At 61.6% G+C, this 57,671-nt stretch carries 50 protein-coding genes and 2 pseudogenes (1 of these 52 only partly in view); 29 read left to right on the plus strand and 23 right to left on the minus strand.

All coding sequences use genetic code 11. The features are described 5' to 3' along the window. Window positions 1–271 precede the first annotated feature (271 nt). Together AC5RWT_RS04875 and AC5RWT_RS04880 are read right to left on the minus strand one after the other, a co-directional pair. Window positions 272–547 carry an ATP-binding protein gene (locus AC5RWT_RS04875; protein WP_494079374.1) on the minus strand — a complete coding sequence of 92 codons (276 nt, stop codon included), beginning with the start codon at window positions 545–547 and terminating at the stop codon, window positions 272–274. A 970-nt stretch (window positions 548–1,517) separates the two neighbouring features. Next, window positions 1,518–2,879 carry an MFS transporter gene (locus AC5RWT_RS04880; RefSeq protein ID WP_494079375.1) on the minus strand — a complete coding sequence of 454 codons (1,362 nt, stop codon included), beginning with the start codon at window positions 2,877–2,879 and terminating at the stop codon, window positions 1,518–1,520. A gap of 250 nt (window positions 2,880–3,129) precedes the next feature. On the opposite strand from AC5RWT_RS04880, the gene AC5RWT_RS04885 reads away from it, so the two are divergent. The 5 genes from AC5RWT_RS04885 (at window position 3,130) to AC5RWT_RS04905 (ending at window position 8,380) form a co-directional block, all read left to right on the plus strand. Then, the gene (locus AC5RWT_RS04885; RefSeq protein ID WP_494079376.1) at window positions 3,130–4,329 is read left to right on the plus strand and encodes an acetyl-CoA C-acyltransferase; all 1,200 of its coding nucleotides are present in this window, start codon (window positions 3,130–3,132) and stop codon (window positions 4,327–4,329) included. Between the two features lie 19 nt (window positions 4,330–4,348). After that, the gene (locus AC5RWT_RS04890) at window positions 4,349–5,131 is read left to right on the plus strand and encodes an electron transfer flavoprotein subunit beta/FixA family protein (protein ID WP_494079377.1); all 783 of its coding nucleotides are present in this window, start codon (window positions 4,349–4,351) and stop codon (window positions 5,129–5,131) included. An 83-nt stretch (window positions 5,132–5,214) separates the two neighbouring features. Further along, window positions 5,215–6,201 carry an electron transfer flavoprotein subunit alpha/FixB family protein gene (locus AC5RWT_RS04895; RefSeq protein ID WP_494079378.1) on the plus strand — a complete coding sequence of 329 codons (987 nt, stop codon included), beginning with the start codon at window positions 5,215–5,217 and terminating at the stop codon, window positions 6,199–6,201. Between the two features lie 651 nt (window positions 6,202–6,852). Next, complete coding sequence (locus AC5RWT_RS04900) at window positions 6,853–7,734, plus strand: cytochrome b/b6 domain-containing protein (protein WP_494079379.1); 882 nt, start codon at window positions 6,853–6,855, stop codon at window positions 7,732–7,734. 433 nt (window positions 7,735–8,167) lie between these two features. Next, the gene (locus tag AC5RWT_RS04905) at window positions 8,168–8,380 is read left to right on the plus strand and encodes a hypothetical protein (protein WP_494079380.1); all 213 of its coding nucleotides are present in this window, start codon (window positions 8,168–8,170) and stop codon (window positions 8,378–8,380) included. A gap of 970 nt (window positions 8,381–9,350) precedes the next feature. On the opposite strand, the gene AC5RWT_RS04910 is transcribed toward AC5RWT_RS04905, so the two are convergent. Further along, window positions 9,351–10,115 carry a helix-turn-helix domain-containing protein gene (locus AC5RWT_RS04910; protein ID WP_494079381.1) on the minus strand — a complete coding sequence of 255 codons (765 nt, stop codon included), beginning with the start codon at window positions 10,113–10,115 and terminating at the stop codon, window positions 9,351–9,353. 582 nt (window positions 10,116–10,697) lie between these two features. On the opposite strand from AC5RWT_RS04910, the gene AC5RWT_RS04915 reads away from it, so the two are divergent. The 7 genes from AC5RWT_RS04915 to AC5RWT_RS04945 all read left to right on the plus strand — a co-directional run bounded on the left by AC5RWT_RS04915 (window position 10,698) and on the right by AC5RWT_RS04945 (window position 17,669). Then, complete coding sequence (locus AC5RWT_RS04915; RefSeq protein WP_494079382.1) at window positions 10,698–11,669, plus strand: sugar ABC transporter substrate-binding protein; 972 nt, start codon at window positions 10,698–10,700, stop codon at window positions 11,667–11,669. 77 nt (window positions 11,670–11,746) lie between these two features. Continuing rightward, complete coding sequence (locus tag AC5RWT_RS04920) at window positions 11,747–13,255, plus strand: sugar ABC transporter ATP-binding protein (RefSeq protein ID WP_494079383.1); 1,509 nt, start codon at window positions 11,747–11,749, stop codon at window positions 13,253–13,255. Next, entirely contained in the window at window positions 13,252–14,256 is a 1,005-nt protein-coding gene (locus tag AC5RWT_RS04925) for an ABC transporter permease (protein ID WP_494079384.1), read from the plus strand. The genes AC5RWT_RS04920 and AC5RWT_RS04925 overlap by 4 nt, the downstream gene beginning before the upstream one ends. Beyond that, on the plus strand, window positions 14,253–15,239 hold the full coding sequence (locus tag AC5RWT_RS04930; protein ID WP_494079385.1) for an ABC transporter permease: 987 nt from the start codon (window positions 14,253–14,255) through the stop codon (window positions 15,237–15,239). The genes AC5RWT_RS04925 and AC5RWT_RS04930 overlap by 4 nt, the downstream gene beginning before the upstream one ends. Then, a complete protein-coding gene (locus tag AC5RWT_RS04935) occupies window positions 15,236–16,024 on the plus strand; it encodes an SDR family NAD(P)-dependent oxidoreductase (protein ID WP_494079386.1) in 789 nt (262 codons plus the stop codon). The genes AC5RWT_RS04930 and AC5RWT_RS04935 overlap by 4 nt, the downstream gene beginning before the upstream one ends. A 59-nt stretch (window positions 16,025–16,083) precedes the next feature. Beyond that, on the plus strand, window positions 16,084–16,872 hold the full coding sequence (locus tag AC5RWT_RS04940) for an SDR family NAD(P)-dependent oxidoreductase (protein ID WP_494079387.1): 789 nt from the start codon (window positions 16,084–16,086) through the stop codon (window positions 16,870–16,872). Continuing rightward, window positions 16,869–17,669: an SDR family NAD(P)-dependent oxidoreductase gene (locus AC5RWT_RS04945; RefSeq protein ID WP_494079388.1), complete on the plus strand. Its 801-nt coding sequence runs from the start codon at window positions 16,869–16,871 to the stop codon at window positions 17,667–17,669. The genes AC5RWT_RS04940 and AC5RWT_RS04945 overlap by 4 nt, the downstream gene beginning before the upstream one ends. 492 nt (window positions 17,670–18,161) lie before the next feature. Here the strand turns inward: AC5RWT_RS04945 and AC5RWT_RS04950 are convergent, their stop codons facing one another. From AC5RWT_RS04950 to AC5RWT_RS04965, 4 genes are all read right to left on the minus strand, one after another. Next, window positions 18,162–19,094 (minus strand): intradiol ring-cleavage dioxygenase, encoded by a 933-nt coding sequence (locus AC5RWT_RS04950; protein WP_494079389.1) that lies wholly within the window; start codon window positions 19,092–19,094, stop codon window positions 18,162–18,164. After that, window positions 19,091–20,188: a maleylacetate reductase gene (locus AC5RWT_RS04955; RefSeq protein WP_494079390.1), complete on the minus strand. Its 1,098-nt coding sequence runs from the start codon at window positions 20,186–20,188 to the stop codon at window positions 19,091–19,093. The genes AC5RWT_RS04950 and AC5RWT_RS04955 overlap by 4 nt, the downstream gene beginning before the upstream one ends. Before the next feature lie 39 nt (window positions 20,189–20,227). Further along, window positions 20,228–20,701, minus strand: a complete 474-nt coding sequence (locus AC5RWT_RS04960; RefSeq protein WP_494079391.1) for a nuclear transport factor 2 family protein — start codon at window positions 20,699–20,701, stop codon at window positions 20,228–20,230. A 289-nt stretch (window positions 20,702–20,990) separates the two neighbouring features. After that, on the minus strand, window positions 20,991–21,806 hold the full coding sequence (locus tag AC5RWT_RS04965; protein WP_494079454.1) for a helix-turn-helix domain-containing protein: 816 nt from the start codon (window positions 21,804–21,806) through the stop codon (window positions 20,991–20,993). 94 nt (window positions 21,807–21,900) lie between these two features. Between AC5RWT_RS04965 and AC5RWT_RS04970 the strand changes: the two genes are divergently transcribed. After that, entirely contained in the window at window positions 21,901–22,824 is a 924-nt protein-coding gene (locus AC5RWT_RS04970) for an NAD(P)-dependent oxidoreductase (RefSeq protein WP_494079392.1), read from the plus strand. 223 nt (window positions 22,825–23,047) lie between these two features. Here the strand turns inward: AC5RWT_RS04970 and AC5RWT_RS04975 are convergent, their stop codons facing one another. Next, on the minus strand, window positions 23,048–23,755 hold the full coding sequence (locus AC5RWT_RS04975) for a FadR/GntR family transcriptional regulator (protein ID WP_494079393.1): 708 nt from the start codon (window positions 23,753–23,755) through the stop codon (window positions 23,048–23,050). 114 nt (window positions 23,756–23,869) lie between these two features. On the opposite strand from AC5RWT_RS04975, the gene AC5RWT_RS04980 reads away from it, so the two are divergent. From AC5RWT_RS04980 to AC5RWT_RS05010, 7 genes are all read left to right on the plus strand, one after another. After that, a complete protein-coding gene (locus tag AC5RWT_RS04980; protein WP_494079394.1) occupies window positions 23,870–24,790 on the plus strand; it encodes an ABC transporter substrate-binding protein in 921 nt (306 codons plus the stop codon). 56 nt (window positions 24,791–24,846) lie between these two features. Beyond that, window positions 24,847–25,644, plus strand: a complete 798-nt coding sequence (locus AC5RWT_RS04985; protein ID WP_494079395.1) for an amino acid ABC transporter permease — start codon at window positions 24,847–24,849, stop codon at window positions 25,642–25,644. Next, entirely contained in the window at window positions 25,637–26,431 is a 795-nt protein-coding gene (locus tag AC5RWT_RS04990; RefSeq protein WP_494079396.1) for an amino acid ABC transporter ATP-binding protein, read from the plus strand. The genes AC5RWT_RS04985 and AC5RWT_RS04990 overlap by 8 nt, the downstream gene beginning before the upstream one ends. 34 nt (window positions 26,432–26,465) lie before the next feature. Further along, window positions 26,466–28,049: a gamma-glutamyltransferase family protein gene (locus AC5RWT_RS04995; RefSeq protein WP_494079397.1), complete on the plus strand. Its 1,584-nt coding sequence runs from the start codon at window positions 26,466–26,468 to the stop codon at window positions 28,047–28,049. 101 nt (window positions 28,050–28,150) lie between these two features. Beyond that, window positions 28,151–28,777 (plus strand): YoaK family protein, encoded by a 627-nt coding sequence (locus AC5RWT_RS05000; protein WP_494079398.1) that lies wholly within the window; start codon window positions 28,151–28,153, stop codon window positions 28,775–28,777. A gap of 538 nt (window positions 28,778–29,315) precedes the next feature. After that, window positions 29,316–29,750 (plus strand): acyl-CoA thioesterase, encoded by a 435-nt coding sequence (locus AC5RWT_RS05005; RefSeq protein ID WP_494079399.1) that lies wholly within the window; start codon window positions 29,316–29,318, stop codon window positions 29,748–29,750. 420 nt (window positions 29,751–30,170) lie between these two features. Continuing rightward, window positions 30,171–30,803, plus strand: coding sequence for a TetR/AcrR family transcriptional regulator (locus tag AC5RWT_RS05010; protein WP_494079400.1), 633 nt, complete (start codon window positions 30,171–30,173; stop codon window positions 30,801–30,803). Window positions 30,804–30,914: 111 nt separating this feature from the next. Here the strand turns inward: AC5RWT_RS05010 and AC5RWT_RS05015 are convergent. The 10 genes and pseudogenes from AC5RWT_RS05015 to AC5RWT_RS05060 all read right to left on the minus strand — a co-directional run. Then, window positions 30,915–31,112, minus strand: a pseudogene (locus AC5RWT_RS05015) (IS1634 family transposase); the annotation flags it as partial. A gap of 224 nt (window positions 31,113–31,336) precedes the next feature. Continuing rightward, window positions 31,337–31,459, minus strand: coding sequence for a hypothetical protein (locus tag AC5RWT_RS05020; RefSeq protein ID WP_494079401.1), 123 nt, complete (start codon window positions 31,457–31,459; stop codon window positions 31,337–31,339). A gap of 59 nt (window positions 31,460–31,518) precedes the next feature. Next, the gene (locus tag AC5RWT_RS05025; protein WP_494079402.1) at window positions 31,519–32,466 is read right to left on the minus strand and encodes a hypothetical protein; all 948 of its coding nucleotides are present in this window, start codon (window positions 32,464–32,466) and stop codon (window positions 31,519–31,521) included. Between the two features lie 513 nt (window positions 32,467–32,979). Continuing rightward, on the minus strand, window positions 32,980–34,008 hold the full coding sequence (locus tag AC5RWT_RS05030; RefSeq protein ID WP_494079403.1) for an amidohydrolase family protein: 1,029 nt from the start codon (window positions 34,006–34,008) through the stop codon (window positions 32,980–32,982). Between the two features lie 114 nt (window positions 34,009–34,122). Continuing rightward, on the minus strand, window positions 34,123–35,121 hold the full coding sequence (locus AC5RWT_RS05035) for a PDR/VanB family oxidoreductase (protein WP_494079404.1): 999 nt from the start codon (window positions 35,119–35,121) through the stop codon (window positions 34,123–34,125). A gap of 239 nt (window positions 35,122–35,360) precedes the next feature. Then, entirely contained in the window at window positions 35,361–36,632 is a 1,272-nt protein-coding gene (locus tag AC5RWT_RS05040) for a cytochrome P450 (RefSeq protein ID WP_494079405.1), read from the minus strand. Window positions 36,633–36,838: 206 nt separating this feature from the next. Further along, window positions 36,839–37,744 (minus strand): sugar ABC transporter substrate-binding protein, encoded by a 906-nt coding sequence (locus tag AC5RWT_RS05045; protein WP_494079406.1) that lies wholly within the window; start codon window positions 37,742–37,744, stop codon window positions 36,839–36,841. A gap of 437 nt (window positions 37,745–38,181) precedes the next feature. Further along, window positions 38,182–38,391 (minus strand): hypothetical protein, encoded by a 210-nt coding sequence (locus tag AC5RWT_RS05050; protein ID WP_494079407.1) that lies wholly within the window; start codon window positions 38,389–38,391, stop codon window positions 38,182–38,184. An 813-nt stretch (window positions 38,392–39,204) separates the two neighbouring features. Next, window positions 39,205–40,359 carry a serine hydrolase domain-containing protein gene (locus tag AC5RWT_RS05055; protein ID WP_494079408.1) on the minus strand — a complete coding sequence of 385 codons (1,155 nt, stop codon included), beginning with the start codon at window positions 40,357–40,359 and terminating at the stop codon, window positions 39,205–39,207. Between the two features lie 97 nt (window positions 40,360–40,456). Further along, complete coding sequence (locus AC5RWT_RS05060; RefSeq protein ID WP_494079409.1) at window positions 40,457–41,194, minus strand: SDR family NAD(P)-dependent oxidoreductase; 738 nt, start codon at window positions 41,192–41,194, stop codon at window positions 40,457–40,459. 951 nt (window positions 41,195–42,145) lie between these two features. Between AC5RWT_RS05060 and AC5RWT_RS05065 the strand changes: the two genes are divergently transcribed. Beyond that, on the plus strand, window positions 42,146–42,535 hold the full coding sequence (locus tag AC5RWT_RS05065) for a nuclear transport factor 2 family protein (protein WP_494079410.1): 390 nt from the start codon (window positions 42,146–42,148) through the stop codon (window positions 42,533–42,535). A 1,012-nt stretch (window positions 42,536–43,547) separates the two neighbouring features. Here AC5RWT_RS05065 and AC5RWT_RS05070 read toward each other — a convergent pair. The 5 genes from AC5RWT_RS05070 to AC5RWT_RS05090 all read right to left on the minus strand — a co-directional run bounded on the left by AC5RWT_RS05070 (window position 43,548) and on the right by AC5RWT_RS05090 (window position 50,033). Beyond that, window positions 43,548–44,291 carry an SDR family oxidoreductase gene (locus AC5RWT_RS05070; protein ID WP_494079411.1) on the minus strand — a complete coding sequence of 248 codons (744 nt, stop codon included), beginning with the start codon at window positions 44,289–44,291 and terminating at the stop codon, window positions 43,548–43,550. 342 nt (window positions 44,292–44,633) lie between these two features. Continuing rightward, window positions 44,634–46,061: an aldehyde dehydrogenase family protein gene (locus AC5RWT_RS05075; RefSeq protein ID WP_494079412.1), complete on the minus strand. Its 1,428-nt coding sequence runs from the start codon at window positions 46,059–46,061 to the stop codon at window positions 44,634–44,636. A 55-nt stretch (window positions 46,062–46,116) separates the two neighbouring features. Then, the gene (locus AC5RWT_RS05080; protein ID WP_494079413.1) at window positions 46,117–47,283 is read right to left on the minus strand and encodes a sugar ABC transporter substrate-binding protein; all 1,167 of its coding nucleotides are present in this window, start codon (window positions 47,281–47,283) and stop codon (window positions 46,117–46,119) included. 117 nt (window positions 47,284–47,400) lie between these two features. Continuing rightward, the gene (locus AC5RWT_RS05085) at window positions 47,401–48,402 is read right to left on the minus strand and encodes an ABC transporter permease (RefSeq protein ID WP_494079414.1); all 1,002 of its coding nucleotides are present in this window, start codon (window positions 48,400–48,402) and stop codon (window positions 47,401–47,403) included. A 44-nt stretch (window positions 48,403–48,446) separates the two neighbouring features. Continuing rightward, window positions 48,447–50,033 (minus strand): sugar ABC transporter ATP-binding protein, encoded by a 1,587-nt coding sequence (locus AC5RWT_RS05090; protein ID WP_494079415.1) that lies wholly within the window; start codon window positions 50,031–50,033, stop codon window positions 48,447–48,449. Between the two features lie 618 nt (window positions 50,034–50,651). Here AC5RWT_RS05090 and AC5RWT_RS05095 point away from each other — a divergent pair. From AC5RWT_RS05095 to AC5RWT_RS05130, 8 genes and pseudogenes are all read left to right on the plus strand, one after another. Next, window positions 50,652–50,834 carry a hypothetical protein gene (locus AC5RWT_RS05095; RefSeq protein ID WP_494079416.1) on the plus strand — a complete coding sequence of 61 codons (183 nt, stop codon included), beginning with the start codon at window positions 50,652–50,654 and terminating at the stop codon, window positions 50,832–50,834. Window positions 50,835–50,989: 155 nt separating this feature from the next. Further along, a complete protein-coding gene (locus AC5RWT_RS05100) occupies window positions 50,990–52,702 on the plus strand; it encodes a flavin-containing monooxygenase (protein ID WP_494079417.1) in 1,713 nt (570 codons plus the stop codon). Window positions 52,703–52,755: 53 nt separating this feature from the next. After that, entirely contained in the window at window positions 52,756–53,463 is a 708-nt protein-coding gene (locus AC5RWT_RS05105; protein WP_494079418.1) for an acetoacetate decarboxylase family protein, read from the plus strand. An 89-nt stretch (window positions 53,464–53,552) separates the two neighbouring features. Next, complete coding sequence (locus tag AC5RWT_RS05110) at window positions 53,553–54,473, plus strand: LysR family transcriptional regulator (protein WP_494079419.1); 921 nt, start codon at window positions 53,553–53,555, stop codon at window positions 54,471–54,473. A gap of 65 nt (window positions 54,474–54,538) precedes the next feature. Continuing rightward, window positions 54,539–55,424, plus strand: a pseudogene (locus tag AC5RWT_RS05115) (IS5 family transposase). Between the two features lie 300 nt (window positions 55,425–55,724). Further along, window positions 55,725–56,642 (plus strand): CoA transferase subunit A, encoded by a 918-nt coding sequence (locus AC5RWT_RS05120; protein WP_494079420.1) that lies wholly within the window; start codon window positions 55,725–55,727, stop codon window positions 56,640–56,642. After that, entirely contained in the window at window positions 56,639–57,454 is an 816-nt protein-coding gene (locus tag AC5RWT_RS05125) for a CoA-transferase subunit beta (RefSeq protein ID WP_494079421.1), read from the plus strand. Before AC5RWT_RS05120 ends, AC5RWT_RS05125 begins: the two co-directional genes overlap by 4 nt. After that, on the plus strand, window positions 57,451–57,671 hold the 5' end (the start) of the coding sequence (locus AC5RWT_RS05130) for a CoA transferase (protein ID WP_494079422.1). It continues 1,027 nt past the right edge of the window; 221 of the gene's 1,248 nt are visible here — the first part of the coding sequence; it begins with the start codon at window positions 57,451–57,453; the stop codon falls past the right edge of the window. Before AC5RWT_RS05125 ends, AC5RWT_RS05130 begins: the two co-directional genes overlap by 4 nt.

Below are 57,671 nucleotides of genomic sequence, written 5' to 3' on the forward strand. Positions count from 1 at the left end.
CAACTGAAAATGGGCTACTTGTGCGCTGTTCCATTGTGCCGGAGGTCTGACGCTGGTCGACGGAGGTGACGGTGGCGTCAGCGAAGACTTCGTCCCACCGGCGAAGGCCAGATTGGAGGTCAGGCCAGCGATGCGTATTCGTATATGGGCGAGACGCGTTGGAAGAATAGGTTCGCCGACTCCCGGTCGAACGGAATGTATACGACCGTCGACGATCAGCAGCTCGTAGCGGCCGAGTTCAGCCAGTAGTTTCTGGGGCAGGCGGCCGCGTTCATGGGCCTCGGTCAGGTGGGCGACCCATCCGGGGGCGGTGTCGAACAGGACCCGGAGCCCTGCACGGGCAGCCTTGATCCCGATCCCCACGGTCGAGGTGAGCCTTGCCGGTGCCGATGGGCCCGAACAGCACGACGTTCTTGGCTTCCTCGAGGAAGACCCCGGTGCCTAGGTGAGCCACCAGGTTCCCATCGGCGGCCGATTGGTGGCCGAAGTTGAAATCTTCGATCGTATTGGCTCCCGGGAAGCGGGCGGCCCGGATCCGTAGGGCCACTCTTGGGTGCCTCGCGTTCCGCGGCGACCTCGCGCCTCAGGGCGGGCGCCAGGTATTCCTCGTGGGATCAGGCCGCGTCCCGTGCCCGGTCGCTTAAACATATGAGGTGAGATCCACCGGGTCAGGTATTTTGCCCGGCCGGACATCCAAGATCGCCGGGCGTCCCGCGGCGCCTCAGGTGGCCATCGAGATGCTCACCCGGGCACTGAAAGCCGGGGTCCCGGCCAATGGGTGACCGGGAACGCGGTCTACGGCCAGTACCACCGGCTGCGCCGGACCCGGGAGGAACGCCGAATCCACTATGTCCTGGCGGTCCCCTCCTCCCAGCGGGGCGGTGGTCAAGGACGGTTCGCTCCCGGGCACCGAAAAGTGCGCCGATGCGGCCGTGCAGGGCTCGGCCCCGACCGTGTGGCGACCCGCCCGGCCGGTGACGGGTCAAAGGGAACCCGTGACTATGCGTGGGCCCGGGTGCGGATCAACGGCGCCGAAGACGGGCAGGCCGAGCATTGGCTGCTGGCCCGCCGGTCCCTGGCCAGCCTTCCGAGATCGCCTATTTCCTCTGCCATACGCCCAAACGCACAGCCCTGGCCCGGGTCGCCGGGATCCGCTGGGCCATCGGACCTTCCAGACCGCCAAGGGCCAGGCCAGCCTGGACCACTAACAGGTCCGCCAATACACCGGCTGGTACCGGCACATCACCCTTTCCATGCCCACCCACGCCTTCGTGACCACCGTGAAGCCCAAAAAAGGGGCGCCGGAACCGGGCCGGAAGGCCTCGTAGGCCTCTACCTGCCCGAAATCCGTCACCTGATCACCGCCTCGCCTGGGCCTTCATTCCACACCCCGACCACGTCCCGACGCTCACACTGGCGCCGAAACACCAACAGAATGCCCAAAGACACCACTACAGAAAACGGCAAGCAGAAAATAAACGCGACTGTAGTATTAGCCGCACGGGAATTGCAGCAATTTACTGGGGGAGCGTTGAATGTGCGGTTTCTTTCAAGAAAAGTGCTGTTACGAATCCAACGCTAGCGGCAATTACCAGTAGTAGGGCAGGAACCATATTGCTTCCCGTGGTGGTGGCCAGAAACTCTGCAAAGAAAGGCGTGCTTCCTCCGAAGACAGCGGCTCCGAGGCCGGTAGCGATTGCTGTGCCACGGTATCGAACCGTCGTCGTGAACAGCTCCATCTGCGCCGGTAACAACATGACTGCTCCTAGAGCTGCCGGGAGTACCAAGATCAGCTGACCTAAAACTGCGAAGAGGAATGTCCCTTGAGTGATCAGCAGGAACGCCGGGTAGGCAATAACTCCGAAGCTGATCGTCGACGCCAGGAGTGTCTTCTTCCGGCCTATACGGTCGCATACCCGGCCGGCAATGGGAAGCAGGCAGAACAATACGGTTGCATAGATCCCAGTTGCAATGAGCGCGAGTTCGCGCGGAAGCTCAAGATGACCGGTCAAATAGGTCGGAAGATAGCTGATCAGGACGTAGAACGCAGTGGAATTCATTGCCATCACGCCGATGGCAAGAAGCACTAGACGAACGTACGCAGTGGGAGAGGAATCTGAGCCAGAAGGGGCGCGATCCCTGGAGGCAGAGGATTCGAGAGATTTGCGCTGCTTTTCCTCTTGCGCTGCGATGAACTGCGGAGTCTCAGAAACTCTCGTGCGGATGTAGTAACCGATCAAACCCAACGGTGCCGCGATCAGGAAAGGAATGCGCCAGCCCCAACCTGCCATCGATTCATCGCTCAGTGCCGTGTTCAGGAAGTAGGCCAGGGCCATGCCGGCGACCATAGCTGCTACGGTCCCGCCTTGAATCCAGCTCATGTTGGTAGCGCGCTTCCCGTCCGCCGAGTGCTCGGCGACGAATGCCCCGGCGCCCGCGATCTCTCCGCCTGCGGATAGACCCTGGACAAAGCGCAGGAGCAGCAGGGATATCGGTGCGGCTATTCCGATTGCGGAATAGGTGGGAAGCAGACCGATGGCTACGGTGGCGACCGACATCGTAATCAGAATCCATGCAAGGGTCCGTCGCCGGCCCCATTTGTCCCCGAGCCATCCGCAAATCACACCTCCGATGGGGCGGGCAAAGAAGGCCAGGCCGAAGATGGCGAGGGTCGACAGGAGGCCAACGGTGGGATCATCGGCAGGGAAGAACGTCGAGGCGACAACTGTCGCGAAGAAGCCATACACCGCAAGGTCGAAGTATTCGACGAACGTCCCTATGGAGCCCGCCAGGATCACTCGCTTTAGGCTGCCAGGCCGTTCGTCCTGATTTCGTTCTGTTGAATGAAGTGATGATGCGGATGTTTTTGATGTAGCCATGATCGCCTTTCATGGAACGCGCCATTGCGCCAGTCAAGTTGGAAGGGAATGCCACCTAGAGACCATGTTGATCCGCAGGCCAGGTCTAATGCAGACCGTTGTTCCCTCAGGCAGGGCAGGGACAGTCTCGTCTGCCGCCGCCTCCACTGGATGCTACAGAGCCTCACATCGAAGTGTCAACGGTAGTGTTGATTGAATTTGTATCCTCGGTTACAGTCGGGGTCTAACATCCCTAGTTAGGAAGTAACCCATGATCAGAGAAGCTGTCATCGTCTCCACGGCTAGGACGGCCATCGGGAAGGCCTATCGCGGGGCCCTCAATGACACCACCCCTCAACAACTGGCCGCCCACGCGATCAGCGCAGCGATTGATCGTGCCGGCATCGATGGCGGGGAAGTTGAGGACATCGTGTTGGGTTGCGCTCTGCAGGAAGGCGCCTCCGGCCTCAACATCGCACGGCAGGCGGCCTTGCGCGCCTCTCTGCCCGTCACGGTCCCGGGCATGAGCATCGACCGTCAGTGTGCCTCCGGCCTGATGGCCGTGGCCACTGCCGCCAAGCAAATCATCGCCGACGGGATGACCGTGACCATCGGAGGTGGCGTGGAATCAATTTCTCTGGTCCAGAACGACCATGCCAACCGTTATCGAACTCAAGACCCTTGGCTGGTCGAACACCTGCCCCAGACTTATATGCCGATGCTCGAGACTGCCGAAATTGTCGCGGAGCGCTACGGGATTACGCGAGAGGCCCAGGACGCTTACGCGCTGCAGTCTCAGCAGCGTACCGCCCAGGCCCAGCGGGCTGGCCTCTTCCAAGATGAAATCGCTCCCCTAATCACGACCAAAGTGCTCACTGACAGAACCTCGGGGGAGACCAGTGTCCAAGAGGTACGCCTGGACCAAGACGAGGGCAATAGGCCGCAGACCGACCTGCCCTCCCTGTCGGCCTTGCGCACGATCCTGGCAGATGGCCAGGCAAGTAACCGGGCAACCGTCACGGCCGGTAACGCCTCCCAACTCTCCGATGGCGCCGCGGCGTGTGTGCTGATGGAGAAGACGCACGCTGAACGTCGAGGCCTAGAGATCCTTGGCACCTATCGGGGCATGGCGGTGGCCGGATGCGGTCCGGAAGAGATGGGTATTGGCCCGATATTCGCTGTCCCGAAACTGCTGAAACAGCACGGCCTGTCGATCGAGAACATCGAACTGTGGGAGCTCAACGAGGCCTTCGCCTCCCAGGCCGTCTACTGCCGCGAGTCCTTGGGAATCGATCCCGACCGGTTCAACGTCAATGGCGGAGCCATTTCGATTGGCCATCCTTACGGAATGTCAGGCGCCAGAATGATCGGCCATGCCCTGCTGGAAGGGCGCCGTCGCGGAGCGCGATACGTCGTAGTCACCATGTGCGTCGGAGGCGGCATGGGCGCGGCCGGACTATTCGAACTCTAAGATCCCAGGAGAAAATGTCGTGAAGATTGTTGTTTTGGCCAAGCAGGTTCCGGACACCTGGTCGGACCGCAAGATCGATTTGGGGACCGGTTTGTTGGACCGGGCGGTGTCGGAGCCGGTGCCGGATGAGATCAACGAGCGGGCGCTGGAGAACGCGTTGGCGTATAAGGACCAGAACCTGGACGCCGAGATCGTGGTGGTGACCATGGGTCCGGAGGATGCGACCAAAACGCTGCGCAAGCTGCTGTCGATGGGCGCTGATTCGGCGATGCTGGTCACCGACGAGGCACTGGCTGGCTCCGACATGGTCCAGACCGCGAGGGTGCTGGCCGCCGCGATCGGCAGGATCGGGGCGGTGGACCTGGTGGTGGCCGGCAACGATGCCACGGACGGGCGCGGCGGGATGGTCCCGGCCATGGTCGCCGAACTGCTGGGGTGGCCGGTGCTGCCGGGACTGGACACAGTGGCCATCGCCGCCGGGTCCGTGACCGGTGTCGCCCAGGTGGACGGGGGCACGCTGTCGTTGTCCTCGCGGTTGCCGGCGGTGGTGTCGGTGACGGAGAAGTCCGCCGAGGCCCGGTTCCCGAACTTCAAGGGCATCATGCAGGCCAAGAAGAAGCCGCTCCAGACGTTGTCGCTAGCCGAGCTGGGGATCGCCGCCGGACCGGAGGCGGCGTCCGTGCGCTCGGTGATGGTTTCCGCGATCGCCCGCCCGGCCAAGGAGGCCGGCCCGAAGATCACCGACGACGGCACCGCCGCCGCCCAGCTGGCCGAGTTCCTGGCCGCCAACCGGCTCATCTGACCGGTTTCCCACGGGTCCGCCTGCCACGTGGCGAGGCCCCTGCTGATTTGCCCACGTGCTGAAGACTTGAAGGAAGAGCATCCATGACTGTTGGAAACGTCCTTGTGTTGATCGAGACCACTGGGGCCGGGGACCCGAAGTCCACCGCGGCCTCGCTGCTGGGCGCGGCCGCGGCCCTGGGCACCCCGGTGGCCGTGGCGGTGGCCGCCCCGGGCCGGGGTGAATCTCTGGCGGTCCGGCTCGGGGAGCTGGGCGCGGCCCAGGTGTACCTGACCGAGGCCGAGACCGCCGGCACCGAGCTGGGCAGCGCGCAGGTCGGTGCCCTGGCCGACGCCGTGCAGGCCTATTCGGCGCCCGTGGTGCTGGTGCCGGCGACCAACGACTCGCGGGCGGTGGCCGGGCGCCTGGCGATCGTCGCCGGCGGTTCGGTCGCTGCCGACACGGTCGGGGTGCGCTGGGACGCCGAGGGCCAGGAGGTCATCGTCACACACGCGGTGTTCGGCGGGGACTTCACCACCGAGTCCACCGTGGAGGGCGGGCTGATGATCATCACCGTCCGCCCTGGGTCGATCGAGGCCCGCGCCGAGGCCGTTGCCTCCCCCCAAGTCACCATCGCACCGGTGTCCACCGCCGCCGCCCCAGGCGCGCGGATCGAGGCGGTCACCGACGCGGCGACCGAGACCGGCCGGCCGGCGCTGCGCGGGGCCAAGGCTGTGGTCTCGGGTGGGCGCGGGATGGGCTCGAAGGAGAACTTCGTACTGGTGGAGCACCTGGCCGACGCCCTCGGGGCGGCCGTTGGGGCCTCCCGCGCCGCGGTCGATGCAGGGTACGTTCCGCAGTCCTACCAGGTCGGCCAGACGGGTGTCTCGGTCACCCCGCAGCTGTATGTGGCGCTGGGGATTTCCGGGGCCATCCAGCACCGGGCCGGGATGCAGACCGCCAAGACCATCGTGGCGATCAACAAGGACGAGGATGCCCCGATCTTCGACGTGGCCGACTTCGGCATCGTCGGGGATGTGTTCACCGTCGTCCCCAAACTGATCGACGAGCTCTCTGCCCGCCAGAACTGAGCGACCGACCGGCGTGGGATGCACCGCATCGCCCCCTTGGCCTGACTGGCCGTACTAGAAGTGAAAGGCCACGAGATGAGCAGCGAAAAAAACACTACCGAGAACAGCGCTCCACGCCGTGCCCGCATGGCCAGTTACCGTCCTCAGCTGCAGCAGCAGGCAGGGCTTGGAACCGAAGCAGGTGCTCAGCTCCCCGACTCCGCAGTGCAGGTGGAGGGGGCGCAGGGAACTCGAATCGCCTCGCAGTTCCCGCCGACCAGGACTCGGATAGGCACAGGTGCCCCGACAGCCGAAGCCGGTTCCGCGGCCCCGGCCTCTGGTGCTGCGACGGAGGTTGGCAAGGCTCCGGCCCGTCAGCGGATGGGTGCCCCATCATCCGCCCCTAATCAGACTGGGGCAGAGGAATCCTCGCCTGCCACAGGTCTCCGAACGAGCCAAGGTGCAGGGATCAGAGCGGTCACTGCACCCGCTGATGCGCCTAGGGCAACTCGGATGGCAACACCAATGGCTCCCACCCCGAGCAGTGCTTCGGCGCCGACCGCGATTTCGAGGGCCGCCGCCCCGCCCGCGGTAAAGGCCACGGGAACCGCGAACACACTGGGCACCGGAGATGGCCGAGACGGTGGGGGTCGTCCTGCCTGGGTGCGGCCGGTGGCGACCGTCGCGGGGTTCGTCCTGCTCGCCCTCGTGGTCGTGCTGGCCGCCCGGTGGGCCCGGACCCTGGAACCGGTCCAGCAGTTCATCGCTACCTATGACGGGCACGCCTCCCAGCCCGAGGCCGCCCCGGCGGGGATCCCGGCCTGGCTGGGCTGGCAACACTTCCTGAACATGTTCTTCATTGTGCTGATCATCCGCACCGGCCTGCAGGTCCGGACCGAACGCAAGCCCCCCGGGTACTGGACCGCCAAGAAGGGCTCGTTCTTCTCTCCAAAGGGCAACGTCCCGAAAAAGGTCTCCCTGTCGCAGTGGCTGCACCAAGTGCTGGACGTGCTCTGGGTGGCTAACGGGGTCGCCTTCGTGGTGCTGCTTTTCGCCACTGGGCACTGGATGCGGATCGTGCCCACGGACTGGGACATCGTCCCGAACATGCTCTCCGGCGCGATCCAGTACGCCTCCCTGGACTGGCCCACCGAGGACGGATGGGTGCACTACAACGCACTGCAGGTGGCAGCGTACTTCGCCACTGTGTTCATCGCCGCCCCGCTGGCGGTCTTATCCGGGCTGCGATTCTCCACCTGGTGGCCGGAGAAGGCCGAAAGGCTCAACCGGATCTATCCGGTGGAGTGGGCCAGGGCTGTGCACTTCCCGGTGATGCTCTACTTCGTGGGGTTCACGATCGTGCACGTGTTCCTGGTGTTCTTCACCGGGGCCTTAAGGAACCTGAATCACATGTACACCTCCCGGGACGTCGTGGACTGGTGGGGGCTGGCCGTCTTCCTGCTGTCTCTGGTGGCCATCGCGGGGGCCTGGTTCCTCACCAAACCGCTGTTCACCACCCCCATCGCCGCCCGGATGGGCAAGGTCACCAAATAACCCGGGCCTGGCATTATCTCCGGTTCGCACGTTCCAAACACATCATCGAACTGGACGCCGTCGCAGCAACAAGGCTAGGAACACACGCCCAATGCCGCCCCCAGCGGACCGCCGCGGGAATCATGCCACCGGTTCGGTGGCATGATTCCCGATGGCCTGTGAAAGTGCACGAAGACGGCCTATCAGCCACCACCCGTTCCGGGCGGGGATCCGCGCTGGTGCGCTTGGGACCGGTCAGGCGCTGACCGCGCTGATCCCTGCGGCTCTTGCGTGCGGGGCCGTGGCTCTCGACAACGGTCGCAACGGGCCGCGATCGGGTTGCCAGAGAACCTACGCCAGCCCAGTCTGGGCCCGCTGGGCCGACTGACAGAGCGCCCACGACGCGAGGACACCGGAGGACGTCGAAGCCGCCGACTATGTTGTGAAGGAGCGCATGCACCTGATTGGCAAGGACGGGATCAACGGCCCCACGATCGAGCATCTGCGGGAAGAAACGACAGCGAACTTCAACGGCGCCGGCAGTGAGCACCTCACAGATCAAAGGTTCGTGGAGGCCGCGAAGGAATGGCACGAAGCGAAGCTCCTCGCCGCAGCCGGCTTCACCGGCACCCAGAACCTGCCGCTGCCGTCGCCATGGCAGCAGTAGAGGCTGCGAAGTCCCAGCACACGATTGTTCCCGCCCAACACGTCGGAGAAGGCATCGTCGCGGTCTCTCGCCCAAGAACTGCGCTCTGAACAACGAGCATTGAGACTGCCACACTGCGTTTTTTCTGGCGGCATCGACGACCCTGTAGATGCCTTCAACGGCGTCGGAGGCCACAGCCAGCAGGCCAATGTCATCGATGACGACGAATCGGCGCGCAGAATTCCGGCCATCACCTCGGCGATTTTCCCGTCCCACTTAGTCAAGGTTCGTCGGGCATGCCACCGGTACCTGGTCACTGAGCAACAGCCACCGTTCACCGCGACGACGTCAAAGCCGGTTCTGGTCCGGCAGAGCCCGTCAGCCGGTGTCGGTACTGGCCGGTCGCGCGGCGGACATCGGACGTCGCGGCATGGCCGGTCCGCCCTGCCTCGGCGGCCCCGTCCGCACTCGAAAAGACCGCGGCCCGCCAGCAGCACGGGGCGCGGAGACCGGACCAGTGCTGGGCCGCTAGAACCAGCCAGAGGCCAGAACAACTACGAGGGGGGATACCGATCATGAGTGGATCGGCGTTGACGAGGTAGTGGACGGCAGTCTCAGGCAATCCCCTATGACCGCCTGGCGACTGGCCGAAACCCTTGCCGAATAGCAGGAATCCCTGCCCAGCGCGAGCAGCACGACCCCAAACCGCATACGAAGCGCAGGTGCGCGAAACCGCCCAACACGCCGCTGTGCGCGACGCACTCGCTTCAGTCCACAAGATCCAGTGGTGGGACCATGCTCAGCGGTCCCTGCTCCCAAGTGCGCCAAAATGCCGCAGGAACCTGATGGAACAGGGGACACGTCTATTCGCATCAAATGCAATAATCACTGTTCTACTTGTCATAAGGTAGGTTATCGGCGTAATCCGTTGTGCACCTGCGGGAGGCTCAGCGCGGTTCTTTCGAGCTGAAAAGCCAAATCAAGCGCAGCGCTACCCCAATCCCGCCCCTTGTGCAGATGTCCACGCGGAATAATGATCCGGGGGCAGCGATTCGTCCAGTGTGGACAGCTCTCCCTGAATTTGCGCAGATAGATCGCGCGGGTGAGCGTAACCGTGTCTGCCGACAACAGTCCACAAAGCTACGCAGTCCACGTCATATGGGTTGCTGAGGCGATGCGGAATTGATGACTCGAAATTGAGGCTATCTCCTGCTTCAAGTGCCGCCCGGTCAAAAGCTACCTGCACATCCAATCGCCCAGAAAGAATGTGGATATACTCGCGCCCTGAATGCCTCATCATATCCTCGGGGCCGCATGATTCGCTTCCAGCGGTGTAGGTGACACGCAAGAACTCGACCAAGGGGTCATCCGTGGTCGTCAAACGCTCCCACTTGACCCCGGAGATGTTGATTTGAGGTCTTTCACTAGCCCGCTGCAGCCCCGGCATCTCTCGATGGATCGGTGGCATTTCGACGTCGTGACTCGATCCGATTGCCGCTTCCCCACCGGGTTCGAATTCAGCCCGGATCGCGCTGTTATCCATGAGGGCGTCCAGGGAAAGGTCCAGTTCCGACACGATCGCGTAGAGAGTACCTATGGACGGGGTTGCCCTGCCCAGCTCGACTTGCGAAACGAAACTGGCGGAGACGCCTACCCGCCTGCCGAGCTCACGCAGCGACATTCTCGACCTCTTGCGCGCTTCTCGGATGCGCGCGCCCAAGGCTTCGCTCGATCTAAGTTTTTCGGCAATTGCCATTGGCCGCTTCCTCCGTGTCCCTCAGCAGTTGCCTGTCACCTGTTGGTTGATCAATGTTGACGTCCAGTTTACAGGCGTCGGCTTTCGTTGCTCGATACCGCGCCCCGCGCATTGAGCGTGAGCACTCATTATGCACGAAAGTGTGGTGATTTTCACTGCATGCGTCCGTGTTCTCTGTAAGTGACGAAGCCGTGCGTAGCAGGGTCAGACAGCGGTATTGGCGGGCACGAGAGGCATTCTAGCCTCAGGCCAAGGACCCATTGGAGTCCCTCGGGGAGGTGGCAGGACACATAGTGAACATAAGTGTGCTCCTACTTGACATTGCGTGAACCAAGATGTGATTGTGTTCACTAGCCCAGCACATCTGCGATGCCGCGAACTGGTCCGGCGGAGGGCTCCTAGAGAAACTTTCAGAAGGGATCGACGATGCTTCTTAAGCGTCCGATTGTTGCAGCTGCAGCTGGAGTTGCACTCATGTTTGGAATGTCGGCATGCGGCAGTACAGGTTCCGCTGACAGTGCAGCTGCAGCCGTTGAAGGAACCGGGTCCCTGGACGGAAACGGTAAGTCCCTGGTCGTCTTCATGCCCAGTACCGCGAACTCTTACCTTGGTGCCGGCGCCGATGCGGTTAGAGCGGAGGCGGAGGAACTCAACTACAAGGTCAAGATTGTGGAGAACAATTTCGACCAGAATGAACAAGACCAGCAAGTGCAGCAATGGCTCGCCACCGGCGAAGATGCCGCGGCCATTCTCTACTGGCCTGCCAGCGCCGAGGCTGGAGTAAATTCCAGCAGGCTGCTCTCGGCCAAGGCGCCTGTCATCCAGTTCAACCAATCCGTGCCGGAGGCTGGCAAAGAGTTCGTCGCGGCCTACGCCGGTGTAAGCGACCTCGGGATAGGGACTGCAGCGGGCGAAATGGCGCTGAAGTCCGTCGAAGAGGAGCAGGCCGCGGGAGCCCAGTTTGACGGTCCGGAAGGCAAGCCAAATCTCATCGAAATTTCCTTTCCGACTGGGTACCAGGCCGGAACTGATCGCACATCTTCATTTGCCAATGCCGTAGGCGACACGTTTAACAAACTCGCTTCCGAACCGGCTCCTACCGTCGACGCGCAGGGCGGTTTCGAAGCGGCCAGCCAGATTATCCCTAAATTTAAGAGCAAGGGCATCAACTACATTTATGCTCACTCGAACAACGTAGCCGTCGGGGTTATCAAAGCCCTGGAGCAGAACGGGTTGGCACCTGGCAAAGATGTAATCATCATCGCCGGCGACTACTCGGGCGACAAGAAGCCCCTGCGTGACGGCAAGATCTATTCGGCTGTCGTTCAGTCGCCCGTAATCGAGGGTGAACTGGCGGTTGACACTGCGGCTAAATACCTCGCGGCAGGGACAACTCAGAGCGGGGAGACCACCATCTCCCCGGACGAGGTGAAGCCCGAATTGACTACCGAAGCCCCGTTCGACGCCACGTTCATTCCTAGCCCGCCGATTCTGCCGTCGGACTACGCCAGCTTCAAGATTTGGGGTCTCGGAATCGAGGAATTGGTCTTCTAACCACCCAGAGAAATGGTGGTGGCCGTCAGCTCACGGGGGCCACCGCCGATCACAGCAACATCGAGAAAGTAGAAGCGATGGCCGACAACGTGCCGCTCCGTCTATCCGCCCGCAACATCAGCAAACGTTACGGCGCGGTCCAGGCTCTCGACGGCGTTACTTTTGAACTCCGCCCCGGTGAAGTCATGGCATTGCTGGGTGAAAATGGTGCGGGAAAGAGCACCATTGTCAAGGTGCTGTCCGGGCTTGTTCGCCCCGACACGGGGACCATCGAGATTGACGGGGAGCCGAAGGACATTGCTTCTTCAGCCGCCTCCCAACTGGCAGGGATTTCCGTCGTCCAACAGGAATACAGCACTGTCGGTACCATGAGCGTTGCCGAGAACCTCGTTCTGGGTCAACGCGACGCCCCGGTGTGGTGGAGTCCTAAGCGGCTGCACCGCAACGCGGCGGGTCTGCTTGAACGGGTAGGACTCGGACACATCGACGGCCGGACGCTGGTCGAGGATCTTTCAGTAGCGGAAATGCAGCTCCTGGAGATCGCGAAGGTCTTGGCTCGAGACGCTAAGATCGTCATCTTTGACGAACCCACTGCGGCGCTCTCGGATGCCGAAATTGTGCGGGTGCTAGGCGTGGTCCGCACCCTGGCGGCCGAAGGTCGAAGCATCGTCTACGTGACGCACAGGCTGAACGAGGTTTTCGAGATTGCCGACCGCGTGACCATCTTCCGCAATGGCCAGAGTCATTCGTCTGTCGACGTCGCGGATCTGGATGTGGACAAAGTCATCACAATGATGCTGGGCCGCGAGCTGGGCGACATGTATCCAGAGCGGGGACAGCGTGAAGGCGAAGTCGCCTTACGCCTCGAGCAGCTAACGGTTCCAGGGCTTAAGGCACCCGTCGACCTCGAGGTGCACCGCGGACAAATCCTCGGTCTGACAGGACAGCTCGGATCAGGCGCTTCGGAGCTTGTACAGGCTCTGGCCGGCATCGTTCCGGTCCTAAGCGGCCGGGCCTTGCTTGACGGAGAGCCCATGCAGCTGACCTCGCGTCGAACAGGCATTCTGTCCGGCGTTGCGTACTGTTCCGCAGACCGGAAGAAGAACGGCATATTCGCAGGTGCCTCAATTCAACGAAACCTCTCATCACCTTGGATTGAGCGGGTCTCTTCCCTCGGAGTGGTTTCGGCCGGAGGTGAAAAGGCCCAGGCTGCCCAGATCGCCGGAGAATTCGCAATCGATCGAGCTCGCTTGGGATCGACAGTGGGGACCCTGTCCGGCGGCAACCAGCAAAAGGTTGTGCTAGGGAAATGGCTGGGCATCTCACCCAAGGTACTGCTGGTGGAAGAACCAACGCGTGGGGTGGATGTCGGTGCCCGATCAGAGATCTACCGAAAACTGCGTCAACTTTCCGATGAAGGACTGGTAGTCGTCGTTTCCTCATCCGATACCAACGAGATCTTTGGATTATGCGACGTGATTGGAACCTTCAGCCGTGGTTCCCTTTCGTCCTTCCGCCCCTGCGAGGAGTGGACGGAACAATCGCTGGTCCGTGAAGTCATGCAGAACGAGGAGGTGCCCGCATGACCACCACTACGTCCCGCCCGGAGACAACCCGCGCAGCGGCAGTTCGAGCACAGAGTAATGGCCAGAAGGTGGTCCAGACGGTTTCCCGGTGGGGTCTGCCCTTGCTGCTCTTGGTCCTCGTGGTTTTGGCTACGTTGACGACTCCTTCTTTCTTGACCTTCGACAATGCGCGGGCCATCCTGATCAACTCCGCCATCGTGGGCATTGTTGCGGTGGGCATGACCCCGATCACGCTTTCGGGTAACTTTTTCTCGCTCGGTGCTTCGCAGTCCACCATGCTTGCCGCAATCCTGTTCCTGACGACTGCGGCAGCGGGGTGGCCGCTGCCCCTCGCTCTGCTCGTGTCGGTCGGTACGCTCCTGGTTGTAGGCGTCATTCAGGCGCTCGTAGTGGCGGCGGGCCTCAACCCGGTCATCACCACGCTGGCGGCGGGCTCGATCATTTACGGCATAGTCACATTCCTCACGGGCGGCAGCGTCGTCACTGCAAATAGTGCCGACATCGGCTGGATTGCTACAGGAAGTTTCCTGGGGCTACCGCTGCCCGTCTACGTGTTCTTCATCTTTACTGCGCTGGTCTGGTTCATCGTGGATAGGACCGTTCCGGGACGCAGGATCACACTGGTCGGGTACAACCGCGAATCAGCAAAGATCAGCGGAATTTCGATCCGCTCCACGACGATCTGGGCCTTCGCGATCATGTCGCTCGGCATGGCGGTAGCCGGTGTTCTCTCTGCAGGCCAACTGGGTCAAGTCACTTCGAACGATCTCTCGAACTTGACGATCGACACGGTTGCGGCCGTACTCGTAGGAGGAACCGCAATCCAAGGTGGTGAAGGTTCCCCCATTCGCTCGGCCGTGGGCGCGCTGATCATTGTGGTCCTGGGAAACATCATGCTGCTACACGGGTTCCCCACGGGACTGCGCATACTCGGTGTCGGGCTGCTGGTCGTGATCGTTGTCTCAGCCCTCCACATACTTCGAAAGGCGGCAGCCAAATGAGATCACTCAACCTCATCGGCCGAAATTACGGCCTTCAATTGGGCGTCCTCCTGATCGTCGCAGCAGTCCTGCTCATCATGGTGCCCACATTTTCGGGCTCCGCAGCGGTGTACGCATCCCTTGAGCGTCTCTCGCTGGTCGGCATCGTAGCCGCCGGTCTGGCCGTCACGATGATCTGCGGGGAGTTGGACCTGTCAGTCGGTTCCATGGCCGTTCTGTCAGGTGTCATCGCCATTCAGGTCGGGGATCTGGGACTCCTGCCCAGTATCGTTATCGCGACCATGACAGGGGTTCTACTGGGCCTGCTGCAGGGCTTCCTGATCGCCAAACTCGGCATCAATTCGATGGTTTTCACCGTCGGAACACTGATCCTCTTCAGTGGCGCCGCATGGCTGGTAGCAGGCGGTGGGCCAGTGACGCTAACCAACTTCCGCGCCACCGACCCCCTCCTGCTTCGCTTCGGCATCTTCTCCCCGGCGTCGCTCGTCGCGGTCACCGTAATCGTCGCCATTGGCATTTTCCTCGCGTGGACTCGATGGGGCCGTGAAGTTTACGCAATTGGCGGAGCCCGCAACGAAGCCGCTGCCGCAGGTGTACCGGTCAAACGCGCACTGATGGTGTCCTTCACGCTCTCCGGAGGAACAGCTGCCCTTGCCGGCGCTTTGACCAGCCTGAAGGGGGCCTCGGCAACTCCCGACAGCTTCGGCACCCTGCTGCTTACCGCCGTCGCCGCATGCCTGATCGGCGGAATCAGTTTGTATGGAGGACGGGGCGACATCATCAACATCGTGTTGGGCGTCCTCATCCTCTCCGTTCTCTCAGCCGGGATGGCTGCCAGCGGTGCCCAATCGTTCGTTACAGAACTGCTGACCGGTGTCCTCCTGCTCACCGTAATCACGGTTGACTTCGTTCTGGCCGGGATCAGACGACAACGCAAGTTAGCGGCCACCCGAAACCGAGTAGCTGTGGAGGCTGCCTCATGACTACCGGAAACCTCGACGGACAAGTCGCAGTCGTTACCGGATCTTCTTCCGGCAATGGACGTGCCATCGCACTGCGCCTCGCTCAGGACGGTGCTGACGTCGTCTGTGCTGACCTTCGCCCCGACCCCCATTCGCCCGGCTTTGACGGAGCTCAGTCCACCGAGAGCCTGATAAAGGAACGGGGCGGGAAGGCGCTATTCCACCGCACGGACGTAACTGATAGCGCTTCTGTTATCTCCCTCTACGAGACCGCGCTGCACGAATACGGACGCCTCGATGTCATCGTCGCCAATGCAGGCATATCTCCCCAGCCGCCTGTGCACCTGCCCGAAGAAGACTTCGAGACGTTCCAGCGGGTAACACGGGTAAATCAAGAGGGTGCCTGGTGGACGGCTCGCGAAGGGTCCCGGATTCTGCGTGAACAGGGTGAGGGCGGACGAATTGTGTTCATCTCGTCCATCGCCGGCCTGGTAGGCAGCGATTCCGGAGCGCACTACTGCATGAGCAAGGGCGCAATCAACCAGCTGACCAAGGCCTTGGCATTCCAAATGGCCTCACATCAGATCACGGTAAACGCAGTCGCTCCGGGATTTGTACGTACTTCCATGACCGAGGACTACTTGAGCGATCCAGGGCGCAGGAAAGCAGTCGAGGACTCCCACCCATTGGGCCGCGTGGGTGAGGCATCAGATGTGGCGGGGGCTGTCGCATTTTTCGCAGGTCCCGACGCCAGCTGGATCACCGGGACAATCCTCCCGGTAGACGGCGGCTACACCGCCGTATGATTTTGGGCCGCCGCTCGGCCCGAGAAATGAAAGCAATAAATCAGGAGAGGACAAGAGGGATGACGAAACGGGTTGAAGGTAAAGTTGCCGTCGTGACAGGTTCCGCCAGCGGCATGGGTCTTGGCATTGCCAAGTCCTTGGCTGCTGAAGGCGCCAAGGTTGTTATTGCAGATCTGAATTTGGAGTCGGCTCAGGCCGCTGCCGAGAGCATCCAGGCCGACGGGGGAACTGCCGTCGCCGTTCAGGCTGACGTTGCCAAGCGGGAACAGGTGAGGGCAGCTGTCCTCGCGACCGTTGAGGCCTTTGGACGCATCGACGTTTGGTTCAACAATGCAGGGTTCAATCGCCCCCTGCAGTTTCTGGACATTACTGAGGAAAATTTCCGAAGCATCATGGAAGTCAATGCCTTGGGCACCTTGATCGGAATGCAGGAGGTCGCAAAGCAGTTCATGGCCCAAGGCGGCGGAGGCAAGATCATTAACACGGCTTCGATGGCAGGCCGGCAGGGATTCCCAAGCTTTGCGCCGTACTCGGCTTCGAAGGCGGCAGTGATCTCCCTGACGCAAGCGGCCGCTCGAGGGCTCGCAGAGCATGACATCACTGTCAACGCATTCGCTCCGGGAGTAGTGGACACTCCCCTGTGGGCCAAGCTCGACAGCGACCTTATGGAGATCGGCGACTCAGAGAAACCGGGACAGGCCATGAAAGACTTCTCTGAAGGAATTCTGAAGGGACGCCCGGCTCAGGTCGAAGATATTGTCGGAACAGCGCTCTACTTGGCTTCCAAGGACTCTGACTACCTCACCGGCCAAGTAATCATGATCGACGGTGGAATGGTGTTGGTGTGACCGGGAAGCCAATCAATTCCTCCGTTTCTGTTGCCCTAATCACCGGGGCAGCCGGGGGTATCGGCCGCGCCGCCGCCACCCGTTTCGCTGAAGAAGGGCATGCTCTCGTCCTCTGCGAGATGAATCAGGAATTGGTGGATTCGGCCGCGGCAAGCATCCAGAGCGAGTTCCCGAACACCCCTGTCCTCGCCTTGGTGTGTGACGTCGCATCACCGGATTCCGTCGAAGCTATGCGCGCCGCTGTCGAAACATGGTCCGGTCGGGTCGACGTTCTGGCTTTGATTGCCGGAGTCGTTCAGGATGCCACCCCGGTCACGCAGATGACGATCGACCAGTGGGACGAGGTGCATGGGGCGAATCTCCGCGGTGTATTCCTCTGCACCCGCTCGCTCATCCCTCTTATGCCAGAGCACGCCGGCGCATCCATTGTGACGATAGCGTCCTGGTGGGGCCGCGCCGGACATGCATACTTCTCCGGATACTGCTCTTCGAAGGCTGGAGTCATCAGTCTGACTCAGTGCCTGGCAGCAGAGCTGGCAGAAAAGGGTATAAGGGCAAACGCAGTGGCGCCGGGCAACATCGATACTGGGATGCATCGCAGCGCTCTGCAAGTGGAAGCTGAACAGCGCGGGATCTCGTTCGACGAGATGAAGAACATCGAATGGGCGAAGATCCCGCTCGGTTATGCGGGACCGCCCGCCACCATCGCTGACGCGGTAGCGTTCCTGGCATCGGAACGGGCGTCCTACATCACCGGAGCGACCCTCGACGTCAATGGTGGAGTCATGTTCAACTGACCACCGCGCTGACGCAGACTGCATTAAGTAGAACTCGCGCGACCTATAGGGATCGGCCATGCTGTCCTTGTAGGTCGCGCAGTTCGTCCTCGTCACCGCCGGAAGAGGCCGTCGCAAACACCTCAGGGATAAGCCAGGGCTAAGATTCAACCGCCTCGGGCCCCGCTGCCTGAGTGAACAGCATCTTGTGCAGCAGCAGTCCGCGAAACTTGCCAGAGTACCCGCTCTCCGGCTTCGGCTTACTCCCCTGGCTTGAGCCGAGAACCTTCCTGCGCTAGGTCACAATTGGCCTGCAGGAACAGAAGATCGTGCGCCAAGCAATTGAAAACCGGCGCCGCAACACGTAGTGCACTGCTTCGACAAGTTTCGGCCCAGGCAATGTGCGGATTTGGAAGAAGCGTGGGCTGTAGACGCCAAGCTTAAGAGGAGTCTAATTCAGGGCAAGGGCACCAACAGCGCACCGGCATTCAGCAATACCGGTGCGCTGACCATCTAAACCTCAGCGGGTGCCAAAACGATGTCAAAGCGGACTCGCGCCCAATTACGGCCGCCGAGATTCCGGCCATCCGGCGTGGGCGTTTCGCCCGTCTGTTCGTCGAAGTCCTTGATCAGCGATTCCTTGACACCGAACACGGTGTCGGATTTTAGGAGTTCGTCGCCCCGGACGAAGATGTGCGTTACCAAGGTCCGCAGTCTGGGAGCGGTTACCATAAAGTGCAGGTGACTTGCGCGCATGGGTGAGCGGCCCGTAGCTGCGAGCATCTGTCCCACGGGACCGTCGTGTGGAATGGGGTACGGGGTGGGCGTCAACCCCCAAAAGCTGTACCGTCCGTCCTGATCAGCGAACAGATGGGCGCGTCCGCCGACCCGGCCGTCAGAGTATTGCACGTCATAGAAGCCGTCTTCGTCTGCTTCCCAGACTTCAATACGCGCACCGGGCACCGGTCTCCCCTCGGTATCTCGCACTGTGCCTTCAACCCAGCAGGGTTGGCCGGGGGCGCCGCCCGCGATGTCCCCTCCGATGGGGATCTCCGGGGCGTCGTCAACAAAGAACGGTCCGAACACCGTGGCCTCGGTCGCGTCTTTGTAAGCCACGTTGTTCACGTTGATAGTCTGCATCGATACTCCCAGTACGTCGGAGAGGAGGATGAACTCCTGACGCCTGTCATCCGTGATGTGGCCAACCGCGGTCAGGAACTCGATCGCTTTGTTCCATTCGCCCTCGGTTAGGCGAACATCTCGGACGAATGCATGCAGATGCCGCACCAACGATCGCATCAGCTCCCTAAGCCGGGGATCGGCACAATCCGCAAAGCTTTGCAGTACATTGGCGGTGAGTCGTTCCTCGACAACATGCTGTTGTGTCGAGACCTCGGATCCCGAAGGAGCAAGAGCACCCGTATCGTAGGAGACGTTGTCGCTCATGGACGGACTCCTTCCAGTACCGGAGCAGACAGTGTTCGTGGGTCATCCCCCTTGAGAGCGGCCTGCAGGAGAAGCGTCAGGTTTTCCTGGGTTACCGGACGGGGGTTATTCGTCGGGACTGCGGGCAGCACGACCTCCACGGCTTCCTCGATCCCATCTGCACTGAATCCAAAGTCTGCCAAAGCCTTCGGCGCGTCCAACTTTTGACGCAAAATCTGGAGCCCTTCAAGGGCATCGCCTGTTCCGAAGCCAGCTGCGATACGAGCCGTCGCTTCAGGTGCCTCGGGCGCGTTGAAGGCCAACACATACGGAAGCACTGTCGCGTGGGTTTGAGCGTGAGGGAGGTTGAAAGTACCTCCGAGCACGTGACAGATCTTGTGGTGCAGCCCGGACCCGGCCGAAGCGAAGGCAACGGCAGACAGGTAGGCCCCGTAAAGCGCCTGCTCCCGGCCCTCACGGCCACGCGGATCGGCGACGATGCCGAGCAACCCGGAGTTCAGGGCACGAATGCCTTCAGCTGCTAACGCCTGATTAATGGGATCAGCGCGCGGGCCCCACATCGAGTCCACGCAATGAGCCATACCGTTGAGCCCAGAAGCAACGGACATCTCAACAGGCAGAGACAGGGTGAGCTCTGCGTCATAGATAACCGCAGCCGGCAACACCCTGTCGTCTACACCAGTGGTCTTCCGGGCCGCCTCAGTCAACCCCCAGACATTGGTCGCCTCGGAACCTGCATACGTTGTGGGCACAGCGACGATGGGCAGACCCGAAGTCAGCGCAACCGCCTTGGCCAGGCCTGTCGTAGAACCGCCACCGACCGAAACGATCAGGTCAATTTGGGCGTCCAAAGCCGCGGAACGAGCTTTCTCCGCCTTCTCAACAGGGACGTGCATAACAACGTCGTTGTACTCCAAAGCGATCTGAATGTGAGAAGAGACGCTGCGGGCAATGTCGGCTTCTGCCTCAGCGGCGACAAGCATTACACGCCGGGCTCCCTGACGGTCCACTTCAGCGGCAAGGTTCTCGGCGGCCTTGCCCGTGCCAAAAGCGACGCGCTGGGCAAGGGTCGTGTGGGTGAATTCCAAACTCATTTTTAGCTCCGGAGTGCTAGATGATGTGTACGGTGGGCGCTAGTCTGCAGGGAGGACCGTCGGCTGGTAGGCCAAAAGTTTCCATTCGCCCTCAACCCGCACCCAGACCGCCAGCGAGCTGTTGTCCAGGTGCTTTTCCTTACCGGCTGCGGTGATGTCTGCCCGCATTCTGCCGACGACGGCTGCCGTATCCCCGACGACAATAATTTGCTCTACGGGATGCTCGATCCGGTGGTAAACGTAGTAGCCGGACCGGCACTTTTGCAGGTAGGAGTCGAGGGAATCCCTATCACCATTCGAATGCGTGTAAACAAGATCGGGATGACACAAGGACCGGAAGGTTTCCACATCCTGATTCGTCATGGCCTCGTAGCGCCTCTGTTCCATGTTCTGCAGGTCGGAAACGGCCACAGCAGTTGTTTCAGTAATCAAGGTCTTATCCTTCGGTGTCAACTCTGGCAACGCGGCAGCCGCTACAGATGAGGCGGACGCGGCACCTGCGTAGACCGCCATCGCTTCAAAGTAATCAGTACTGCACAGTCATGTCAACTGTAACTATACAAGCCGGTACTAGCTAGGGATAACTTCCGGCAAGCGTTGGGTGCCTTAAGACAAAGGCTTTGGAGCAGCTAGAAGGACTCGCGAAGGGCTCGAAGCGCCTGGCAGTCCTGCCTTCGACGCTTATCACGGTATGCAGCGTATTCCTTGGCGCGGCCGTTCCCAGTTGTGCAGGCGTCGCCGGGCGCGAGGTCCCCTAGGGCGCCGGCCGAAGCGCTCGGAGGTATAGGGGGCCCTTATTACCTCAGTGTCGCCCGACTACAAACCAGATAGCAATGCATTCCTCAGCGTATGGGTTACTCAAACGGTGTGGAATCGATGAGTCGAAATTGATGCTGTCGCCAGGGGACATCGTCTGCCGGGCAAAGGCCACTTGCACATCTAATCGCCCGGACAGGATATGAAAGTATTCTTTGCCACCGTGATGGGCAAGATTGTCCGGCCGGCATGACTCGCTGCCGCTTCTGTAAGTCACCCGTAGGAACTCAACCTGGGAATCATCGTCCGGCGTAAGCCGTTCCCACCGGACGCCTCCCAAAAAAATCTCAGGACGCTCATTCGCCCGCTGTAGACCCGGCAAATTCCCTACGTCCGGCAGATGTATAACACCATCAGGAGGGACGTTTTCGTCGACCGCTTCCGATGTCGAACTGGTTGCAGTTGCCTCGTCCGAAGCGGCATTAGAGGATCCAGCATCCGATGTCTGCCGGTCTTGCATCAACGAGTCAAGGCTCAGCCCAAGCTCCGAAACGATGCTGTATAAGGTTCCTACGGAAGGAGCAGCAAGGTCCCGTTCCACTTGAGACATAAAGCTCGGGGATACTCCCACCCGACGCGCCATTTCCCGCAGCGACACATTGGCAGCCGTCCTCGCTTCTCGTAGCCGGCCTCCAAGGAGTCGGGCTCCGCCGGCTGTTTCGTTTCGGTTCACGTCACCCACTGTACGTCTCGCTTCGAATAGTTCTCCGTGCCGCCTCGTCTGGTCAACTAGCGTGCTCAGCTGCTTCGCGCCCATGCTGTTTATTATTAGTTGACACAGGGTCGGCCGTTGCACAATCATACTGAACAGCACCACTCATGGTCCGCAATGACCCGCGGTCCACCGCAATCTAGGAGCAGCCAGTGCCACCGATTAGTAGCCCAAATTCGCGGGCATGTCAGCCAGAAGTACGCTATACGACTCAGCAAGCCAAAGGAGCGTTCCTGTGCTAATCGGATTCGCAGGGCTCGGACGAATGGGTCGCCCTATGGCTAGTCACCTCGCACGGGCGGGTCACACGGTACTCGCCTACGATCCTGGGCTAAATCAAACTATCGACGGCCTCACGATCGTGAATTCACCCGACGAACTTACCAAAGCCCCGCTGACCATGAGCATGCTGCCTGATGGAGCGACAACTCGCGAGTTTGTGGTGAATGGGCTAGCCGATGCCCCCAGGACCCATCTTCACGTCGTGATGGGCACGGTTGGGCCGGAACTGGTCCGTGAATTGGCGACTGCCTGTGAATTCGACATCGTCGACGCGCCAGTCTCTGGCAGCGTCTCCATGGCTGAAGCTGCCACGATCTCGTCCATGGTGGGGGGGGCGCTCACGCAGTTTGAGCATATTCGTCCCATTCTCAGCGCAATGAGCGCTGCGCAGTTCCACACGGGTCCCGTCGGTTCAGGCTCAGCCGCCAAGCTCGCGGTCAACGCTGTCCTCACCGGTCTTAGCCAAGCCGTCGCTGAGGGGTTGCTCATCGCCGAAGTAGGCGGACTAAACCCAGAGGTCTTCTACGATGTTCTGGCTAGTAGCGCGGCCGGCGCTCCCTACGTGCAGTACAAGAGGGAAGCATTCCTTTCTCCGGACACGGCCGGTGTAGCCGCTCCTGTTGCCCTGATCCGTAAGGATCTTGGCCTAGCCCTGGATCTTGCGAGTCGGGAGCAACTCACCCTTCCGGCTTCAGAGGCGGCTTACAGAGTTCTCGACGAAGCCATGGAAGCAGGGCTCGGTGGCAAAGACATGGCAGAAGTCCTAGCTGCTCTGCGCCTCATCAACCGCAAGAGAAAAGCGGCCCCTGAGAGCTCCGCGCTATAGCAGGGGTACACGCGGCTTGTCCCACCGTTCCGGACATCTCCCGCCCTTCCTAATCGCTGAAGACTCGAAGTGAGATGCCAGCTTTTACATGACGTGGAGTATCGGCTTGTTGAATAGGGCCTGGTGAGGGGCCTGCACAATTCGCCGATCTGGCCGATCTGCTTGCGGCGTTCGAACCGGGAGACGGAACGGCGCCCGACCTTCGCGGCTTGTTAGCCAGAGCTCAGCGGCGCGTCGCCGGCTCTGCGTTGAAGCGCCTCTGAATCGACCGGATGTGGCGGTCAGCCGCTTCGTATGCGGCGGCGGGATCCCGAGACTCTATGGCCTCAACGATGGCTGCGTGTTCGGCCAACGATGAGCGCTGGCGTGAGGGCGTTAAGTAGCTGTCGCCCCTGCTGACCTCGATGATCTCCGTGATGCGGTCCAGCAGCCGTGGCAACAACGGGTTATGGGTGTAGATGGCAATTCCGCGGTGGAATATCCTATCCAGCTCGGCAAACTGTTTTGGTGTCTGGGCGGCTTTCATCTCATCCAGCAGGTTGCGTAACTGCACCACTTCCAATTTGCTCGCGTTCATAGCGGCTCTTGAAGCTACCGGAGGCTCGATGCAGGCGCGAACGTCCATAACCTGAGCCAGGGAGGCTGACTCCACATCAAGGCCTGAGGCCAAGACGTTAGCCTGCGGAGATCGCTGCGGGTCGATCACGACAGTGCCCGTTCCGGGGCTTCGGTCGATGAGCCCCTTCAGTTCCAGCGATTTCAAGGCATCACGCAAGGACGTTCGTGACACACCAAGCTCGGCAGACAGTTCGCGCTCCGGTGGAAGGCGTGACCCCTCTCCAACTTCCCCGGAGATGATCAGCCTCTCCAAAGTCAGCGCCAAGGAATCCGATCGGCTCAAAGTTGTCGTACGAAGTGATGCCCAGTCCATTGACCCTCCTCTGGTCGGACCAGAATGAAACGGTCCAACGCTTTTCACAGTAACACTGCCGTTTCATTTTCGGCAGGGGTTTGCAACAGCTGAAAGTCCCACTACCATTCCCAAGTGGACCACGTCACATTCGCCTTGGTCCTACCATCGGTTTATCGGACAAGGGAAAACCATATGTCGCGAACGAAGAAGTTCCATTCATTACCCGTGTCGGCGGCGGCGGCGGCAACGGTGCTGCTTGCCGCAGGATGCAGCACACCAACGGCCGTGGGGAACACCGCCGAGGCCCAAGTCTCCCCGCCGGTCGTGCAGGCTGCCGGCACGCTCGCTGTCTGCATGGGTCTCAGTGGAGGCGAGCCGCCATACTACAGCTACGATGCCTCCCAGAAGCCGGTTGGTGTGGAGGTCGAACTCGCAGAAAACATTGGCAAGCAACTGGGGCTGCAGACCAAATTCGTCGATATCAAGTTCGCCTCAATCGTGCCGGCGCTCCAGGCCGGCAAGTGTGACGTCATCATGTCATCGCTCTACATGAAGCCCGAACGCGAAGAAATCGTGGACTTTGTCCCTTACATCATGTCCGGCTCCTCTCTCGCCGTGGCCGCCGGCAACCCCAAGGGAATCACCGGGATGGACGACAGCCTGTGCGGCACCAAGGTGGTCGCTACCATCGGAACCACGGCCGCTCTGCTTGCTCAGGAGCAGCAGTCTGCCTGCGCCGCGGAAGGCAAGCCCGAATTGAAAATCGTGAACAACGACAACACCCCAAGCGCCATGCAGATGATCCTCACCAACCAAGTCGATGCCTACGCAGGCACTTCCACCGCGGTGCTGCACTACCAGAATGAAGCCTCCGCCGACTTTGAGGTCGCAGGGGAACCCTTCGGAACCATCCGGATCGGTGCGGCTGTGAAGAAGGGCAATAAAGAACTCCAAGGGGCCATCGATGGGGCGTTGAACTCTCTCATCTCCGACGGCACTTACGACGAGGTCCTGAAAAAGTTCAAGCAGGAACCCATGTCCATCAAGAATTAGCGGCGTCCCTCCACCGGGACGTGCTTCCTGTCCACATCGACTGAAAGCACACCTTCATGCAATTTGATTGGGAATTCTTCCTTCAAAGCCTCTTCACCCCCAGCCCGGCCTTCCTGGCCGGGCTGGGCCTGACCATCGCCATCTCAGTCGTCGCCATGACTCTCGCCCTTGTCGTCGGAACCGCAATTGCCCTGCTGGGCCGTTCCCGATATGCGCCGCTACGCTGGTTTGCTGCCGGCTATATCTGGATCGTGCGCGGCACCCCACTGCTGGTCCAGCTGATGATCATCTACCTCGGTTTCGCGGCCCTCGGACTGTTCAAGTTTGAGGATGTGAGCCTCATGGGTTTCAATATCCTCGCGGCCGTCCAGGCCGCTGTCCTGGGTCTGGTCATCAACGAAAGCGCCTACGTGTCGGAAATTGTCCGCGCCGGGCTCGCTTCGGTGGACAAGGGCCAGGCGGAGGCCTCAATGGCCCTCGGCATGCGTCCGGGAGCGGCCATGCGCTGGATCATTCTTCCCCAGGCCATGCGCATCATCGTTCCCCCCCTGGGCAACAACTTCAATGGCTTGATGAAGAACACCTCGGTTCTGAGCATAATCGGCGTCAGTGAGATGTTCCTGGTCGCGCAGGCCATCAGCTCTGCCACTTTCAAGACCTTCGAAATCCTGATCGTCGCGGCCATTTATTACCTGCTCCTGACCACGCTCTGGGCCTTCATCCAAGCAGCGATCGAACGCAGGCTAAACAGCCAAATCGGCCAGGGCAACGGGTCTTCAGGCTCGCTGCTGAAGAAGGCCTTGTCACCGAAACCACCGAAGCGACTCGTCCTCGAGGGAGCCGACCATGCCTGACACCTCATCCTCCATCGAAGCACCCGAAGTGCTGGTCAGCGCCAAGGACGTCTGCAGGTCCCTAGGCGGACGCCAGATCCTCACCAATGTCAGCACAGAAGTACGCCGCGGCGAGGTCGTGGTACTCATCGGTCCTTCCGGTGCCGGCAAAACCACCTTTCTGCGCACCATCAACCATCTGGAACGGATTGATTCGGGCGACCTATACGTAAATGGAAACCGGGTTGGCTACAGGAAGCTGGGCAACGGCAAGCTGGTCGAAGATTCCGCGAAGCAGTTGGCCAGACAGCGCGAGGAGATCGGCTTCGTCTTCCAGCACTTCAACCTCTTCCCGCACATGACAGTGCTGGAGAACATCTGGCACGCCCCGGTCCGCGTCCGCAAGATCGACAAGGCCGTGGCAATAGACGACGCACACCGGCTGCTCGCCCGTGTCGGTCTGGCTGACAAGGCCGACAAACGCCCGGCCCAGCTCTCGGGAGGACAGCAGCAGCGCGTCGCCATCGCTCGCGGTCTGGCCATGAAACCGGAGCTGATGCTCTTCGACGAACCCACCAGCGCGCTGGACCCCGAAATGATCGGCGAGGTCCTGGACGTCATGAAGGAACTGGCTTCCGACCACATGACCATGGTAGTGGTCACCCACGAAATGGGGTTCGCCCGCGAGGTCGCCGACCGCATCATCGTCATGGCGGACGGACAGATCATCGAAACCGGGGCACCGGAGCAGATATTCAACGCCCCCCAGAATCCCCGCACCGCCTCCTTCTTGTCGAAGATCCTTTAGTCTTCGCGTCATCCTTGTCGAAAGATCGCACCAGATGAATCGTCACGCTGCCGGAACCGGCGCCATTGCCGCGCCCCACACGCTCGCCACCCTGGCTGGAGAAGAAGCCTTCGCCAACGGGGGAACCGCAATCGATGCGGCACTTGCCGCCGCCACCGTCCTAACCGTTGTTTACCCGCACAACACCGCCGTCGGCGGCGACCTTGTGGCTCTTATCCGCACTCCAGACGGGGCCGTGACGTGCATTAACGCGACCGGGCCGGCCCCCCAAAAGCAGGACCCTGAACGGCTGGTACAGCATTACAAAACCGCCCTCCCGGAACGCGGAGTGGATACCATCACGGTTCCCGGTGCGGTGCGCGGATGGCAGGAAATCCGCAAGTTCGGCGCCCGACTGGATTGGCCAGCACAGTTCTCCGCCTCCATCCGCTACGCGGCCGAAGGCGTCCCGGTGTCCCGGTCCCTGGCTGAGGCCATCATCGAAAATGAGGCCGTACTGTCTAAAGACCAAGGCTCAGCCGCCCTGTTCAAGCCCAACGGTAGGCTCCTGGAGCAGGGCGAGAACCTGCGACAACCACAACTGGCGGCGTCTTTGGAGCAACTCGCCCAGGAAGGACCGGACGCGCTCTACGGAGGCTCCCTCGGGGCCGACCTGGTTGCCGGGCTGCGCCGACTCGGCTGCCCCATCAGCCTGACCGATCTGGTCGAGTACGAAGCCGAAACGACGTCACCGATCACAACGGAATACGCTGGCCACACCGTCTTCACCAGCCCGCCCAACACCCAAGGATTCCTGCTGCTGCGTACCCTGCGCGCCATCGCCGACACAGCCCCGGCCGACGTGGAGCCGGCTACGTTGGCCCGGTTGTTCCTAAACGGGACCCAGAAACGCGAAGCGCTGCTGGCCGACCCCCGGCACTCGGGTCTGAACGTCGAAAACGGCGAATTTGACGAGCTCGTGGAAAGTCTGGGACGACCCCGCGAGGGCTTTCTTGCGGCCGTTGGCTCAGCGTTCGTACCGACCGGCGACACAGTCGGCGTTGCTGCGGCTGACTCCAACGGGTTTGCGGTGTCCATCATCCAAAGCGTGTACCACGGATTCGGGTCTGCGGTGCTGGAACCCTCCACAGGTATTCTCATGCAGAACCGGGGAATGTCATTCTCGCTGGATCGGAACTCTCCAAACTTCGTTCAGCCGGGAAAGCGGCCGGCCCACACCCTCATGCCGGTCCTGGTATGCAAGGACCGGGAAATCCGGTGGGTCAACTCCACCATGGGCGGCCAGGGCCAGCCGCAGATCCACGCCCACCTGCTGCTAAAGCTTCTCCAGGGTTTCAGCCCTCAAGAAGCCGTCTCCGCGCCCCGCTGGATCCTTGGCGCAGTAAGCGGTACAGATACCCCGGATACAATCTACGTTGAAGAAGACGTTGCCTCCGTCGTCAAGAATGCGTTGGCCGCTGATGCCTTCCCCCTTCGGGAAGTTCCGCCTCGGACGGACTGGATCGGTCACGCGAACGTCGTGTCGCAGAGCGAGGAGGGGGCTTTTGAAACCGGAAGCGATCCCCGGGCAGACGGCGTTGGGTCGGTTGTAGCTCTTGGCAAACGAGGCACCAGATGAGTGCTGGCGGCGCGCTGACCGAACAGACCGGGGCGATCAAATCACGGCGGGGCGCCCCGAGGAGACTCCCCGCAAGCGGCTCCAACCTTAAGTTGGCATTGATGTTGGCCCTGACCTTCTCCACCGGAGTCGTCGACGCCGTGGGTTACCTAGGTCTCGACAAAGTCTTCACCGGCAATATGACCGGCAACGTGGTGATTCTGGGCATGGCTTTGACGGGGGCCGAGGACTTGCCCGTTCTCGGCCCCGTCCTTGCCTTGGTCTGTTTTCTGCTGGGAGCCGTCGTAGGTGGGCGCTCGCTGCTGGGCGTCCAACCCGGATGGAGCAGACCTGCCGGATGGGTCTTCGTGGCGGTTGGCCTGCTCCTGGGGATGCTCGCCCTTGTGCCGTTCCTTGCCGGCCCACTAGACAAGACCCCTGCGGGTATAGGGGTTGCGGCAGCAATCGGCGCCGCCATGGGGCTTCAAGCCAGCGCTGCCCGCAAGGTCGCCGTCACCGATGTAACCACAGTCGTCGTCACCTCCACGCTAACGGCACTCGCATCTGAATCCCGTCTCGCAGGCGGGAAGGGACAGCCCTGGTTCCGGCGCGCTGCATCGGTGGTCCTCATCCTGGCCGGCGCCGCCGTCGGTGCCCTCCTGCTACAAGTGCACATGAGCTTGGCCCTGCTGTTGTCCGCTGTAATTTCAATCACCGTTGCCATCGTTGGCGGGTGGCGCCTCAAATGATCTGAACGCTGTACCCGGGGACACCATAGATGGCGTGTCCTCTCCGCAGCATGTTCGGCGGGCAAAACCTCCAGCCCATTCTTACCCGTCTTGCTCGGTAGATGCATACAAATGCTCAAGTTCGCCGCGCCAGCTTCCGCGATCGGCCCACCTCCACGAAAGTCACTACCACGCGATCCTGCACGGTGGCACCTGTGGACAACCGCGGCGAGGATTTCGGTCGTGGTGGCCACAGAGGGGCTGCTCGAAATATTCACTATGGGAAGGTCTGCCGCGCACCGCACCCAAGGAGACCGAGCCCCACGCCTGCGCGGAATGCAGTGCCCGCTCCGGCCATGGGACCAAGCCGTACTAGGAAGCGCCCCCGCCATAATGTTCCGCGCCCCCCCGGGGCCCGCAACTGTCTTCTGGCCCCGTGGGGTTGACGACCCGCGGTGAATACGATTTCATAGGCTCCACGTGAATACGATTTCACACAACGGGCGGATACTTGCCGGCATGAGCCCACCGTCTCGCCTCTAGAAACGTAGGAGAACTTGTGGAACTTATCGTACCCATGCAGGTGCGATTTTCGGACGTCGACCGCTTCGGCCACATCAACAACGCGGTCTACTTGACCTATATCGAGCTCGCCCGTCTCCGGATCTTTCAGGATGAGTCGCTCGGAGCTTCGGTGGAAAGTCTCGCGGGCGAAGGGGCCGGGATCGTGATTGGTTATCAGGAGATCGCCTATCGAGCTCCGATCGGGCCGAACGTCCCGGCTGTCGACGTCGCCGCATGGGTAACACGGGTGGGGAGATCGAGCTTTGATATCGCCTACAGCGTTCGTGACGGAGAAGTTGAGTGCGCGATTGCTGCAACATCGATCGTGCTCGTTGACGTTTCGACCGGCCGCCCTCGTGCACTCCCGGATCCTGCGAAGGCGGTCCTGGAACATTTCAGTGGGCCGCCCGTCGACGTGCGCGGGCGGTGAGGTCGGGCCCCGCTCCGCAGTGACTCCGCCCGGCGATTCATCCACCGGCGCGCTGCACAGAAGCGGACAAGATGATGCCGAGGGCGTTACCGTACTGAACTACACCTTTCGTGATGGCGGCGTGCTACTCCGTCGTCGTGCTCCCTGGCCTGGGCCGCAAGCCCGAGGATCCCGCTATATCTCGTGTAGAGGCCGTAGTCGTCCCGCTAAAAGCGGGCGCGGGGTACTAATGCCGATCGCAGAGACGTCCCCCGGAGCGGCTCGACCAATGCCAAAGCGTCTGTAACCGAACTGCCGGCCGCATCGCGCCCCACCGTCGTGTCTACTGAGCGCTCACTAATATAAGCTGGAAGCGCGGCGGGGGTAGGAACGCGACCATTGCCGCAATCGCGAACACTTACTCACGGCGGAGGAGAAACTATGGGCCTGCTAACAGGGCCCGGGAAGACGCTCCCTGGGATTTTGGAAGTTGCGCTGGACGAGTTCACTACGCGCGGATATGACGCGACGTCTGTGCGCACAATCGCAAAACGCTTGAATGTGAGCGTACCGGCGCTCTATTACCACTACGAGAACAAGCAGGCGATTCTCACCTCATTGTTGACCCACGCAATGGACGTCCTCGAAGCGATGGTCAACCAGGCCATTGCTGAGGCCGTTAACGAGCCACGGCCCCGCCTTGCCGCGCTAGTTGAGGCGGTGATGCTGTACATCACTCAGCACCGCGATCTCGCGTTTCTAGACCGCGAGGTGCGTAGCCTAACACCCGAGAATCACTCATACTACGCACAGCGCCGCGACTACATCGAGCGCCTCGTAACCGAATGCATCGACCGTGGGTGCTCCGACGGCACTTTTGCCACGTTTCTCCCCCGCGAGTCAAGCCGAGCGATTCTCAGCATGTGCCTCGGCGTCCCCAACTGGTACCGACCGGACGGAACCCTGACATCAGAAGAGCTCGCCCAGCGATATGTCACGCTCGCGCTCGACATGGTGCGGAGTGTGGGCCCAAGACCCCCACGGGCACCCATCCAATCCCCACCCTGCCGCTGACTGATTGAGTCTTCTCGTATTTGCGGTCCGTCGGAAATGCGGTTGAGGGACATTGGCCGTTCCTCGCGTCGGTGGAGAGGAGCCATCAGGCCGGAGCCACTGGATAGCCTTCGGCAGGTTCGTCACGTACCCCTTCAACCCCAGGAGCTGGCGGGCCCGTTCCACGAGGGCCCAGTCGGCTCCAGGTTTCTTGCCGGTCAGCGTCACGAACCGATCCTGTTTTAGGGGGCGGGTGCCGTTGGCGACCTTCTCGGCTTTCTCGATCTGCTTGTTCAGCGTGTAGTTGTCTCGCTTCTCCCGTCGAATCGAGTCATCAGCTGCGCAGCCGACCGAAGCCGGTCTCTACGCAGGAGTCGATAACGGCTGGCATCCATGCCAGCACCACGATGCCGGCCTGTCACGAGCCGCTGTCAGCGCTCCCAGGTCTGTCGCGGGTGCCATTCGGGGGTCACCTCGCCTTCGACGGACCGAAGAAGGCCGCCCGCCCTTCAGGGATCGAGCGGCCTTCGGAGGTGCTCGCGTGCGGAACTGGTCTAGCGGCGCAATCCGGACACGACCGCGATCTTGTCGATGGCGTTGCCGCCGACCCAGACTTCGCGCCCGACAGGCGCAGCGACCGTGGCGTACTCGTACTCCGGGGTGACCGTGCTGAACATTGTCGCGGAGGTCCCGCTGGTGGGGTCAACCTCGGCGACGATGAAGCCAGGGATGCAGCCTATGCCGTCGAAAACGCAGGCTTGGACAACGTCTTGAGTAGCGGTTCGTATTCCATTCCGGTCGTTAGAAGCGTTCCGGAGTTGGTCCAGCGCAGGTTGTCCGGCAGGAATGACACCTGCGCCACTTCAGTCTGAGGCCCACCGGCCGTCGGGATCGATATGACGCGCTTCTTCCAGGTCTCCGCGATGTACAGCGTGGTGCCGTCCGGGGACACCTCAATGCCATTCGGCCCGAACATGTGACTGCCCGAAACTTGCGTCCAGCCTGATTCGCGGTGCCACGTCCAGACGAAACCGCTTGGTTCTCCCGAAAACATCTGAGCGAGAACAGGCTCATTGGGGTCGTACAGGTTCGTCATGGCTATGCCGCCGTCAGGCAGCCCCACGACACCGTTCGGACCACCCGGCCCTTTCGGGCTCGATGTGCTCCGAACGAGGGATTCTGGAGCCTCGACGCAGCCGCGCCAAGAGGCCGTTGGACGCTTCCCACGCGCATCGACGCTGAAGACCTCGACCGACTCGCGACTGCCGTGGTAGACGACGTACAGATCGAACGTCCCTGGCGCGGTTCGCACGGCGCTGATGCCGTGCGTAGCCGGTTCTGTCTCGTCCGGCGGAGCCTCGCATCCCGGATAAGCATCCAAGTCGGGATCGTACGTGAAATCCTCGACTGGCCAGAGCGCGGTCTCCTCCTCAGTTCGGGAGTTGACGAAGCTCAATCCCCCACGGTGGTCCCTGCTGGTCATTGAGCTAATGACGGCCCAACGCGTCCCCGACAACGCAAGGATGTCCTCAGGAGGCTGGTTTGTCTTGATGAAGGACAACTCCGGCTGGGCTGCTTGCCCGCCGCCGCGACCTTGCGGGTCTGCGCCGGCTGTCGTTGCCAGCACCGCCGAGAGGCAGGCGAACATAGTGATCGCCTGCCGCACCGACCTGCGCGCGCCCATGGCTCTTAGTCGCAAGAACGCTCGTCTTGGTAGATCTCTGGATCGAACATTCACAGCGAGTCTCCTCATTGTCGGTCAGTGCAAGCTAATGCCAGCATCGGTCATCGCATGCCCGAGTAACGTCGTGCTTCATCGGATACAAGCCACGCAACGGCGCTTGAAAGTTCATTGGGCTCAAGCACTCCCACATCAATCATGTTCGTGCAAAGACTTCCCGGGACGTTCGCCTGGTGCAAGTACGTGTTTCCTGCCGCCTGGTCCACGGCAGAATCCAACCGGCGACCAGCTCGTAGTAAGCCTGCGGATCCGATGCAGAGCCGCGCATGGCCTCCGCTGCGGCAAGGAATTCCTGCTGCAGCAGGTGGAAACCAGCCGGTTCACCTAGCCATCCGGATGGCCCGTCAAGGCGGATGACGTCGCCGTTGAGATTTGGCCTACAACGCTCACCTGTTCTCCAAGCTCCTCTGCTATTGGCTTCCAGGTAGGTAGTGCGACGTAGTGCGGCATGACTTCCTATCCCTTGATGCCGTACACCCTATTCGCGGTGCCGGAAAACAGCTTCTGCTTCTCATTGACACTTGCATCTGAGACGATGCGCTTGAACGTGTTCCACAGGACCTCGTATGAGGACATGTATCCGTCGACCGGGTAGTTCGACTCGAACATGCACCGATCGGCTCCGAATGTCTCAATAAGCCAGAGAATCTCCCTCCCCCAGTAATCGGCCAGCTGCGCCGAAGTAGGGGCGACTTCGGCATCTCCGGTGACGTCGAGTCGTTCCGCCAAGTCCGGCACGCCGATACCACCGAGCTTGACGACGACATTCGGGCGCTTCGCGAGCTCGCTCATGTGGCCCCTCCAAATCGCTAGGACCCCGCTACGGTCTGCGCCATAAGGTCCGAGCTTGATAGGTCCACCCAGGTGGTCCACGATGATCCGGCCCTCGGGAAAGGCGTCAGCGAGAGCGATCACATCAGGCAACTGTGGGTGATACTGCCACGCGTCGAACGACAGGTCGCGGCGGACAAGCTCGGCGAAGCCGGCTTGGAAGTCGGGCTTCAGGTAAAGTCCTTCCTCGGGTGAGGTCGGGTACTGGCGGATATCCGGCGACGCATCCCAGACGGCTGCGTGCCGGACCCCAACGAATCGCCCTTCGCTCAGCTCGCGCAGCCGATCAAGAGTCTCACCGGACGCGCTCCCATGTCTAAGGTTGAAATCTCCGACAATTGCGGAGACAACGGTGCCACCGCGGGTCTCACTTTCGCGAGCGTAATCCGTGACGTACTTGACCTCGTCGATGTTCGTCCCGGAGTAGGAAGCGCGCGCTTCGACAAAGACTGACTTCGTCACGCGGTGGCCCGTGTTCGTGTCCGCAAGGTAGTCATCCAGTGAGTAATCCCGGTCCCAGTGGTGAGCGCCCTTCACGAAGAAGTGATGATGAGCATCCGTGATCTCGAGGTCGGGCTCGATGATCTCTTCCGTAACCGCGGTACCGTTATGTTCAGACAAAGCGTTCGCCTCCAGCGCGTCTAGATGGGTCAACTGTCATCCGCTCCTCGCTGCAATGCGTGGACCGGGCAAAAAACTTACGTGTGCGAGCACCCCTGCTCATGTGATTATCACGAGACAACCTGATCACTTGGCCAGTCAGTACACCTAGAGGTCCAGGACCAGTCGATCGCTCAGGCAGCGTGACACGCAGATCATCATGCAATCATTCGCGCTTTGCTCGTCCTCGTCGAGGATCGAGTCACGGTGCTCTGGTGTCCCCTCCAGAACAGGGGTCTCGCAGGTTCCGCAGGTGCCAACACGACACGACCACAAGGCGGGGACGCCCGCTTCTTCCACCACTTCGAGAACGCTGCGCTCGGGCGGGACGCTGAGGATGATCCCGGTAGTTCGAAGCTCGACCTCGAAGGATTCTGTCCGGGCCGGTTCCTCGAGTGGTTTCGCCTTGAACCGCTCGAGGTGCAAGCTGCCGGCGGCCCAGCTGGCGCATAGCTGCTCGACCGCATCGAGGAGGGGTCCTGGGCCGCAGCAGTAGACCTTGGTGTCGGCCTGGGGCGACCCGAGCAGACCATCCAGATCGATCAGACCCTTTTCGTCTTGCGGCCACAGTGTGACCCGGTCCCCGTAGGACGCGAGCTCGTCCACGAAAGCCATCGACGACAATTGACGGCCTCCGTAGATCAGACGCCAGCTCGCTCCGGCCTTCTCGGCTTCGGCGATCATGGGAAGTATGGGCGTAATCCCGATGCCCCCGGCGATGAACAGGTAGTGCTCGGAGGGCAACATGCTGAAGTGATTGCGAGGACCCCGAATTCGGATCGGTGAACCGTCTACTAGAGTCTCATGGAGGTACTGCGACCCACCGCTCCCGTCTGGCTCGTTGAGGACGCCGATGCGCCATCGTCGATCGTCCGACGGATCTCCGCACAGGGAGTACTGGCGAGGCCCAATACCGGGGACCAGCAGATCGATGTGAGCGCCAGGCTGCCACGAGGGAAGCTTCGCGCCCTGCGCCTCTCGCAGCGTGATTGTGGCGACGCCTTTGGCAGGATCTGCCCGCTTCTCCACCACCATGTCGAGCTCTGCTTCTTTGACCTCAGCCGTCGGCGTCTCGGCCTGCACATCGAGCTGAACGAGATGTGTCATTCTTGTCTTCCTCTACTCACGATCGCGCCCCTCAAGGGAGCCGTTTGAACCGTATTGTTATTCCCTCGGGCGGGGAATAACAAAGACGCTTGTGTCGACGTCCCGCTCATCCCATCCACACCCGTGGGACTTCTCTTTGCAGGCGCTCCTCCACGCAGAAGCCGCACTCACCGCCGACGCGTCGTCCCACCACCGGGCTCTTCACGTGCCGCTGGCTTCAGAAGGTGCACTTCTGCTGGTCACGACGCCGCTAGTCGCGCGCCAGGCTCACGAAGTGCACCGATACGCATCCGGGCGGTCTCGAACATGTCGTTGCTGCTCCTGTCCGCATTCCTCACCACATCGTCCTCAGTAAACGAGTACTCCTCGACTCGCTCGAGCAGTCTCTGTACCGTCGCCGTCACCACGGCCATGACCAGATGGGAGCCGAGGCAGTTGTGGACGCCGGCCCCAAAGGAGAGGTGCTGGTACCCCCGCCTCTCCGGATCGAACTCGTCGGGGTTGTCGAACTTGGCCGGATCGGCGTTGGCCGCCGCCATGTGCAGAAGGAGGCGATCGCCCTTGCTGACACGTACTCCGGCGAGCTCGACGTCGCGTGTAGCAGTACGTGCCGTCGTCATTCCCGGGTTGAAGTTGCGCATTCCCTCCACGAGGAAGTCGGGAATTTGATCCGGGTTGGTGCGGAGCCGCTCGCGCAGCTCAGGCCGGTCAGCCAGATAGAGCATGGTGTGCGCGGTTAGGGATTGCGGGTTCTCCAAGGCAGCCATCAATATCTGCATGACGATGCCTTGAACCTCCTCGTCTGAGAACTGTCCGTCGTTGGCCTGCAGGAGAATCGAAATCACGTCGTCACGCGGGTCCTTCTTGCGCGCCTGCACGACCTTGTCCACATACTCGAGGGCCTCTGGCAACGACATCACTACCTGGTCGGAATCATCGGTCGCCGAGGGGGCCCGGGTGAGCTCGGTCGGGCCGACAAACGCGCGGAAGATCGCTGCCGGATCCTCGAGCTCAAGTCCCACCATCGTGGTGACAACTCCCGCCACAATCGACATGCTCACGTCGTGGACTATGTCGAACTCACCCCTCGGCAGGAACCGATCCAGCACACCGTCGACGTGTGACATGATCATGTCGCTCTTCGCCGCCATACGACGCTTGGAGAAGGGCCTGGCCAACACGGCGCGCGGAGCATCATGGCGCTCCCCATCGACGAAGAAGAACATGCCCGGAGTCTCGGCCATCTCCCGGATCCCCTCAGGCTGCGGGATCATGGGGCCGAACTGGCTGGCGCCATCCACGGGGTTTATGGTGAAGGTCTCGGAATCCAGCAGCACTGCCTGGGTCGTATCGTAATCAGTGACGACCCAGAACCCACCATAGTTCTCGGTCCACACCGGGCCTTCGGCACGAAGCTGCTTGTTGATCTCTCGATAGTTCTGTCCATACTCGGGCGTGTGATGGTCGAACGGGCAGACCTTACGCCCGTCGGCTCGCGTCTCAATGCTCACGTGCACGTGTCTTCCTCCTAGATGATGCCGACCTTGGGGTTCTAAGCTATGCCCCTGACTGTGCGAGGCGGGATATATAACGCAGATCACATAAACCTTAGCGGCTTAGCGAGCGCTACGTCAACTATTCAGCTGAGCGAGAGCCCGGCGACACAGGTCCATGCGGAAGAGTGATCTGCCCCGGCGCAACCTCCACCACACGTCACTTACTTCACCTGCCAGAGCGCACGGTACTGTTCCTGATAGCTTTCCGTGCCGTCCCAATTGTCAACATCCGCACCCACGGTCTCGCTACTGAACGTTTGGAAGGGGCTAGAGGTGTAAAGCTCAGGATCAATGTCCATGCCAAGGTCAATGCGCGCAAGCATGTCCAATGCCATCCAGGCAGCCTCGCCAAGAGCATTGATGGTGCCCACTTTATACTCACCGTCACGAAGTCCGTCGAGCTGATCTCCCGTCATGTTCGGCACCACGATCTGAACGTCGCTCAGACCAGCCGCATCCAATGCTTGGCGTAACCCATTTGCTGCAGGGGAAACTCCGGTCGCCACGTACTGGATGTCGGGGTGCTTCCGAAGTTCAGCAACCACAAGATCCGCGAGCCCCCCGGCGGCCAGTTGCGCGAAGGAAACGGGGAAGTCGACAATCGTACAGTTCGGGCAATGCTCTTTGTAATAATCAGCGCCAAGCTCCGTGCTCACCCTGACAATTTCGGCTTCAGGAAGCGTGACATACAGAGTGTTGGCGGATCCATTGCTATCCGCGATGACCCAGTCCAGAGGCGGGACCAGGGAGGCAAGAGCGCCCTCTGCAGTGTGAACCATGCCATATACGCCATTTTCAGACGCATCAGCTTCGCCAGTTCCGGAGTACAGGACGACTGGCACACCCGCCGCCTTCGCTATGTCGAGTCCCGGCTTCAGGTCCTCTGTATCCCCGAGAACGCTGACAATGTAATCTGCATCCGTCTGAACTGCTTGCTTGATGCCATTGACGGCTCCCTGCGGATCGCTGGGATCGAAGTTGTACTCCTTAGGCGTCCAGCCAAGCGCTTTGACCGCCTCCTTGAAGGGGCCTTTCATGCCCGCGGTAGTCGAATCGGAGGTAGTCACGAGGTAAACTACTTTCCCCGGAGCCGGCGTATCAGTCAGTGGCTCAACGATCGGGATGGTATCAACCGGATCCAAGAAGGGTTCGAACCGCTGTGCAGCGGCCTCTGACGCTGCTGGGTCCTCGGTACTCGCCGATCCTGGATTCGCGGCATTGTCGTTCGAGCTTGACGAGGCCACACCACATCCGGTCAACAGGACGGACGTAAGACCCAGTAGGGCCACTTTCTGCGCCAATCCGCGCATTCTGCTATCCAACAAGACCTTCTCCTAGATGCAATTGGGACGGACTCCAGCACCGAGCATGGGATGGAGCAAAGCAACGCATCCTGCCATGTGGTGAGTTGGCGGATCGTTTCTGGCGCACGAAGCTTGGATGAGGTGGTGTGATCCAAATCTCATAGCGCCTGCGTTACGTTACCTATGTATCGATCGCTATGTCAATGGTGATGTGTAATCGCTTGCGCTTCTGCCCGCCCGCTTCCGGCAACGGCCTTCAAATCGTCATCAACGCTATCCTCCATGCCCCGCGCCGTCATCACCGCGATGGCGACGTTATGTGCATGTGCTTGGCTCGGGACGGGATCGGATTGTCCGTGGGCATCGGCGTCCAGCGGGACACGCGCGTGCACCAATGTCTTCTCGGTCAAGAGCTCCGGGGAAAGTGGAAGGCTGCTGATCTGGGCTTCACCCGAACCAGCAGCCCTCAAGGAGTGGAGCTAGTGTCCTGCGCCGTTAAGGTCGCTGGCGAAATGATATAGCGAGGGATGGAGCATACCGGACGCCCGAAGTCGCCAGTCGGGTCAGATCGGTCTTCGCTTAGATCGCAGTGGTCACCGGGCTCGCGCGGCGCAGCAGGTGCGAGACTTCCTCCAAGCTCGCCCCGGCGTTGAGGGTTCGACTAGCGGCGTTGTGCCGGAGCCGGTGCGCAGGGACAGTTCCCACTCCCGAGCGCTTCGATGCCCGGGCGACGCTGCAGCTCAGACCTTAACGCTCTAACGGGGTGTGAGGTGCGACGGCCCTTGACGAACACGGTCCGGGCCGCGGTTTCTGGCCGCCCGTGATGTAGGTAATTCACGATCGCGCCGCCAACGTCCACGGGCAACGGGAGCCGGTCGTGCACCCGCCTCTGCCTCGGATGGTCAGGACATCAGCTCGCCGATCGACGTCATCCAGTCGCAGCCCGTGGACTTCGCCGGAGCGCAGGTCGCCCAGCCGGTGCAGCACGGTGATCACCGCGTATAGCGCTGGACTGTGGCGGGTGGACTGGTCGCAGGCCTCCAGCAACGCCAAGGATCTGCCCCGGCCAAAGGCTAAGGCAGACCGGACAGCCTGCGGTGCGCTACCGCGGGAACCGCATCCGCGAGCATGGCTCGATGTTCTCTTCGTACAGGAACCGGAGGAAAGATCGCAGAGCGCGGCGTGACACTTTCCGCTGTCGATGATCCCGGCAACCTGGAATGTCAGGCAGCCGCCCCTTGGAGGGAACGTTCTGCTGCTTCGAACAGCGCGACTCCTCGCTCGTCGCCAACGATGCTGTTCTGCATCCGATTCATCACGTAGGCGACAGTCATGCCGGAACCGAGATCGTTGGTGACGAAGGATCCGCCCCAGCCGCCCCAATAGTAGGTGGACTCATTCACTGGCAGCGGAAGGCCGCGGGAGCGTTTCGCGAACCCCAGGCCCCACGTGATGTGCACGCCGCACACCCTGTCCACATTGTCAGCCTGTGTCGCGAACACGGACTCACACGTCTTGCGGGACAAGAAGCGGCGCCCACCGATCTCTCCGCCGTTCGACAGTAGTCGCTGGACCATGGCGACTGAGCGAGCATTTCCGTGGCCGCCGCCAGAACTGACCTCCGCACGACGCCACCAGTCGGTGTTTGCGAACTCGGCGCCGACGTAGGGATTCGTCAAACCGCGCACCGCGATGCTGTTCGGGTCCTCGAATCCGGCATGGAGGTCGGTGCGAGGTGGGGGAGGAATGATTGGGCTGATTCGGCCGTGATCCGCGTCTGGGACCACGATGTGGAAGTCCGCGTCGAGCGGGTCGGCCAGCTCTTGGCGGAAGAAGTCAGGGAGGGTTTGCCCAGTCACGCGACGGATGAGCTCCCCGATGAGGAATCCGTGCGTGTGACCGTGATAACCCGAACCGTCGCCGGGTGTCCACCACGGAGCCTGCGCGGCGAGCAGGGAGGTCATCTTCTCGAAGTCGCTGAAATCTGTCGGGCGAAGCGGTGCATCCCAGCCCGCCAGACCGGACGTGTGACTCAGGACATGCCGCACCAGGATGCCGTCCTTACCCTCGGCAGCGAATTCTGGCCAGTAACGGACCACAGGTGCCTCTAGGTCCAGGTCGCCGCGGTCGACCAGCAACAGTGCTGAAACCAGCGCCATCGTCTTGGTTGTCGACCATGTGTTCGTTATCGTGTTTTGCTCCCACCGAGGTCCGTCCTCGGCTTCGGTGGCGAGTCCACCCCATAGGTCAACCACAATCTCACCTTCCACCGCCACGGCGACGGAAGCGCCGACATCCAGGCCCTTGTCGAAGTTGGCTTGGAAGGCCGCACGTACGGGCTCGAACCTCGGATCATTGGTGCCGTGAACTTCAACCATGGCTTCTGAGTCTCCTTCACATTTCCCAGACATTAAACGTCTGCCTTGCGCTGTTTCTTGCGCCGGAATGGGTAGTTTTAGGTGAGCAGGTCGGTTGTCACTGCGACAACCAGCCCCCGTCTACAACGAGATCGGCTCCCGTGGTGAAACCTGACTCCTCGCCAGCGAGGAAGGTGATGGCGTTCGCCACCTCTTCAGCGGTGGCGATACGACGCATGGGTGCGTTGTCCTTCATCCACTGGACCCGTGCCTCTTGGATCTTTGCAACGCGATCGAGCGAGGGCGTCTGGACGAAGCCCGGCTGTACCGTGTTGACCCGGATGTTCTCTGGTCCCCACAGGACAGCAGCATTCTTGGTCATGCTGAGCACAGCACCCTTCGCGGCGTGGTAGGCGAACATGTCGCCCCTGCCACCGCTCGAACCAAAGATAGAGGCCACGTTGACGATGGAGCCACCGCCCTGCTTTGCCATCTGTGCTCCGACAGCGCGCATGCCGAGCCATACCCCCATCTGGGTGATCCGGATGACACGGTTCCAGCCGTCGACGGTCTCATCAGCCACTGTCGCCAAGTTGCCGACTCCGGCGTTGTTGACGAGAATGTCGATGCGCCCCTCGGCTGCAATTACTTGGTCGACTACGTTCGCCCAGCTATGCTCGTCGCTGACATCGTGCGCCAGGAAGTGGTCCGCAGTGTCGAGGACTTCGGGGGGCGCGCCGGCAACAGCAACTTCGAGATCAGTCGAGAAGACGGTGTAACCAGCCTTGGACAGTCTGGCAGCGGTGGCTGCGCCGATCCCGCCGCAGCCACCTGTGACAATCGCAGTCTTCTTCATTCCGTGGTCCTCTCAACCCGCCCAGCAACGGCCGCAGGGTGCTATGCTCGGCTACGTCTGGCGCGCCGAGATCCAAGTCACACGATATTCGTATATCGAGCGCTAGGTCAAATCTACATCGAGACTCATTTCAAGTCCGCCCATAGTGGGGTTCGTGCTTCAGAGAAGCTGGGATCCGGGCGGTGGGTCCTGCGACGATGTGTATGTCAGACAGGGACGTTTCGTTGGTCACCGGGTCGAGGCCACCAGGAAGTACGCGTAGGCTTACCATCCTCGAAGAAGGAGAAGGGCCTGATTTTGGACACGGTCGTGTCCGTCACCAGCTGGAACCGGGACCACACACGCAGCAGTTGTGCCGCCTCGTGAACCAGCCACGGGCCCGGGCCGAGCCACGCATGGCCGCCCTTGCAGCTGGCGCCTCGGTGGTCGCTCGCTCCAGGGCGGTAGGCGGGGTTGTGTCGCGACAGGTGAATGACGTGGAGGCGATCCCGGTCGAAATGGCGTTCGCACTCTCCCGCGCCGTCCCGCAGAGTCTCAGTGGATCCAGGCTTAACGGCGAACCACCGACAAGCAGTTGCGCCAGGGCGTTCTCCATCGTCAGGACCACGACACCATCGTCGCCTTGAAGCAGCAGGCACCCGTCCACCGGCGCCGGTGGCGCACAGCCGCCGGGACTGCCCATAGCGCCCATCATGAAGGTCGGCTTGCGCCACGCGTGAGCGCCTCGGTGTGCGGACTGGCACAGACATCAACGGTCCTCCTCGATCACGACCGGCCTGTCAGTCCGCGTGTGCCTCACAAGACCCGATCGACCGGCACCTCATTGACAAACGCTTGACCTAGCGCTCGATCAAATTTATCCTGTCAGTGGGGCGTACCGCTCGCCTGACGCGTTGTCCCGCAATAGGTGCACTTCGTGTTCATAACCTGACAGCACTGGAAGGACGCGGCGTGGCCTCCACCTCGATGTCTCAGCTCATCACCTTGTACTCGCGGTACTGCGTGGGAATCGACTCGATGGACAGCGAACTGTTCACGACTTGCTTCACCGAGGACGCGGTGATCGAGAGCTCCTCCGGAACAGTACAAGGACGCGACGAGATTCGTGGTTGGATGCAACTGTCCCGCACCGGCCTGCTACACCAGTTCTCGAACATTGTCTTGATCGAGGAGTCAGGCCCGAACGCCGTCTGCCGAGCTGACTGGATGATCATCGATGCAGGCACGATCATCGCGGTTGGCGCGTATGCGGATGTCGTGCACACGGACGACGAGGGAGTCTCCCTCTTCCGCAAGCGTTCGATTCAGTACACCTGGCGCAAGAACCAGCAATCGACGTAGGTCAACCGGTTGAGACGATTGAGCCTTTAATAGGAGAACCGATCGAGATTAAACTCTTGGGTGTCGGCCACATTGGTGCGACCCTGACCGAAAGATTGAGTGCGGCAGGGCACGACCTCAAGGTCGCAAACTCCGGGCCCCCGAGACCGTCGGTGTCGCTCCCCTAACCTCCGGCGCACAGGCTGCCTGGACCGCAGATGCTGCTGTTTCTCATCATCGATACGTCAAACTACTACCCCACCCGGGACGGTAGGATCAAAGCAATTGATGACGGTCAGGTTGAGAGTCTCTGGGCTGCCGACAGCTTCGGCGACCACTGGTAAGCATGGAACACCATCGGTTGACTCATTGACGCGTTTAAATGCGCCGAAAGGGAGTCCAAATGGGATCGCCATCCCTGTAGCGGGGGATACCGACGAAGGCCGAACCATCGCCATGACACTCGTCGACGACACCGGATTCGATGCCTACGACGCGGGGCGCCTCACGCATTCGTGGCGGCAGCAGCCGGGCGCCCCTTGCTGCTGCACCAACCTCACTGTGACAGATATGGCGGGCGCGGGCGTCGGCCGCCGCGGAGGCAAGTCGGTCGCCGAAGCGGCGCGACCTGTTAGTTGAAGCAATCAAGGAGCGGGTCGGTGACGGCACCACCAATCCAGCCGCAGATTATCCGGTGCGACTCAACCGCGCGCTGTTCACGTGAGAGGGTACTCCTCTGGGCGTTTTGCTGCGGTTTGCCGTGGTGACCGGCGAGTATCTAATGCTGTTGTTGCCCTCTATGCTCACCCTTCTGCTGCATCTACCGGCCTCCGCCATACTGGCGTGACTCTCTCCCGCGGCTTGGACGTCTCCTGCACTCGATTCGCACCATACAGGAGTAGTACGGCCTTGGCCGGCCATATCGCATCTGCCGTTAGTGGGAAGCGGCCGGAGTTATCGAGGGTTCATCGTGAGGTCTCCGGTTGACTCACTAGAACCTGCGCGGCCCGGACTTACCCGCGGTGGAATCGATCTATAGGTCGCTGGGGGGAAACTCCCCCGCCAGCTGACCGCCATCGGCAATAAATTCGGCTCCGGTGGAGAAACTGGACTCGTCGCTTGCCAAGAAAAGGACCATATTTGCGAGCTCAGAAGGCTCGCCTAGCCGAGAAATTGGCACAGTGCTCTGATCGATCTCGTGTCCGTCAGTTAGCGGAGTACGAATATTGCCCGGATGCACTGAGTTCGATCGAATGTTGTACCGCCCCAGGTCCATGGCGATTGATTTTGTCAACCCGCGCATGCCAAACTTCGCGGCCGTGTATCCAGGGAAAGACCCCATCCCCATGAGACCGGCCGTCGAAGAGACGTTGATGATCGACCCATTCCCCGATTCTTTCAGCGCAGGGATCGCCGCCTTGATTCCGTAGAACGCGCCGGTGAGGTTGATGTTGATGACTGCGTGCCACTGCTCGGCAGTGTACTCGTCGATGGTCGCGTAATTCATGATGCCGGCGTTGTTCACCAAGATGTCGAGGCCGCCGAACTCGGACACAGCGAATGCAACCGCTGCGGCCCAGTCTTCTGGTTTCGTCACGTCGAGGTGGAGGAAGCGAACGTTCTCACCCAGGCTGGCCGCGGTGGCTTCGCCGTCGGTGTCGAGAATGTCGCCGATCACGACTCGCGCGCCTTCCTCCTCGAGTCTCCTCGCGAAGGCTGCGCCCATACCTCGGGCGCCTCCCGAAATCAGGGCGACCTTTCCACTGACACGTCCCATATCTTCTCAATCTCCATCTTGGTCCCCGTATTCGGGGATTGATTCGACATTTCAGATTTTTCTTGTATTGACCCCGCAACCGGAAGAACGCTCACACCGACGTGGCCGCCGGCATCGTTCATTCGAACCACGCGTCGCACTCTCGGTCTAGCATTGGCCCCATCGAATACGGAGCCATCATGACCACACGGGGTCGCACTCGCCGCCCGAGAACCACTTTCACCCATTCGTGCAGCCATCCGTGGCCTCTCAGCTTTCGCTGGACAGACGATTTGGGCCGACTGATCCCGTCGGCCGGCAGCTGATTCGCGAGGACCGAGGGAGCGACGCGTCTCTTGCGTGTCAGCTCTTGCGCACCGAGATCACGTTTGAGTTGGTATACGCGAGGATCCCGTCGATGCCGTTCTCGGCGCCGACCCCTGATTGACGATGGCCGCCGAACGGGTAGGCAGGATCAACCCGGTGAATTTCGTTAACCCACACGAGCCCGCTCTCGAGACGCTCGGCCACTCGAACGGCCTCCTCGACATCGGCGCCCCACACCGAGCCCCCGAGTCCGTATATCGAGTCGTTGGCGCGGCGGATGACGTCGTCAATCTCCATGTACCTGAGGAAGGGGACGATAGGTCCGAACGGCTCCTCGGTGACGATCGTTGCATCGTCGGGAGGATTGTCCACCACCGAGGGGCGGATGAAGTATCCGGGCCCCTCGGGAAGCTCGGGCTCCAGCAGGAACTGCAACCCGTCAGCACGGCAGCCGTTGATCACCTCAAGGACCTTCTCGTACTGCGGACGATTCTGGATCGGCCCCATGTCGACACCAGGCTCAAGCCCGTCACCGACGCGCACCTGTTGCGCAAACGCGACGAACTTGGCCGCGAACGAGTCGTAGATTTCATCGTGGATATAGAGGCGCTTTGCAGCGAGGCAGTACTGACCCGAGTTCGCGAAGCACGCGTGGAACAGCTTGGGAACGACCTCGTCGAGGTCCACGTCAGGCAGCACGATCGCAGCATCGTTCCCGCCCAGCTCAAGGGTCACCCGCGTCAAAGTCCTGGCCGCGGACTGCATGACACTCTTGCCTGTCGCAGTGGATCCAGTGAAGGCGATCTTCGCAATGTCAGGGTGACTCGTGAGGCGCTGGCCGAGATCGTCGCCTCCGGAAAGTACGCTCACGGTCCCGGCGGGAACCACATCTGCGATGAGCTCACCGATGCGCAACGCCGTGAGAGGCGTAAATGGTGACGGCTTGACGACCACGGAGTTTCCAGCGAGCAGCGCGGGTGCGACTTTCCACATGGCCAGGCTCACCGGGAAGTTCCAGGGCACGATCGCCGCGACCACTCCAAGAGGCACTCGTCGCGTGATCATCGTGTGAGTGTCGGTCTCGTCGGTCTGCGTCCACGGCACGTCGAGCCCGGCCAGCACCTCGCACCACCAGGCCGCGCGGGAGATCTCGGCGTGGGCCGCAGCCAAGGGCTTGCCTTGTTCCGTCGTCAGTAGCGTTGCCAGCTCGTCGACGTGGTCCAAAAGGGTCTTGCCGAGGAGCCGCACGACATCTCGGCGACGCTCTACTTCTGCTCCGCGCCAGACGAGGTAGGCATCATGCGCCGCCTTCACTGCCTCATCCAGCTGGGAGTCGGTCGCGTCGGGCACGTGGGCGATCACGGCCCCCGTCGCGGGATTAATAACATCGAGCAATGCCCCCTCACCGGCGACAAGTCGTCCGCCGATCAGCATAGGCATCACTAAAGTTGACGGGGCGTCCATCACAGCTTCCTTCCACATGGTTCGAGAACTTTACTTAACGAGCTTGTTGATGAAGTTAGTTTGTGCCCCACAGGGCGCGGTACTGATCTTCATAGTCCTTGGTGCCGGTCCAGCTCTCCACGTCGCCGATGGTCGTCTCGTCAAAGGTCTGGAAGGGTGAAGCTGCGTAATCCTTGAGATCGAACTCCATGCCCAGGTCGATCCGAGCCAACATGTCTACAGCCATCCAAGAGACTTCGCCCAAACCGTTGATGGTGCCGATGGTGTACTCGCCGTCCCGCAGGCCGTCGAGCTGATCCTCCGTGATGTTCGGCACCGCGATCTGCACATCCGTCATTCCTGCTGCATCGAGGGCCTGGCGCAGACCGGTGGCTGCGGGTGAGAGGGCAGTGACCACATACTTGATGTCCGAGTGCTTCCGCAGCTCGCCGACCACGAGATCCGCCAGGCCGCCGGCTCCCATCTGCGAGAAGGAGACTCCCAACTGCTGGACCGTGCAGTTGCTGCATTTCTCGTTCAGGTGCTCGACGGCCAGCTCGGTGCTCACCCTAACGATCTCGGCCTCGGGAAGACCGACCACAAGAGTGCTGGCGGACCCCTCACTGTCAGCAATCACCCAGTCGATCGGCGGCAGCAGGGTCGCCAACGCACCCTCAGCCGTGCCCAGCATGCCGTGGACTCCGTTCGTGGCAGCATCCGCCTCGCCAGTCCCGGAGTAGACGACGACCGGCACTCCCGCGGCCTTCGCCACATCGAGTCCTGGCTTAATGGCAGGGATATCCCCCAAGACCACGACGATATAGTCGGCGCCCGCTTGGACGGCCTGCCTGATGCCGTTGACCGACCCCTGAGGATCGCTCGACTCGAACCCGATCTCCCTGGGGGTCCAGGCCAGCGCCTGCACGGCTTCGCTGAAGGGCTCGACGAGCCCGATGGTCGTCGGGTTGGCGGGATACACCAGGTAAGCCACCTTCCCTGCCTCGGGTGTGGCGGTCAGGGACTCAGTGAGCACGATCTCAGTGACAGGACTCAGCAGAGGTTCGAGGCGCCCGGCCGCGGCCTTCGCCGCCTCGGCGTCCTTCGTGTTGCCGCTCGAGTCCGACGATTCCGTCGACCCTGCGTCCGTCGATCCTGCGCCACATGCGGCGACGAACATCAGGGAGGCAAGGCACGCGAGCACACCCAGCCGACAGGAACGGAGACGCTTTCGTATACCTGACATAGTCATACCCTTCATATCGACAAATTTGATGCCCGCTTGGGCGATGTGCGCAGAACGCGGCCGTCCGGCGATAGAACGGTCAATCAGTGAACGGGACAGCGTTCTCACAATCGCGAGTCACGATCGAGACGCTTGCTGCGTGACGCCGTCCGTGGCTGGTTCCCCATCTGCCTCGGCCGAGGGAGCGCCCTGCCGGTCTTGCGCGCGTTTGATCTGTCGAGCACCGAAGATGACTGCGAGGACGAGCGCGACGCCGTTGAACATCGGCGTAATCCAGAACCCACCTGATTGCAACGTAAGTTGCAGGCCCTGTGCGCCGATGGCCAACGTCAGGATCGCCAGAATTGTGCCCCAGACGTTTGGTCTGCGGTTGAACTGAGTGGCACCCAGGAAGATCGCGGCGAACGCGGGGAAGATCAGAGCCATCCCGATGGTGTTGGCGAATGTGCCAACTTGCGCGGCGTACACGATGCCGGCGAGTCCTGCGATGAAGCCCGACGCAACGAACGACCCCAAGACCATGGCATCGGTTCGTACGCCTGACAGTCGTGCCGCTTCGCGATTCATGCCGGTCGCGAACAGGTGCCGGCCCAGCTTCGTCCTCTCCAGCAAGTACCACAGGATGACTGCGATACCCAGGGCGCAGTATAGAGGCGCGGGTACCCCCAGCCATCGGGCCTGTCCGAAGTTGGAGAAGCCTTCACTGAAGTCGCCGCGCAGCTGCTGGTTGTCGGAAATTCGGAGCGCGATGGCTGCAAGCACCTGACTCATCGCAAGCGTTGCGATGAAGGAACTGACCTTCAACTTGACGACCAGGATGCCGTTGACCAGTCCCGCCAGTGTGCAGACGACGACGGCCACGATGCAGATGGCGAGCAGACTGCGCTCGGGGTGCAGAGCGCTCTGCCAGGTGACGATGGCAAGGCCCAGCGCCATGTTGACGCCGACGGTGATGTCGAACTCTCCCACGACCAACGGCAGGAGCGCCGCCAGGGCGAGCATCGTCCCGATGGCCTGGCTGGAAGCCACCGCCTGAAAGGTCAGCATCGAGAGGAATAGATCGGGACTGAGGATCCCGAAGGTGACGATGATTGCCGCCAGGAGGTAGAGCACGCTCACGCGCCGGGGGCTCAAGGCTTGCAGTAACATGGACTTCCTCATTTTCATGCGGACCTATCCCATCCGGACGAGTTTCGCTTGCCGATCGTCGGCACTGACAATTGTTCTTCCTCAAGGCGTTCCCTACTGATGGCCCCACCTTCGAGCACCGTGCCAATCCCGCCCTTCCGCATCACCATCACGCGGTGCGCCAGATTGGCCAGCTCAACCTCGTCGGACGTACACAGGACCACCGCGACGCCATCCGCTGCAGCCTTCTCGATCAACTCATGAATCGCCAACTTGGCACCGAGATCCACCCCTTGAGTAGGTTCGTCCAGGACCAGAAGGGTGGGGTTCATCCGCAGCAGCCGCCCCAGGACCACCTTCTGCTGGTTTCCGCCAGAGAGCTCGCTAACCTTCTTCTCGATATCAGCAGGACGCACGTCCAGAGCTTCAACCCATCGGCCTGCCTCGGCACGCTCAAGACGGCGCTGCAGTCGTTTGAACCGGCTCACTGAGTCGAGGTCCGAGATGAGGATGTTTTCTCGAATGGTGGCTTCCAGGAAGAGACCATCTCGTCGCCGCTCGGAAGGGAGATATTGCACTCCCGCACTGATCGCGGCGCGCGCCTTCCCGGGCGCGATTGTCCTCCCGTTGACCTCGACCGCGCCGAGTCTGTCAATCTGACCGGCCAGCGCCGGCGCCACTTCTTCTCGGCCCGACCCGGTCAGCCCGGCAAACCCCAAGATCTCACCCCGGCGCACCGTGAAGTCGATCCCGCGTATGCTCCCCGTCCGCAGACCAGTAACTGCAAGCGTCACCGACGCGTCCGACATTCGCGATCGTGCGGACTCGTGACCGTCAGTTATTCCTGCGACGAGATTGCGGCCGAGCATGAGGCGTGCGAGTTCCGCGCTCTCAAGGCCAGCGACATCACAGGTCGCCACATTGCGACCGTCGCGGAGGATCGTGACGCGGTCGGCGATATTCAGAATCTCGTCGAAGTGGTGGGAGATGAAGAGGATCGACCTGCCTCGGGCCGCCAGCCTTCTCAGTGCGCCGAACATGATCTCGGCATCCGCGTTAGGCAATGATGCAGTCGGCTCGTCGAGGATGAGGAGGTGAGGACTGCCGCCGTCGCCGGAGATCGCTCGGACTATCGCTACCGCCGTTCGCTCGGCGGCGGTGAGGCTGGCGACCGTGCGACTCGGATCGATGTCATACCCGAAGTTGCTCAGCGCCTCGCCCGTGACCTTTCTTTCGGCAGTCCTGGATAGGCTCCGCGCCCAGCCGCCCTTTGCCGAGTCGAGGTGGAAATTGTCGGCCACTGTCAGATCCTCGATCAGCCCCAGATCTTGGTGGACGAAGCGCAGCCCGGCTTGACCAGCATTAATCGCCGACCCAAGCGTGAACGGCTGGCCGCCAACCGAGGCGCTACCCGCATCGGGAGCGTGATAGCCCCCAAGGATCTTGACGATCGTCGACTTCCCGCTTCCGTTCTGACCCACCAGCGCATGGATCTCACCGGACCGGACCTCAAGGTCCACATCGATCAGAGCCCGGTTAGCACCGAATGTCTTGCTGACCCCGCGAACCTCGAGGGCTGGGGCGAGGGCGGCGGGCGTACTGGTCGCCTTCACGGATGTCACGCCCCCTCCCAAGGGTTCAATCCCGCAACACATGTCCTGGCTACGGCTCCCACCCATGCCACGCGGTCAGTGTTATGGGAAGACCTGGCTACCGATGGTTCGCGCGCTAAGCCTGGGGGGCACGGGGGCCGGTTGGCAGAGTCGTGAGACATGGTTCCCCTGTCAGTCGCTGTGTCGTCGTTGATTTTGCGCGGCGCCTACTGCCTCGTCGCTGTGTGGCACCAGACACACACACTAGGGCTTATCGAGCGCTAGGTCAACGCCTCGACAAGACTCATTTGAAGTCCCCACGTAGCGGAGGTCGTGCCTCAGGTAAAAGTCTTCGCGAAACGAGAAACTGGGATCTTCCGGTGTGGGTCCGGCGACGATGGGTATGTCGGACAGGGGCGTTTCGTTGGCCACCCGGGTTGAGGTCACCAGGAAGTGCGCGCAGGCCTACCATCAGGCCTCGAAGAAGGAGGAGGGCCTGATCCTGGACATGGTCGTGTCCGTCACCGGTTGGAACCGGGACCACGCACGCCAGCAGTTGTGCCGCCGCGTAAACCAGCCACCGGGCCGGGCCCCGGGCGACCGTGCCGGTCCATCAGGGGCAGGGCCTGCGGCCAGTACCTGGCCGCGATGATGGCCGACCTGATCGAGGCGTTGGAGGCCCATGGTGAGCTGCTGCCAGGTCAGGACCGGAATTCTGCAGAAGTGCGCACCGAGTTGCTGGCGATGAGCCGGGCCACGATCGACTGGCACCTGGCACCTGGCACCTGGCCCCGACCCGGACCCGCAACCGGCTGCGAAATAGACTATTGACTTAGCGCTCGATAACCACCTAGGCTACTGCCGCCGGCTTAAACTGGCAGGCCTTGACTGCGGTGCACTCAACGAGAAGCGGACGCGGGAGGCTGGATCGAGGAAGTCACGGACCGACGCGATCGGCAATTACGGAAGCAGAAGGGACGTACTCAATGTCAAACGTAGATCAATTGAAAACCCCGCCAAAGGTGCTGGACGCGGTCGTCGTGGGCGCTGGAATCACGGGCATCCACCAACTCTACTGGCTCACCAAGCTGGGCCTTGCCGTCGAGATGTACGAAGAGGCACCGGGCGTGGGCGGCGTGTGGTTTTGGAACCGGTACCCAGGCGCACGATTCGACTCGGAAAGCTACTCCTACGGCTACTTCTTCGACGAGCAGTTATTAAAAGACTGGGACTGGCCGGAGATGTTCGCCGCACAGCCCGACATTGAGAATTACATGAACCATGTAATCGATAGGTTCGACCTGCGCAAACTGATCAACTTCAGCTCGCGAGTCGTCAGCGCCGTGTTCGATGAAGACCAAGCGGTGTGGGTGGTCACCATGAGCACCGGCAAGATAGTCCACACGAAGTACCTCGTAGCGGCGACCGGAAATCTTTCGACGCCGTTCATTCCCGACATCCCGAACCGCGGGTTATTCCGGGGCGAGGTCTACCACACCGGCAGGTGGCCGCAGACTCCCGTGGACTTCAAGGGCAAGAAGGTCGCTGTGGTGGGCACGGGCTCCAGCGGAGTCCAGATCGTACCTCTCCTGACTGACGACGTCGAGTCGCTGACCGTCTTCCAGCGCACCGCGAACTGGTCGACGCCGCTCAACAACCGGCCGATCTCCACTGAGGAGATGGCCGAGATAAAGGCGAGCTATTCAGAGATCTACGCGAAGATGATGAAGGATGGCATGGGCCTTCCCCACGATCCTGACCCGAGGACCGCCTTCGAGGTCAGTGAGGAAGAGCGCCTCAAGAAGTACGAGGAACTGTGGAACTCGCCGGGCCTTCGCAAGGTCTCGGACAACTTCAAGGGCACTGAGATTGACCCGCGGGCCAATGCTCTCTGGACCGCCTTTATCAGTGAGAAGGTCAGGTCCATCGTCCACGATCCGGCGGTGGCAGATCTCCTTCTACCGAAGGATCACGGATATGGCGGCAAGCGGCCGCCCTACGAGGATGGTTTCTACGAGGCGTTCAACCTCGACCACGTAAGCCTGCACGACCTGCGCGCTGACCCGATCATCACCTACACCGAGAAGGGAGTGCAGACAGGGTCTGGCGATCTCCTTGAGTTCGACATCATCGTCTTCGCCACCGGATTCGACGCGGGTACGGGGTCGCCACTCGGGATGAACATCCGCGGGCGCAACGGGGTCTCTTTGGCTGACGCGTGGAGCGAGATGCCGCGCACGTTGCTCGGCATGCTCGTGCCAGGGTTCCCCAACCTGCTGATGCCCGGAAGCGTCCACGTGGTCTCGGGGAACGTGCCGCCTTCCACAGAGGCGCAGGTCCGGTGGATCAACGATTTGCTCTCCTACGCCGAGGAGCAGGGCGCCCGGTACTTCGAGGCGACCGAGGAGGCGGCGGACGCGTGGACCGATCACATCAACACGGCCGCGAGTGAGGGAGATCATCGCGCTACGATCTCATCGGAAAATGCTTGGTACCTGGGATCCAACATTCCTGGGAAGCCCCGTCACTTCCTGCTATACCCGGGGCCGGCTCCTGAGTACAGGCGGAAGGCCCGCGAAATTGCAGAGGATGGTTATCGCGGGATCATCTTCGATGATCTGGCGCCGGACTTGGAAAGTGTTGACGAGGCTCCTGACGCTGCGCGTGCAGATCTGGGGCAGATGAGCCTTCGAACCTGACGTGGGTTCGTCCCGGGGTAGGCGACTGTCTGAGTGAAGGAGCGAGTTACGAAGTGGAAAAGCACAAGCAAATTGGACGGGCCTACCACGATCTACCGTGGCACTATGACAAGGGCGAAGAGGTCTTCGTCGTGTTTCGGACCGATCACGACGTGCTTGCGTCACTGCTGCCTCCGATGATGGAGATGCCGGACGGGCCTGCGCTGGCAACGGTATATGCCGTGCACCACGCACGAAGCACGTTCGGTCCGTACACGGGCGTCTACCTCGGGATGATCGCTCAATATCGTGGAGAGCCCGTGTTGCACCGGCTGACTGGAATGAAGACGACCTTCTCCGGTACGGCAGCAGGGCGTGAGATGTGGGGACACCCTCTTCAGACCGGTGATGCAAGCATGGAGTGGTCTGGCGATGTCCTGAACATCGTGGCAGGTCGACACGGCCGGGACTTCGTCCGGCTCTCGTTCAGCATGGAGCGACGAATCGACCCCCCAGTGAAGCCCTTCACAGCTTCGACGTCAATCGCCCGTCGGCCGCCGTGGGAGGAAGCGACGAAGCCGAACGTTCTGCTGGGGGGACGCGGTGAGCCCGCAGATCCGGGAGCCATGACGTTCTGGAGCGGAGACGCCGTGCTTGAGCTGGTTGGCGGTGATCCGGGTGACGACTGGTCGATTCTCCCGGTCTTCGAGGTCGTGGAGTCCACGTACAACATTGGTGGCCAGGCTGCGCTGACCGGGGCGTACATCCTCGAGGAGTTCTAGTGGTGCGTACGTAGATTGTCCCAAATGAACCATACTCGCCTGCGATGCAATCACTTTAGATTGTTGCAGTTCTGCGCAATAATCGAGCGATGGAACTGCATCATCTCGAGGCCTTTCTCGCTGTCGCGGACGAGCTGCATTTCGGCAGAGCCGCTGATCGTCTCCACATGGCTCAGCCGCCCTTGAGCCGGATGATCAAGCAGCTTGAGCGTGAGCTTGGGTCGACCTTGTTCGACCGCACGACTCGGAGCGTGCGGTTGACCACTGCAGGGGATGCACTCGTACGCCCGGCGACGGACGTGCTCGAAGGTGTTCGAGCCGCGCGACGTGCGGTGCGGTCGGCAGGGCGGGGTGAGACGGGGCTGGTCCGGGTCGGTTTCGCTGGTCCCTCATCACAGCCGTTGGTAGCGAGGCTTGGGCGGTTGGTCCGAGAGCTCCACCCGGGCATCGAGCTCTCCTTGCGCAATACGACGTATCATCATGAAGGGATACGCTCGCTTTTGGGCGGCGACCTGGACCTCGTGTTCTCTCGCTGGCAGACACGCCCGGAAGGGGTGAACGACCGGCTGATCGCCGTGGAGCACTACGTGGCTGTGGTGCCGGTGTCGCACCGCCTCGCCGGGCGCAAGCGGGTGTCGATAGTAGACTTCGAGGGCGAGCCATTTGTAGTGCTCCCTGCGAATCCGGGCTCGAGCGCCCGGGAGGCGATGATGCAGATGGTCAAGGCCGCCGGCTACTCACCGCAGATTGTGCAAACAGGCCCCGACACCCACACAGTTCTCGCGATGGTGGCAGCCGGAGTGGGGGTCACCATCACCCATGACACTGCGGTCGCCGGCGTCGTTCAAACAGACATATCGGTGATCGCGTTGAAAGAGGGAGATCGGGCGACCTACCAGCGGCTCGTCTGGCGCGAAGGTGACCAGAATCCCGCTTTGATGGCCGTGCTGCGCGCCTCCGAAGAGGCTCTACCCACACCTTGGGTGCCGCACGGAAAGAGCAACGACTAGGGGGTGTCTCCCGGTGAGGCTCGCGGCACTCTGGTCGGGTCACGTCGAAAGAGTCGCGGTATCAGGTGCTCACGGATGAGCAGTGGGAGCCGATCGAGCCGCTACTGCCCTCGAATCAGGACCGGCGGGCCATCCCTTTCTGCGATCACCGCCGGGTGGTCGAGGGCGTCGCCTATCCGGTGCCGGACCGGGATCCCGTGGCGGGACCTGCCCCCGGAGCAGTTCGGGCCCTGGCAGACGGCTTGGAAGCGGCACCGCCGCTACGCCGCGGACGGCACCTGGGACCGGGTCCTGACCCGGGTGCTGGCCGAGGCCGACGCGGCCGGACAGATCGACTGGTCCGTCTCGGTCGATGCGACGATCCCCCGTGCCCACCAGCACGCTGCGAACACCACCCGCCCCGACCAGGACACAGGGGGCCGGGTCGAATTACAAGAAACTGCCGCTGACCGGGGTTGAGCCGCCCCGTCACGGCATCGGCCGCTCCCGCGGCGGGCTGACCACCAAGATCCACCAGGTGGTCGACGGGCGGGACCGACCGCTGGCCGCGGTCGTCACCGGCGGCCGCGCACGACTGGGCGATGCTCGCTCAGGTGCTGGCCGGGATCTCCGTTCCGCCCGGGGGGTGGGCGGGCCCGTTCCCGCCCGGAGGCGGTGGCCGCCGACCGGGCCTACGCCACGGCGTGATCCTCGCCGAACTACGCCGCCGCCGGATCCGGGCTGTGATCCCAGAGAAGCGCGATCAGATCGCCACCCGCCAAGGCAGCGGGAGCCGCGGCGGCCGCCCGCCACGCCTGAACAAAGGGGCCTACCGGGGGCGCAACGTGGTCGAACGCTTCCTTCGCCCCGGCCAAACAGTGGCGAGGACTGGCCACCCGCTACGACAAGCTCGCCATCACCTACCGCGCCGCCGTCACGCTATGTGCCATCCTCACCTGGCTACGCGCATAAGGGAGACACGCCCTAGCAGCGATTCCGCGTGGCCGGGGGCATTCGACTGCTGTGGGGCGACGGCCGCCGGACAGGCAGAGCGCAGCTGCGTTGGTGTTTGCAGTCGGCGAACCGAGCGTCAGCGAACCTGGTCGTTGGGCCGGTCCCTGACCGTACCTTAGATGAATACCCGCCTAAACGGGGCGCATTTATGCTGATTCGTGCAACAATCCCTGCCTGAAGAAGTATTGGATTATCCAGCGCGCTGAACCCATGATGAAGACTTAGGATCAACACCTCGTACACCCCAGGAGCCGACATATGAGCACGTCGATGGCCGCGTCTACCAAGGTCGTAGACCTCTCGACGGCCGTTGCCACGTACATCCAGGACGGAATGACCCTGGCGCTCGAGGGGATGGGCCACCTGATCCCCTTCGCTGCCGCTCACGAGATCATCCGGCAAGGTCGTCGTGATCTCACTGTCTGCCGTATGACACCGGATCTGGTGTACGAGCAGCTGATAGCAGCTGGGTGCGTTCGACGACTCGTGGCTTCGTTCTTTGCGAGTGGATCGGCCGGGTCACTTCACGAGATTCGCCGACGAATTGAGTCGGAAGATCCAGCGCCGCTCGATGTGGAGGAGTACAGCCACTACGGCATGGTGTGCCGTTATCAAGCGGGGGCAGCCAACCTTCCATTCTTCCCGCTGAAGTCGTATGCCGGCAGCGACCTACCAAAGCTGACTCCGCAGATCCGCAAGGTCGCAGACCCGTACGGCGGACCGGACGTCTATGTCGTTCCCGCATTGAAGCCCGACGTTACGATCATCCACGCGCAGCGCGCCGACCGGGCAGGAAATGTGCAGATGTGGGGCATCGTGGGTGCGAATCAAGAAGCAGCATTCGCAGCTAAGCGGGTGATCGTGACGGTTGAGGAAATCGTAGAGGACGACATCATCCGGGCGACGCCCAATCTCACGCTGCTGCCGGCCCATGCCGTGGATGCCGTCGTCAAGGTGCCTGGCGGGGCCCATCCTTCGTACGCGCAAGGTCACTACCGTCGCGACAACGCCTTCTACCGGGAGTGGACACCCATCAGCAAGGATCGCGAGGCGTTGAGCAAATGGCTCATCGACTTTGTGCACGAGGTCCCCGACCGGGCAGCTTACCTCGCCAAGATCGGAGACCCGCGGTGGTCGGATCTGGCTTTCCACGACTCTGAGAGGAGCTCCTCATGACAGGGCAAGGCACGTTGGCGAGGACCCCGGCAAGTGCCTATGCCGATGTCTCGACGTCAAGCACGGAGTTTTTGGCAACCGTGGCCGCCAGGCAACTCGTCGGGAAGCGGCGCGTGTTTGCCGGCGTAGGGCTGCCGACCCTGGCGATCGACCTCGCGATGCGAACCGTCAATCCGGATGTCGAACAGGTCTACGAATCCGGAGTCTGTGGCGCCCACCCCACGGCACTTGCCGAAGGGATCGCCGATTCCGTCCTGGTCACGGGCGCTGAATCGGTAGTGAGCATGTCTGTCCTCTTTGGTTCCGTGCTCCAGGGCGGCAACGTCGACGTGGGGTTTCTGGGAGCAGCCCAGGTAGACCGCTGGGGCAGCCTCAACACCAGCTTCATCGGAGACTGGCGGAGGCCGTCGGTTCGGCTTCCCGGGTCGGGTGGTGCGGCCGACATCGTGCCGAATGCCGGCGAATGCATCGTGGTGCTTCGTCGCCACGATCCGAGTGCGTTTCCGGAGGTGCTCGACTTCTGCACTTCGCCGAGTCCGGTGCGGGCACGAGAGGAGGATCCGCGCATGGTGCCGCCCGGCTTCGGCGTCTCCACGGTCATTACGCCGCTGGCGGTGCTTCGTCGGGTGGACAAGTTTGGCGAGCTCGAAGTGAGCGAAATCCATCCTGGAGTGTCTCTCCAAGAGGTCAAGTCATCGACGGGCTGGGACATAGCAGTTGCGCCCGACGTGCGCGAAACCGAGCGGCCGACGGTCGAGGATGTGCGACTGCTGCGCGATGAGATCGACACCGTGCGGCTGTACCTGCGATGAACTTCAGGAACCCGAGCAGCGGCCCCTTGGCTGGGTTACGCGTGATAGAGGTATCAAGCTTCGTGGCTTCGCCCTTGTGCGGGTTGACGCTCCAGCAGCTCGGCGCCGACGTGATTCGGGTCGAACCGCTGGGCGGGGGTCCGGACCGCTCGCGGTGGCCGGTCACCCAGGACGGCGTCAGCCTCTACTGGAATGGGCTTAATCCGGGGAAGCAGGC

It is taken from the genome of Arthrobacter sp. Dra40, assembly GCF_059091905.1.

What these genes read in the sequence shown, in the direction of transcription:
- AC5RWT_RS04880 (WP_494079375.1), bottom strand. Translation starts at nt 2,879, where the DNA reads ATGGCTACATCAAAAACATCCGCATCATCACTTCATTCAACAGAACGA.
- AC5RWT_RS04885 (WP_494079376.1), top strand. Translation starts at nt 3,130, where the DNA reads ATGATCAGAGAAGCTGTCATCGTCTCCACGGCTAGGACGGCCATCGGG.
- AC5RWT_RS04895 (WP_494079378.1), top strand. Translation starts at nt 5,215, where the DNA reads ATGACTGTTGGAAACGTCCTTGTGTTGATCGAGACCACTGGGGCCGGG.
- AC5RWT_RS04905 (WP_494079380.1), top strand. Translation starts at nt 8,168, where the DNA reads ATGCACCTGATTGGCAAGGACGGGATCAACGGCCCCACGATCGAGCAT.
- AC5RWT_RS04910 (WP_494079381.1), bottom strand. Translation starts at nt 10,115, where the DNA reads ATGGCAATTGCCGAAAAACTTAGATCGAGCGAAGCCTTGGGCGCGCGC.
- AC5RWT_RS04915 (WP_494079382.1), top strand. Translation starts at nt 10,698, where the DNA reads ATGCCCAGTACCGCGAACTCTTACCTTGGTGCCGGCGCCGATGCGGTT.
- AC5RWT_RS04920 (WP_494079383.1), top strand. Translation starts at nt 11,747, where the DNA reads ATGGCCGACAACGTGCCGCTCCGTCTATCCGCCCGCAACATCAGCAAA.
- AC5RWT_RS04925 (WP_494079384.1), top strand. Translation starts at nt 13,252, where the DNA reads ATGACCACCACTACGTCCCGCCCGGAGACAACCCGCGCAGCGGCAGTT.
- AC5RWT_RS04930 (WP_494079385.1), top strand. Translation starts at nt 14,253, where the DNA reads ATGAGATCACTCAACCTCATCGGCCGAAATTACGGCCTTCAATTGGGC.
- AC5RWT_RS04935 (WP_494079386.1), top strand. Translation starts at nt 15,236, where the DNA reads ATGACTACCGGAAACCTCGACGGACAAGTCGCAGTCGTTACCGGATCT.
- AC5RWT_RS04940 (WP_494079387.1), top strand. Translation starts at nt 16,084, where the DNA reads ATGACGAAACGGGTTGAAGGTAAAGTTGCCGTCGTGACAGGTTCCGCC.
- AC5RWT_RS04950 (WP_494079389.1), bottom strand. Translation starts at nt 19,094, where the DNA reads ATGAGCGACAACGTCTCCTACGATACGGGTGCTCTTGCTCCTTCGGGA.
- AC5RWT_RS04955 (WP_494079390.1), bottom strand. Translation starts at nt 20,188, where the DNA reads ATGAGTTTGGAATTCACCCACACGACCCTTGCCCAGCGCGTCGCTTTT.
- AC5RWT_RS04960 (WP_494079391.1), bottom strand. Translation starts at nt 20,701, where the DNA reads ATGGCGGTCTACGCAGGTGCCGCGTCCGCCTCATCTGTAGCGGCTGCC.
- AC5RWT_RS04965 (WP_494079454.1), bottom strand. Translation starts at nt 21,806, where the DNA reads ATGATTGTGCAACGGCCGACCCTGTGTCAACTAATAATAAACAGCATG.
- AC5RWT_RS04970 (WP_494079392.1), top strand. Translation starts at nt 21,901, where the DNA reads ATGTCAGCCAGAAGTACGCTATACGACTCAGCAAGCCAAAGGAGCGTT.
- AC5RWT_RS04975 (WP_494079393.1), bottom strand. Translation starts at nt 23,755, where the DNA reads ATGGACTGGGCATCACTTCGTACGACAACTTTGAGCCGATCGGATTCC.
- AC5RWT_RS04985 (WP_494079395.1), top strand. Translation starts at nt 24,847, where the DNA reads ATGCAATTTGATTGGGAATTCTTCCTTCAAAGCCTCTTCACCCCCAGC.
- AC5RWT_RS04990 (WP_494079396.1), top strand. Translation starts at nt 25,637, where the DNA reads ATGCCTGACACCTCATCCTCCATCGAAGCACCCGAAGTGCTGGTCAGC.
- AC5RWT_RS04995 (WP_494079397.1), top strand. Translation starts at nt 26,466, where the DNA reads ATGAATCGTCACGCTGCCGGAACCGGCGCCATTGCCGCGCCCCACACG.
- AC5RWT_RS05000 (WP_494079398.1), top strand. Translation starts at nt 28,151, where the DNA reads ATGTTGGCCCTGACCTTCTCCACCGGAGTCGTCGACGCCGTGGGTTAC.
- AC5RWT_RS05010 (WP_494079400.1), top strand. Translation starts at nt 30,171, where the DNA reads ATGGGCCTGCTAACAGGGCCCGGGAAGACGCTCCCTGGGATTTTGGAA.
- AC5RWT_RS05020 (WP_494079401.1), bottom strand. Translation starts at nt 31,459, where the DNA reads ATGTTCAGCACGGTCACCCCGGAGTACGAGTACGCCACGGTCGCTGCG.
- AC5RWT_RS05025 (WP_494079402.1), bottom strand. Translation starts at nt 32,466, where the DNA reads ATGGGCGCGCGCAGGTCGGTGCGGCAGGCGATCACTATGTTCGCCTGC.
- AC5RWT_RS05035 (WP_494079404.1), bottom strand. Translation starts at nt 35,121, where the DNA reads ATGACACATCTCGTTCAGCTCGATGTGCAGGCCGAGACGCCGACGGCT.
- AC5RWT_RS05055 (WP_494079408.1), bottom strand. Translation starts at nt 40,359, where the DNA reads ATGGTTGAAGTTCACGGCACCAATGATCCGAGGTTCGAGCCCGTACGT.
- AC5RWT_RS05060 (WP_494079409.1), bottom strand. Translation starts at nt 41,194, where the DNA reads ATGAAGAAGACTGCGATTGTCACAGGTGGCTGCGGCGGGATCGGCGCA.
- AC5RWT_RS05070 (WP_494079411.1), bottom strand. Translation starts at nt 44,291, where the DNA reads ATGGGACGTGTCAGTGGAAAGGTCGCCCTGATTTCGGGAGGCGCCCGA.
- AC5RWT_RS05075 (WP_494079412.1), bottom strand. Translation starts at nt 46,061, where the DNA reads ATGGACGCCCCGTCAACTTTAGTGATGCCTATGCTGATCGGCGGACGA.
- AC5RWT_RS05080 (WP_494079413.1), bottom strand. Translation starts at nt 47,283, where the DNA reads ATGTCAGGTATACGAAAGCGTCTCCGTTCCTGTCGGCTGGGTGTGCTC.
- AC5RWT_RS05095 (WP_494079416.1), top strand. Translation starts at nt 50,652, where the DNA reads ATGATGGCCGACCTGATCGAGGCGTTGGAGGCCCATGGTGAGCTGCTG.
- AC5RWT_RS05100 (WP_494079417.1), top strand. Translation starts at nt 50,990, where the DNA reads ATGTCAAACGTAGATCAATTGAAAACCCCGCCAAAGGTGCTGGACGCG.
- AC5RWT_RS05110 (WP_494079419.1), top strand. Translation starts at nt 53,553, where the DNA reads ATGGAACTGCATCATCTCGAGGCCTTTCTCGCTGTCGCGGACGAGCTG.
- AC5RWT_RS05120 (WP_494079420.1), top strand. Translation starts at nt 55,725, where the DNA reads ATGAGCACGTCGATGGCCGCGTCTACCAAGGTCGTAGACCTCTCGACG.
- AC5RWT_RS05125 (WP_494079421.1), top strand. Translation starts at nt 56,639, where the DNA reads ATGACAGGGCAAGGCACGTTGGCGAGGACCCCGGCAAGTGCCTATGCC.